At 59.9% G+C, this 56,614-nt stretch carries 58 protein-coding genes (2 of these 58 only partly in view); 20 read left to right on the forward strand and 38 right to left on the reverse strand.

What is annotated here, in order from left to right; genetic code table 11:
• Positions 1-279 carry the start of a DUF8612 domain-containing protein gene (locus N0B31_RS21725; protein ID WP_260644152.1) on the reverse strand. Its footprint begins 1,410 nt before the window's first position, so only the first 279 of its 1,689 coding nucleotides appear in the window; its start codon is at positions 277-279; the stop codon falls past the left edge of the window.
• 281 nt (positions 280-560) lie between these two features.
• Here N0B31_RS21725 and N0B31_RS21730 point away from each other — a divergent pair, with 281 nt between their 5' ends.
• The 9 genes from N0B31_RS21730 (at position 561) to N0B31_RS21770 (ending at position 17,546) form a co-directional block, all read left to right on the forward strand.
• The gene (locus tag N0B31_RS21730; protein WP_260644153.1) at positions 561-3,104 is read left to right on the forward strand and encodes a Piwi domain-containing protein; all 2,544 of its coding nucleotides are present in this window, start codon (positions 561-563) and stop codon (positions 3,102-3,104) included.
• Between the two features lie 47 nt (positions 3,105-3,151).
• On the forward strand, positions 3,152-3,733 hold the full coding sequence (locus N0B31_RS21735) for a metal-dependent hydrolase (protein ID WP_260644154.1): 582 nt from the start codon (positions 3,152-3,154) through the stop codon (positions 3,731-3,733).
• A 51-nt stretch (positions 3,734-3,784) separates the two neighbouring features.
• Complete coding sequence (locus N0B31_RS21740) at positions 3,785-5,932, forward strand: Aq_aa27 family P-loop NTPase (RefSeq protein WP_260644155.1); 2,148 nt, start codon at positions 3,785-3,787, stop codon at positions 5,930-5,932.
• 234 nt (positions 5,933-6,166) lie between these two features.
• The gene (locus N0B31_RS21745; RefSeq protein WP_260644156.1) at positions 6,167-6,439 is read left to right on the forward strand and encodes a hypothetical protein; all 273 of its coding nucleotides are present in this window, start codon (positions 6,167-6,169) and stop codon (positions 6,437-6,439) included.
• Complete coding sequence (locus tag N0B31_RS21750; RefSeq protein WP_260644157.1) at positions 6,436-6,927, forward strand: hypothetical protein; 492 nt, start codon at positions 6,436-6,438, stop codon at positions 6,925-6,927. The genes N0B31_RS21745 and N0B31_RS21750 overlap by 4 nt, the downstream gene beginning before the upstream one ends.
• A gap of 1 nt (position 6,928) precedes the next feature.
• On the forward strand, positions 6,929-8,692 hold the full coding sequence (locus tag N0B31_RS21755) for a HesA/MoeB/ThiF family protein (RefSeq protein ID WP_260644158.1): 1,764 nt from the start codon (positions 6,929-6,931) through the stop codon (positions 8,690-8,692).
• A gap of 163 nt (positions 8,693-8,855) precedes the next feature.
• Positions 8,856-10,313 carry a ribonuclease H-like domain-containing protein gene (locus N0B31_RS21760; protein ID WP_260644159.1) on the forward strand — a complete coding sequence of 486 codons (1,458 nt, stop codon included), beginning with the start codon at positions 8,856-8,858 and terminating at the stop codon, positions 10,311-10,313.
• A gap of 2 nt (positions 10,314-10,315) precedes the next feature.
• Positions 10,316-12,883: a DEAD/DEAH box helicase gene (locus tag N0B31_RS21765; protein ID WP_260644160.1), complete on the forward strand. Its 2,568-nt coding sequence runs from the start codon at positions 10,316-10,318 to the stop codon at positions 12,881-12,883.
• A gap of 31 nt (positions 12,884-12,914) precedes the next feature.
• A complete protein-coding gene (locus tag N0B31_RS21770) occupies positions 12,915-17,546 on the forward strand; it encodes a bifunctional RecB family nuclease/DEAD/DEAH box helicase (RefSeq protein ID WP_260644161.1) in 4,632 nt (1,543 codons plus the stop codon).
• A gap of 86 nt (positions 17,547-17,632) precedes the next feature.
• On the opposite strand, the gene N0B31_RS21775 is transcribed toward N0B31_RS21770, so the two are convergent.
• Complete coding sequence (locus N0B31_RS21775; protein ID WP_260644162.1) at positions 17,633-18,082, reverse strand: DUF2516 family protein; 450 nt, start codon at positions 18,080-18,082, stop codon at positions 17,633-17,635.
• A 228-nt stretch (positions 18,083-18,310) separates the two neighbouring features.
• Here N0B31_RS21775 and N0B31_RS21780 point away from each other — a divergent pair, with 228 nt between their 5' ends.
• Positions 18,311-19,603, forward strand: coding sequence for a tyrosine-type recombinase/integrase (locus N0B31_RS21780; protein ID WP_380628568.1), 1,293 nt, complete (start codon positions 18,311-18,313; stop codon positions 19,601-19,603).
• Positions 19,604-19,691: 88 nt separating this feature from the next.
• Here N0B31_RS21780 and N0B31_RS21785 read toward each other — a convergent pair whose 3' ends face one another.
• A complete protein-coding gene (locus N0B31_RS21785) occupies positions 19,692-20,177 on the reverse strand; it encodes a DUF8160 family protein (protein WP_260644164.1) in 486 nt (161 codons plus the stop codon).
• A complete protein-coding gene (locus N0B31_RS21790) occupies positions 20,174-20,980 on the reverse strand; it encodes a ParA family protein (RefSeq protein ID WP_260644165.1) in 807 nt (268 codons plus the stop codon). The genes N0B31_RS21785 and N0B31_RS21790 overlap by 4 nt, the downstream gene beginning before the upstream one ends.
• An 897-nt stretch (positions 20,981-21,877) precedes the next feature.
• Between N0B31_RS21790 and N0B31_RS21795 the strand changes: the two genes are divergently transcribed.
• Entirely contained in the window at positions 21,878-22,891 is a 1,014-nt protein-coding gene (locus tag N0B31_RS21795; protein WP_260644166.1) for a hypothetical protein, read from the forward strand.
• Here the strand turns inward: N0B31_RS21795 and N0B31_RS21800 are convergent.
• Both N0B31_RS21800 and N0B31_RS21805 read right to left on the reverse strand, forming a co-directional pair.
• Positions 22,888-23,328, reverse strand: coding sequence for a DUF8129 domain-containing protein (locus tag N0B31_RS21800; RefSeq protein WP_260644167.1), 441 nt, complete (start codon positions 23,326-23,328; stop codon positions 22,888-22,890). The two genes, N0B31_RS21795 and N0B31_RS21800, sit on opposite strands and share 4 nt — an antisense overlap.
• 4 nt (positions 23,329-23,332) lie before the next feature.
• Positions 23,333-23,743 (reverse strand): hypothetical protein, encoded by a 411-nt coding sequence (locus N0B31_RS21805; RefSeq protein ID WP_260644168.1) that lies wholly within the window; start codon positions 23,741-23,743, stop codon positions 23,333-23,335.
• Positions 23,744-23,845: 102 nt separating this feature from the next.
• On the opposite strand from N0B31_RS21805, the gene N0B31_RS21810 reads away from it, so the two are divergent.
• The gene (locus N0B31_RS21810; protein WP_260644169.1) at positions 23,846-24,331 is read left to right on the forward strand and encodes a DUF6788 family protein; all 486 of its coding nucleotides are present in this window, start codon (positions 23,846-23,848) and stop codon (positions 24,329-24,331) included.
• A 93-nt stretch (positions 24,332-24,424) separates the two neighbouring features.
• Here N0B31_RS21810 and N0B31_RS21815 read toward each other — a convergent pair whose 3' ends face one another.
• From N0B31_RS21815 to N0B31_RS21915, 21 genes are all read right to left on the reverse strand, one after another.
• Complete coding sequence (locus N0B31_RS21815; protein ID WP_260644170.1) at positions 24,425-25,009, reverse strand: DUF7995 family protein; 585 nt, start codon at positions 25,007-25,009, stop codon at positions 24,425-24,427.
• A gap of 42 nt (positions 25,010-25,051) precedes the next feature.
• Positions 25,052-25,285 (reverse strand): hypothetical protein, encoded by a 234-nt coding sequence (locus N0B31_RS21820; protein ID WP_260644171.1) that lies wholly within the window; start codon positions 25,283-25,285, stop codon positions 25,052-25,054.
• 93 nt (positions 25,286-25,378) lie between these two features.
• Positions 25,379-26,437 (reverse strand): DUF6610 family protein, encoded by a 1,059-nt coding sequence (locus tag N0B31_RS21825; RefSeq protein ID WP_260644172.1) that lies wholly within the window; start codon positions 26,435-26,437, stop codon positions 25,379-25,381.
• An 86-nt stretch (positions 26,438-26,523) separates the two neighbouring features.
• On the reverse strand, positions 26,524-27,891 hold the full coding sequence (locus N0B31_RS21830; RefSeq protein WP_260644173.1) for an XF1762 family protein: 1,368 nt from the start codon (positions 27,889-27,891) through the stop codon (positions 26,524-26,526).
• 73 nt (positions 27,892-27,964) lie between these two features.
• A complete protein-coding gene (locus tag N0B31_RS21835) occupies positions 27,965-28,261 on the reverse strand; it encodes a hypothetical protein (protein ID WP_260644174.1) in 297 nt (98 codons plus the stop codon).
• A complete protein-coding gene (locus tag N0B31_RS21840; protein WP_260644175.1) occupies positions 28,261-28,725 on the reverse strand; it encodes a hypothetical protein in 465 nt (154 codons plus the stop codon). The genes N0B31_RS21835 and N0B31_RS21840 overlap by 1 nt, the downstream gene beginning before the upstream one ends.
• A 172-nt stretch (positions 28,726-28,897) precedes the next feature.
• On the reverse strand, positions 28,898-29,188 hold the full coding sequence (locus N0B31_RS21845; RefSeq protein ID WP_260644176.1) for a hypothetical protein: 291 nt from the start codon (positions 29,186-29,188) through the stop codon (positions 28,898-28,900).
• 90 nt (positions 29,189-29,278) lie between these two features.
• On the reverse strand, positions 29,279-30,028 hold the full coding sequence (locus tag N0B31_RS21850) for a hypothetical protein (RefSeq protein WP_260644177.1): 750 nt from the start codon (positions 30,026-30,028) through the stop codon (positions 29,279-29,281).
• A gap of 56 nt (positions 30,029-30,084) precedes the next feature.
• Positions 30,085-30,555: a hypothetical protein gene (locus N0B31_RS21855; RefSeq protein ID WP_260644178.1), complete on the reverse strand. Its 471-nt coding sequence runs from the start codon at positions 30,553-30,555 to the stop codon at positions 30,085-30,087.
• Positions 30,556-30,701: 146 nt separating this feature from the next.
• Positions 30,702-31,634: a hypothetical protein gene (locus N0B31_RS21860; RefSeq protein WP_260644179.1), complete on the reverse strand. Its 933-nt coding sequence runs from the start codon at positions 31,632-31,634 to the stop codon at positions 30,702-30,704.
• A 66-nt stretch (positions 31,635-31,700) separates the two neighbouring features.
• Entirely contained in the window at positions 31,701-32,060 is a 360-nt protein-coding gene (locus N0B31_RS21865) for a hypothetical protein (RefSeq protein ID WP_260644180.1), read from the reverse strand.
• A gap of 125 nt (positions 32,061-32,185) precedes the next feature.
• A complete protein-coding gene (locus N0B31_RS21870) occupies positions 32,186-32,683 on the reverse strand; it encodes a hypothetical protein (RefSeq protein WP_260644181.1) in 498 nt (165 codons plus the stop codon).
• Between the two features lie 252 nt (positions 32,684-32,935).
• Positions 32,936-33,124, reverse strand: a complete 189-nt coding sequence (locus N0B31_RS21875) for a hypothetical protein (protein ID WP_260644182.1) — start codon at positions 33,122-33,124, stop codon at positions 32,936-32,938.
• Positions 33,124-33,450: a hypothetical protein gene (locus tag N0B31_RS21880; RefSeq protein ID WP_260644183.1), complete on the reverse strand. Its 327-nt coding sequence runs from the start codon at positions 33,448-33,450 to the stop codon at positions 33,124-33,126. Before N0B31_RS21880 ends, N0B31_RS21875 begins: the two co-directional genes overlap by 1 nt.
• Positions 33,451-33,701: 251 nt before the next feature.
• Positions 33,702-34,061: a hypothetical protein gene (locus tag N0B31_RS21885; RefSeq protein ID WP_260644184.1), complete on the reverse strand. Its 360-nt coding sequence runs from the start codon at positions 34,059-34,061 to the stop codon at positions 33,702-33,704.
• Between the two features lie 2 nt (positions 34,062-34,063).
• Positions 34,064-34,366 (reverse strand): hypothetical protein, encoded by a 303-nt coding sequence (locus N0B31_RS21890; RefSeq protein WP_260644185.1) that lies wholly within the window; start codon positions 34,364-34,366, stop codon positions 34,064-34,066.
• Positions 34,367-34,368: 2 nt separating this feature from the next.
• Positions 34,369-34,734 (reverse strand): hypothetical protein, encoded by a 366-nt coding sequence (locus tag N0B31_RS21895; RefSeq protein WP_260644186.1) that lies wholly within the window; start codon positions 34,732-34,734, stop codon positions 34,369-34,371.
• A gap of 121 nt (positions 34,735-34,855) precedes the next feature.
• The gene (locus tag N0B31_RS21900) at positions 34,856-35,221 is read right to left on the reverse strand and encodes a zinc finger domain-containing protein (RefSeq protein ID WP_260644188.1); all 366 of its coding nucleotides are present in this window, start codon (positions 35,219-35,221) and stop codon (positions 34,856-34,858) included.
• A gap of 7 nt (positions 35,222-35,228) precedes the next feature.
• Complete coding sequence (locus N0B31_RS21905) at positions 35,229-36,164, reverse strand: N-6 DNA methylase (RefSeq protein WP_260644189.1); 936 nt, start codon at positions 36,162-36,164, stop codon at positions 35,229-35,231.
• Positions 36,161-37,171, reverse strand: a complete 1,011-nt coding sequence (locus tag N0B31_RS21910; protein WP_260644190.1) for a hypothetical protein — start codon at positions 37,169-37,171, stop codon at positions 36,161-36,163. The genes N0B31_RS21905 and N0B31_RS21910 overlap by 4 nt, the downstream gene beginning before the upstream one ends.
• A gap of 77 nt (positions 37,172-37,248) precedes the next feature.
• Positions 37,249-40,029 (reverse strand): VWA domain-containing protein, encoded by a 2,781-nt coding sequence (locus tag N0B31_RS21915; RefSeq protein ID WP_260644191.1) that lies wholly within the window; start codon positions 40,027-40,029, stop codon positions 37,249-37,251.
• Between the two features lie 12 nt (positions 40,030-40,041).
• Between N0B31_RS21915 and N0B31_RS21920 the strand changes: the two genes are divergently transcribed.
• Positions 40,042-40,170, forward strand: a complete 129-nt coding sequence (locus N0B31_RS21920) for a hypothetical protein (protein WP_260644192.1) — start codon at positions 40,042-40,044, stop codon at positions 40,168-40,170.
• Positions 40,171-40,388: 218 nt separating this feature from the next.
• Here the strand turns inward: N0B31_RS21920 and N0B31_RS21925 are convergent, their stop codons facing one another.
• Positions 40,389-41,216: a sensor histidine kinase gene (locus N0B31_RS21925; RefSeq protein WP_260644193.1), complete on the reverse strand. Its 828-nt coding sequence runs from the start codon at positions 41,214-41,216 to the stop codon at positions 40,389-40,391.
• Positions 41,217-41,647: 431 nt separating this feature from the next.
• Here N0B31_RS21925 and N0B31_RS21930 point away from each other — a divergent pair, with 431 nt between their 5' ends.
• The 4 genes from N0B31_RS21930 to N0B31_RS21945 all read left to right on the forward strand — a co-directional run bounded on the left by N0B31_RS21930 (position 41,648) and on the right by N0B31_RS21945 (position 43,938).
• Entirely contained in the window at positions 41,648-41,995 is a 348-nt protein-coding gene (locus N0B31_RS21930) for a hypothetical protein (protein WP_260644194.1), read from the forward strand.
• A 267-nt stretch (positions 41,996-42,262) separates the two neighbouring features.
• The gene (locus N0B31_RS21935; RefSeq protein WP_260644195.1) at positions 42,263-42,469 is read left to right on the forward strand and encodes a type II toxin-antitoxin system HicB family antitoxin; all 207 of its coding nucleotides are present in this window, start codon (positions 42,263-42,265) and stop codon (positions 42,467-42,469) included.
• Positions 42,470-42,715: a type II toxin-antitoxin system HicA family toxin gene (locus N0B31_RS21940; RefSeq protein WP_260644196.1), complete on the forward strand. Its 246-nt coding sequence runs from the start codon at positions 42,470-42,472 to the stop codon at positions 42,713-42,715.
• A 74-nt stretch (positions 42,716-42,789) separates the two neighbouring features.
• Complete coding sequence (locus N0B31_RS21945) at positions 42,790-43,938, forward strand: M48 family metalloprotease (RefSeq protein ID WP_260644197.1); 1,149 nt, start codon at positions 42,790-42,792, stop codon at positions 43,936-43,938.
• A gap of 196 nt (positions 43,939-44,134) precedes the next feature.
• On the opposite strand, the gene N0B31_RS22740 is transcribed toward N0B31_RS21945, so the two are convergent.
• The 10 genes from N0B31_RS22740 to N0B31_RS21990 all read right to left on the reverse strand — a co-directional run bounded on the left by N0B31_RS22740 (position 44,135) and on the right by N0B31_RS21990 (position 53,743).
• Complete coding sequence (locus tag N0B31_RS22740) at positions 44,135-44,302, reverse strand: DUF7987 family protein (protein WP_465270157.1); 168 nt, start codon at positions 44,300-44,302, stop codon at positions 44,135-44,137.
• Positions 44,303-44,472: 170 nt separating this feature from the next.
• Entirely contained in the window at positions 44,473-46,011 is a 1,539-nt protein-coding gene (locus N0B31_RS21950; protein ID WP_260644198.1) for an AAA family ATPase, read from the reverse strand.
• 253 nt (positions 46,012-46,264) lie between these two features.
• Complete coding sequence (locus tag N0B31_RS21955; RefSeq protein WP_260644199.1) at positions 46,265-47,830, reverse strand: hypothetical protein; 1,566 nt, start codon at positions 47,828-47,830, stop codon at positions 46,265-46,267.
• A gap of 559 nt (positions 47,831-48,389) precedes the next feature.
• Complete coding sequence (locus N0B31_RS21960) at positions 48,390-49,265, reverse strand: DUF6166 domain-containing protein (RefSeq protein WP_260644200.1); 876 nt, start codon at positions 49,263-49,265, stop codon at positions 48,390-48,392.
• 267 nt (positions 49,266-49,532) lie between these two features.
• Positions 49,533-49,781, reverse strand: a complete 249-nt coding sequence (locus tag N0B31_RS21965; RefSeq protein ID WP_260644201.1) for a hypothetical protein — start codon at positions 49,779-49,781, stop codon at positions 49,533-49,535.
• Positions 49,782-49,844: 63 nt separating this feature from the next.
• Positions 49,845-50,864, reverse strand: coding sequence for a DNA polymerase sliding clamp (locus N0B31_RS21970; RefSeq protein WP_260644202.1), 1,020 nt, complete (start codon positions 50,862-50,864; stop codon positions 49,845-49,847).
• Entirely contained in the window at positions 50,861-51,010 is a 150-nt protein-coding gene (locus N0B31_RS21975; protein ID WP_260644203.1) for a hypothetical protein, read from the reverse strand. The genes N0B31_RS21970 and N0B31_RS21975 overlap by 4 nt, the downstream gene beginning before the upstream one ends.
• Positions 51,011-51,174: 164 nt before the next feature.
• On the reverse strand, positions 51,175-51,429 hold the full coding sequence (locus N0B31_RS21980; RefSeq protein ID WP_260644204.1) for a hypothetical protein: 255 nt from the start codon (positions 51,427-51,429) through the stop codon (positions 51,175-51,177).
• A 141-nt stretch (positions 51,430-51,570) separates the two neighbouring features.
• Positions 51,571-52,668 carry a transcription initiation factor IIB gene (locus N0B31_RS21985; protein ID WP_260644205.1) on the reverse strand — a complete coding sequence of 366 codons (1,098 nt, stop codon included), beginning with the start codon at positions 52,666-52,668 and terminating at the stop codon, positions 51,571-51,573.
• A 370-nt stretch (positions 52,669-53,038) separates the two neighbouring features.
• Positions 53,039-53,743: a tyrosine-type recombinase/integrase gene (locus N0B31_RS21990; RefSeq protein ID WP_260644206.1), complete on the reverse strand. Its 705-nt coding sequence runs from the start codon at positions 53,741-53,743 to the stop codon at positions 53,039-53,041.
• Between the two features lie 161 nt (positions 53,744-53,904).
• On the opposite strand from N0B31_RS21990, the gene N0B31_RS21995 reads away from it, so the two are divergent.
• The 3 genes from N0B31_RS21995 to N0B31_RS22005 all read left to right on the forward strand — a co-directional run.
• Positions 53,905-54,180, forward strand: coding sequence for an amphi-Trp domain-containing protein (locus tag N0B31_RS21995; protein ID WP_260644207.1), 276 nt, complete (start codon positions 53,905-53,907; stop codon positions 54,178-54,180).
• A 436-nt stretch (positions 54,181-54,616) separates the two neighbouring features.
• Positions 54,617-55,336 (forward strand): universal stress protein, encoded by a 720-nt coding sequence (locus N0B31_RS22000; protein ID WP_260644208.1) that lies wholly within the window; start codon positions 54,617-54,619, stop codon positions 55,334-55,336.
• A 135-nt stretch (positions 55,337-55,471) separates the two neighbouring features.
• On the forward strand, positions 55,472-56,614 hold the 5' portion of the coding sequence (locus N0B31_RS22005) for an amino acid permease (protein WP_260644209.1). 1,047 nt of this gene lie beyond the right edge of the window; 1,143 of the gene's 2,190 nt are visible here — the first part of the coding sequence; the start codon lies at positions 55,472-55,474; its stop codon lies beyond the right edge, outside the window.

A 56,614-nucleotide genomic window follows, 5' to 3' on the forward strand; every position in this document is an offset into this window, starting at 1 on the left:
AGGGTCTTTTGGAGGAAATTCGGTAGTCCCTATTAACGCCGCCACGAGTTGATACAGGAGCGTTGTCTTGCCAATCCCTGTCGACCCATAGATTGGATAAACTAAGTTGTCAGTCCCTTTTTCATCGTGCTTGTGTACCGCTTCCAGAATCTTATGGAAGTCTGAACGGGGTGTGAGATCTACAGCCTCCTCCAAATCTTGACCTACTCCCTCGCTCCACCATTCGTTATGACGCTCGGCGTCGGCGATGAAATCCTCTGCTCGGGATTCCTCAGTCATGTTGTCTATGATTATTCGGCCAATCATAAGTATTACTCCATCTTGATGTCGCTATCTGAGAGAGTACTCTCGTTCGCTCACGGCATATTAGGTGAGTAGAATAGAAGGGGACAAGGTGGCTGATATTGATTACAAGTCCAAATATCTCCCAATATGCCCGCGTGGGCCTGCTTGAGGGAATAATCCCCTCCAATATCTCGTTTCACTTATTTCAAAAATAGCGTATTCCGACTTACGCTAGTGGAAAGATATTTGTCGACGGTTGCCCATGTCGTTGGTAGATGCCGACGCAGGCCGACATCGAGGATGGGGAAAGAATCGACATCACGGTCCAGGTGGTGGCTGAACTGGACCGGCCAACGAGTAAAATGGCCAAGCGGCTCAAAGTCCGCGACACTGCGGGTAACGAGTTCCCGCTCGCAATCTGGAACAATAACGCGCTGAGCGACTTCGCTTGGGAGTCGGGGCGCTGGTACGAACTTGAGCACGCAAAAGGAAACGAGTTCCGGGGTGAGAAGAGTCTGAACGGGTCTTCACGACTACGCGCTGAAGTCGTCGGATCACCCGTGGATGACACCGACAACAGCAGCGCGTCAGAGAAGAGGTCCGGGGATCAGCTATTCGACACGCTTCAGGATAATCTTCCGTACCTCTCGCTGTTCCCCTTCGATCGCCACTTCGAGACGCTATCTGTCTACGAGTACCGCATCGAAGCCGACGACGCGTTCGAGGACAGTCCGATGGACGCGACGTACAATCTCGCAGCGTACCTCCGCTCGTCCAGTAACGCGGCCGTCACGCACGCGGGCGTGATGTCGCTCATATCTACCGAGCCGCTGGAGGCGTACCTGCCTGACCCGTTTACACTCACGGGTGAAACTCGGGTCACCCTCCGAGCTGACGACACGGCTGACAACGAGACGATGGTTCGTCTCCTCCAGCAGCTGATGAAGAAGAGCATCAGAACCGACGAGTACGAGACGGGGCGGGTGGACCGTATCCGCACGAAGGAACCCGTTATCAGTGGGCCAGAGGGACTCTTCGAGGCGTGTCTCGCATATCGGCTTAGCATTGAGGTGCTTCCCTCCGGTGACGCCTACGTCGGGGTTGAGGCTAGCCACCACGCCCGCAGCCAGGCGACCGTCGACGAGTACATGAACCGAGTGAGCGCGACGGTCGACGAACTCGTCGACACGCACGTCGAACACGACCCAGAAACCTACTCGACGCCCGGGAGCGGGCGACTCAAGGGCGTCTCAGACAAGCGGTTCACAGACCCGATTCCGGACTTCGGAAATCAGTCGCTCGCGGACTGGTACGAGCGAAAGGACCGCGTCTCGGACGAGATGCTGGAACAGCTTCGCTCGGAGAACCCGCGGCTCGTCGAAGTGCAATACAATCCCAACAGCGACGAGACGAGTGTCCACGTCCCGCAACTTCTCCGCGTCTCCCCGCGCAAAGAAGTCGTCAAGCAGTTGGCTCCGCGTTTCCATCGGGAGTGGGATCGCCGTGCGAAGATGCTCCCTGAGGAACGATTCCAGAAGGCGACGCAGTTCATTACAGGCCTGGATGAACTCCCGGCAGTCGAGACAAGCATCGACCCGACGCCCGTCGGGCCGAGTATTTCGTTCATGTCCACGGAGGTCGACCGCGCGGACAATCTCCGGTTCGGTAACGACCGCACCGCTGACCTCCCCGGCTCCGGCCTGAGTCGATACGGCGTCTACCGTCGTCCGTCCTCGTTCAAACTCCACTACCTCGTCCCGGAACGGTATGCAGACGACTTCGTTGAGTTCCGAGGTCGGATCGAGAAGCAACTCGAGGACATCAACTGCTCGCCGGACGAAACGTCCTACAGCGAGTACGTGTTGGGTCGTGAAATCGAGTACAGTAACGCAGCCGCTGCCATCAGCGATGTCGACGCTGTTCTCGCTGCTGTCCCATCGCCGACGAACGACTTCATTCAGGACGGTACCATCGACGACCCGTACGGGGAGTTCAAGAAGGCGCTCGGCAAGCAGACGATTCCGTCGCAGATGGTCCGAGTGGACAACCTCGACAACAAGTGGGTCGTCCGCAACACCGCGCTCGGTATCGTTGCTGGCGCTGGCGGTGTCCCTTGGCGTGTCGACCAGATGCCCGGTGATGCCGACTGCTTCGTCGGTCTCGACGCGACCCGTGACCCGGATACCGGACAGTTCCTCGGCGCGAGCGCGAACGTCGTGCTCGCAGACGGGACCGTGTTCGTCTCGAAGACGCAATCTCTCCAGTCCGGAGAGACGTTCGACGAGGACGCCGTTGTCGACGTACTCAAAGACGTTCACAGAGAGTTCGTCCGGGCCGAGGGCGAAGCACCCAACAGTATCGTCGTTCACCGCGACGGTCGACTGTTCGAAGATGTCGACGCCATCCTGGCCCCGTTCGACGGGACGGGAATCGACATCGACATCCTCGACATCCGGAAGAGCGGGGCGCCCCGTGCGGCGTTCCGACGTAACGAACAGTTCCGCGTCGACCACAAGGGGCGCATCTTCATCGCGCAGAACGACGACTACGGCTTCCTCACGACCACGGGCCGACCCGAATTCGACGATAGCGATGGACTCGGAACCCCGCGAACGCTCCGCATCGTCCGGCGAGCGGGTGAGACACCGATGCAGACGCTAATGGAACAAGTATACTGGCTCAGCGAGAGCCACGTCGGGAGCGCCCAGCGGAGCACACGGCTTCCGATAACGACCTACTACGCGGACCGGTGTGCCGAGGCTGCACGGAAGGGGTACCTCGTCAACGGCGAGATAATCAGAGGAGTACCGTACATCTGACCGCGTCCAGACGAGCAACCAACACGACAACAGGGGATTCAATTCAAATGGGGAACTTCGACGAACATCTCAACGCGGGGAAGGCCGCCGGACTACTTGCTGCCGTAGTCGTTGGCTTCCTCGTTCTTGACCGCGGTGGAGGCATCGGAGAAACAATCATCGTCGCCGCCGGCGTCGGCGGCGTCCTCGTGGTAGGATCGCTACTACCGGACATCGATCATCAGGCGTCAAAACCACGGCAAGCTGCTGGCAGTCTGGGGGCACTCACGGTCGTCGGGGGCGTTATCGGACTCGTCGTGTTCGCACCAGATAGCGTCGCGCTACTCGGTGGACTCGTGAACACACTGGGTGTCGGTGGGAGTCCGTCTACTCTGGGTATCGGTGTTCTCGTGATCGGTGCGGTCGTCCTCCTCGCCACCGGTGGTGACACGTTCGATTCACTGACCACGCATCGTGGGTTCACGCATTCCCTGGCGTTTGTCGCCCTCGTTGGCGTCACGGCTCTGGTCGCTACCCAACAGCTCGCCAGTCTTGGTGGCGTCCTTGGTGTCTTCGAGGGACAGAACGGTGTATTAGTAGCCGGTGCAGCTGCTGCCGGAGTTCTCGTTCATCTCGCGGTGGACAGCTAGTGGCACCACCGTGACTGATACCGCGTCACCAGAAATCAAGGACCAAACCAAATGAAATTCGATATACCACTCAACACGGACGAATCGGACGCCAGCCACGTGGAGATATTCAAGAGCTGGCGGTCGTTCTCCGACGTCTTCGAGGGTGCAAAGCGGATGCGCGTGGTCACCTACTGTGATTCGCCCGAGTTCATCCTCGACCTCTTCGAGGATCTGGAGAACTTAGAACGGCTGGAGGTCGTTGTCGGAGACGTCGACGACTATCGCGAGCGACTCATCGATAAGCCAGACCTCGCGGACCGACTGGAACAACTGCGCCGAGACGACAAACTGGTCATCTACCTCTGTGAGAACAAGGAGGTTCACTCGAAACTCTACTTGATCGAATACCCGGAGGAGGATCACGCAGGCGAGGAAGCCGATGAGGACGACCAGATGACACTCGGTGGAGAAGCGACCACAGAATCGGACTCGTCAGCGGAGGCCAGTGCAGCACCGGCGAAGGTCGTCATCGGGTCACCGAACCTATCCCGCAATGCCTGGTCGAACCAGACGAACGTCGGGGTCGTGTACGACACGACGGTAGAGAGCGACCTCTACGCACAGTTCGAAGACCTGTATCAGGATCACAGAGACTCCTATAACAAGGGGGGTCCTTTCCTCGAGGACCTCTCCGAACAGCTTGAGCAGTCGAATGACGACCGCGAAGAGGTAATCAAACTGTACACGGAGGGGCGCGTTGGGACACAAGACGAACTCGGAGAGGTCCATGGCCGCCTCGCTGACCACATCGATGCTGAAGTTGAGACGGTAGATCTCGCGCTCGATGGCGGAACAAGCTCCGAAGACGAACGCAGTCAATCAGCGGATGACGCCGCGGGAACCGATGAGTCAGCAGGGGACGGTGATCCCGACATGGCTGATGCGCCACAGGATCGTATCACGCTGTCACTCAGGGGGTACGACGAGTCGACGGTGAGTACACTGTCTCAGATGACCGATTTCGACGCGACGGTGTCGAACGATACGCTGACCACAACCCCAGACGCTTTCCAGCGGTACGCCCAGCAGGTCTTCGACGTGCCGACGATGCACCTGAACGAAGATAGGGATCAGCTCAAGTTCCACTACGACGGCACGGTCTACCGCGTCACGCAACCACCGAAGAGTCCGGAGAAGGTAGACGAGGCGCTTGAAGAGATTGAGAACTACTTCGCGACCGTCGACGACTACGGGAATTCCAATAATTCTACGGCGGTCAAGGCGCACATGTACGAAGCGCTCCTCTGGTTCTTCTGGGCCCCCTTCGCGAACCGACAAGCAGTCTTCTACCGACAGCACGGCATCAACCTCGACAAAGCGCTCCCCTACCTCTACATCTTCGGAGAATCGAACGGTGGGAAAGGCACCTTCTGCCGCTTCGCCCTGTCACTAATCAGTGGAAACCGCGTGGAGGCTCCGGTCGACGCTGACGAGATTGGCAAACGGAAAGTCCGGAATCTCAGATCGGCACACACGTCGTTCCCCGTCGTAGTCGACGACATCACCAAGCAGAAAGTGAACTCGTTAGATACGCTCCGGAACTACTGGAGCGGGTGGACCGGGGAAACGTCCTTCCCGATGTTCGCGTTCATATCCAACGACAAGCGGCCAGGAGAGTGGTTCCGGAACCGAGCCAAGATACTCCGATTCGACGTCAACTTCATGACCTCCCATCAGGGTGAGGCAGAAGTGAATCGCCTCATCGACACGGAGAATCCAATCTTCCAGTGGTTCGGACATAAATACCTGAACCGTGACCTCGTACTGGGAGAAGACTCAGATGCACTCCGTGAAGTCAGAGCCGCGATGCTGGATCTCTACGAATTTGCTGACCGCCCCGTACCGGACTACTTCCCGACCGAACCGGCCGAGCAAGCGTACGATACCGGTCGGGAGCGCTGGCGTAACCTCATCGACCGCGAGGATGTCGAGATTAGCAAAGACGGGGATACACTTCAGGTGACGTTTCCGGAGTCGATGAGCTTCGAGCTACATGAGTACAAACGCGACCCACCGATGACGGTTCGAATTGAGAAGCGAGGCCTCGATTTGATCATCAAGACGCCGGACGAGTTCTTCGACTGGCTTGGTGAGACGACTGCCGACGATCCCAGGGAAGGATTCCTATCTCGAGCCCGAAACCTATTGAAGAGATAACAAGAAATTCGCATAGATTAGCGCACTGTACATGAGGCGCTCCTGTAGCTCAGTGCTGTTGGGTACTTGGATTAATTGTCATTCGGCTATGTAGCCGGAGATTCTCGTCCAAGGGGGGAATACGATAGCCACGATCGAAATGTGATTTCAATAGAGGGGGCCAATTTCTATTTTAGCGTGTTCGGAATGGCTCTAGTCCAAATTCTTAAACCCTTCCAGAACAGACGTTATCGCATGGGAACTGAAGACCAAGAGGAGGAGAACCGGACGTACCCGATCCACATAGGGAATACGACGATTCGGTTCGACGACCCCGTTCAGACCGCAGAGACGATCATGATTGAAGCAGGAACGGACGAGGATAAAACCGACCAGAAGTGGCTCTACGCTCTGGAAGGAAAAAACATGCCCAAGGACACTCAGTTCGAGGGTTCCGACACCGTTGACCTCAGTAACGAGAATCGGAAGTTCTTCCGAATTGTCCCGAAGGGGAGCGGTCGGTCGTGAGTGAAGGTGAAACGCCCACCGGCGAGATGGATGGATCTTCTCCCCCAGCCAGGCTCGCAGAAGAGAATCTGAAACCTTCGTTTCAGGAGGCGCTTTCGGCTCTCCGGGAAAGACACACACCGGCAATCCCGGTCGGAAGACACGAGGGGGAAATCGCAGTCTGGCTTGGGGAGTTCGACTTCACTGTATATCAATACCCCTACACGCCAGAGCAAGCGGAGGTGTACATTTTTCTCCCTGAGAATTTCGTCAACAGCGATCCTCACTGGGTTATGACTGTTCCGCCAGTCGAACGTGCTGATCGGGAGGGATGGGAAGACAACAATCCTGATCGTCGTGACCAAGACAAGTATCTTCAGAACGACTTGGGAGTCGATCAGGGAATCACCTTCAGCCTACGGTGGTCACACTTGAATTTCAAGCCAGAAAAACCGGAGCACGCTGTGCGTGCGATCGAAGTGATTGACGCAGGCTTCGAAACGGGATAGCATGACAGGAGCGTACCGTGCCCGTGCAGTCGGTGAGAAGTCGCCACCTAGTCAGGCGGCAGAATTCCAGTTTGCGCTCAGTGAAGGGACATGGGAGACACTTGACCGATTCCTGAAGCCGCCCGAAGGCCACCATCTGCATGGTTTACCCGAGCGAGGAGCAATCGGAATCATCACCCCGAGCACGGGAGACAGAAGGACGACGTACCTGTTACAGAAGGTCGCCGAACCGGGTCCGGGAGACGTCTACTTTGACGGTCAGCTAAAGTTCCACCCAGACTATACGCTACGGGCAATCAACGAGGCTGCAGAAGTGCCAGGAGCAGGCCTGATATTCATCCACACCCACCCGGGAAGTGGTGCGACTCCGTCAGCCCCCGACAAAATAGCTGATAAAGAAGAGCTGTACGACATCGGTTTGAATCTCGGCTCAGAAGTCCCGCTCGCAGCGGGTATCGTGACAGATCGTCCTAACCCCGAGACTGGCCAACGCGAATGGTCAGTTAGAGCCTATGAGTTCGTCTATCCAAACTCATCAACAGCTAAAGGGGCAAGCCGTACTGGAGAGGAAACAGGTGAATTCACGCACGCAACAGCGGTCCGCGTTGTAGGCGAACGAATCAGAAAGCTCCCAACGATCAGAAACGCTACGGGGCCGGCTGGTACGGGCGGAGCGATTGACTCAGAGGCTCAGGGTTCGACGGTAGAGCTCTGGGGTGAACGCGGCCAACAGACGCTTGCAGGGTTCCGCGTTGGAGTCGTAGGCCTCGGCGGCGTCGGTTCGCTCCTCGCCGAACAATTAGCGCGTCTCGGCGTAGAAGAAACGGTCTTCGTCGACTTTGACTACCTCGAACGTGCGAACCTCAATCGATCTTACGGCGCTACATCTGATGATGTCGGTAAGCCGAAAGTCGAGGTGGCAAAGGAGATCGCAGAGCGGTCGGCAACGAACCCACAATTCACCGCACAGGCAGAATACGGAAGTGTAGTGGAGGAAGACGAGGAGCACGCCTGCCTTCCGCAACTGCTCGACTGCGATATCATCATCAACGCCGCCGACACGCATTGGGTTCGGTATCTTCTCGATGAGGTTTCGCATGCTCATCTTATCCCCGTTCTTGACGGAGGTACCGAGCTCATTCCGAATGATGATAAAGATGAACTCGACATCGGGTCTAGATCGCTCATCTCTGCTACTGGACCAGGGCATCCATGTCTTGAGTGCACTGGCCACTGGTTCCACGGAGATCAGGAAGAGGGCGTGATTCACGATAGAGAGCCAGATGCCGCCCGTGGAGCTGGATACGTTCAAGGCATGGATGACGGTGAAGAACTGGCAGATGATGGCGAAGGTGATGAGCGGGCGCCCTCCGTAGCCACGAACAACGGGCTCGTGGCATCACTCTTGGCCCTCCGTTTCCAAGCGCTTGCAGTCGGCATCACCTCACGAGCACTTGTTGGCAGTCAGGAGTATGATGCTCTCTTTGGTACGGTTGACTGGCAAGAAGATAGCAATAATGAAAAACGGATCTCATGCAAGGAGGACTGCAATCGGAAAGAAGCACTCGCACGGGGAGACCACTATGAGTTGCCGACTGAGCCCGATCCGACGTTCCACAAGATTCTTGAAGAACACAGGGAGGACAATCAGCAACAAAAGACCACCCCAGATGCTAAGGAGCAAGCCGAGAGAAGCGTATTTCAGCGCATTACCGCATATATCGCTCGTCTTGTGAACCGAGGTCTGAAGGGTCGGACTCAGTAAATCTTCCTTTGAGTTCGTCTAAGTCGGAGATAAGAACATCGCAGAGTAACTAGTCAGAAAGTATAAGCCAGAGGGTTCCAATACTGAGTGTATGACCAGCACGCGAGACGAGGGAAACCCTATCTATAGCCAACCCGGACAGGGAACAATCACCCACTGAGACATGGCGGGCGACCTTGGAGTACGTCTGCTTGCTCTCCGGTGTGATGCGTTAGTCGACGCTACGACGACCGCCATCGAAGACCTCGTCGATCATTTTGATGCGGATCTCATCTACATCGTCGAAGAAAAGCTGGACATGAGAACGGTGAGCACTGTCGAGCGGACGGCCTCATGTCCGGTAATTCACACTCGGCGTAGCGCTGTTCACACAGAGACGGTTGACGAGATCACCGTGTCCATCGTCAGTTCGCTCGACTTCATCGGTGGGGCCTCGACCGCTCGCGGGCAAGGAATCCCAGACGACGTCGACTACATCATCTGTGACGAGGTCCAGACGAGCGCCGACTCAGTCACAATGGATGTCTCGCTCGATGGCCTCGAACACCTCGCTCGCTTCCAGCATCGAATCGACAGAGAAGTGACGTTCCTCACCGGAGCCATGGAGGCCAGTTACGATTTCGTGTGGCAAGCTGACGTCGACGGTGAGGGCGTTCGCCTGCCCGTCCGCGGGATTTCACCAACCCGACGACAGGGGGCTCCAGAACTCGCCTGCATCTCGCTTGATTCGGGTGGCCGCATCGCCGTATCCACGACACCCGCCGATAAATTCGGCCTCCGGGCGCTTTCGGGTGTGGGCAAGGGAACCGCCCCGAAACTCGCTCGAAATGGATACGAGACGCGTGACGACGTCGCAGCTGCGACAGAACGGGAGCTTCGCGAGGTTCATGGGATCGGTGAGTCGAAAGCTCAGAGCATCCGGCAGAGCGCCCACGCACTGTCCGAAGGATGCGTCATCCGTCTCACGGACGAAGCTGTCCCCGCAGCAGAGTATAGTCCGTTGTTCATCGATATCGAGACCGACGGCCTCAACCCAAGCATCATCTGGCTCATCGGCGTCTACGACCCTGAAACAGACGAGTACGTAGACTTCATCGATACGGAGCCGTCACGAGACAACCCAGGAAAAGCCACTCGAGAGTTCGTTACGTGGCTGGCCAGCGAGTACGATCGCACATCACTCATCGCGTGGAACGGCCACAACTTCGACTTTAAACACCTCAGCCGGTTCATTCGAGGATACGCACCGGAGTACGCAGACTACTGGTCGGACTCCGTGTTCGAGTACGACTTGTTCGATTGGGCTGTGCGAAAAGACAACGCCATCCTCCCCGGTCGGACGAACCGGGTCGAAGACGTCGCTGAGGCTCTCGGACATGGGCGCGACTCAGCTGCTGCCGCCGTGGATGGGAGATCACTGGCGAAGACCATCCAGCGGCTTCTCGTGTCTCCAGAGCGCGCTCGTGACGTAGACTGGGACACTGCGCGGGCATACTGTGAGGCAGACGTCCGTGAGCTGGCTGCAGTCTACGAATCGATTGCTGAGGCGACACCCGGCCACAAGCGTGCCAACGTTCCTGCTGATGGAAACACCACACAGACCGGACTCATGGACTTCTAACAATGCAAGACGATCACGACACAGACCACAGCCAGACAGACCTCACGACCAACCCGAAGAACAAGAGCGAAGACGGTGATGTCGAGATTGAGACGGACATCCTCCAACTCACCGGCGAGGAGCTCAAGAGTACCTATCCAAATAACCGCTACTTCGGCCAAGTTCACGAGAACTTCGAGATTCCCGCTCGTGAGGAACAGACTGTTCCAGCAGGGGACGTGCTTCCGTCCAAGATAGCTCGAAGCCTTGAATTCGACCCGTGGAGCCACCAAGCAGATGCTCTCCAGGCGCTCGACCGCGGAGACAACGTGTGCGTGGCGACTAGTACATCCTCGGGGAAAACGCTGGTCTATGGGCTTCATATCGCTAGTCAGTACCTTGAGAATCCGGAGACACGGTCACTTATCGTATATCCGACGAAGGCTCTCAGTCGCGACCAAGAGAAAGAACTCAACGACTTCCTTCGAAACACGCTTTCACTGGATATCAGTGTCGGCGTCTACGATGGTGACACGAAGAGCGAGGAAAAGTCTCGCATCCGCGAGGAGTGTAACGTCGTAATCACGAACTTCGTTGGCCTGAACCAGTATCTGGAGAGTCACCACCTGTGGGCAGACTTCCATTCGAACTGCTCGCTAGTCGTTATTGACGAAGCTCATATGTGGACCGGCCTCGGCGGAATGCACGTCGCGTGGATACTCCGACGCGCCCAACGAATCATCGACTACTACGGCGGCGATCCGCAGTACGTCCTCACGACGGCGACTATCGGCAACCCCGCAGAACACGCTCTCGCACTCACGGGTGAGCCCGCAGCGGTTGTTGACGAGGATGGATCACCGAGAGGTGTCCGTCACCTCGTCTTTTGGGACCCGCCGATGAGTGGTGACGACGGTCTGACTGACGACATCGAGTCCCCGGCGCTGTCGAAGCGACCGGCGACAGTCGAGGCTCCGGAAGTATGGGCTCATATGTGCCAAAGCAACGTCCAGTCGCTCTTGTTCTGTGATTCGCGGAAGCTCACCGAACTGTCTGTCAACCGTGCGAAGCGGTTCATCAGTGACCGAGAGAATCGATATCAAGCTAGGCCGGACCTCGCGTCGTACCACGCCGGACACGGAAAACAGTCGCGTCGGGGGACGGAGTATCAACTCAAAGAAGGTCACCTCGACGGCGTCTCGACAACAAGCGCCTTGGAGGTCGGTATCAATATTGGCGGCGTCGATGGGACCGTCCTTATGGGATATCCGGGGTCGCGGCAGTCGTTCTGGCAACGAATCGGTAGATCGGGCAGAGGAACGCGAGATGCGCTTTCTGTGTTCGTCCCGAGCCACTCCACGCTCGACCAGTACATTCTCCAGCACCCAGAGTACGTCCTCGAAGAGGACCACGAGAGCGCCGTCGTCGACCTCGACAACAACCCCGTGTACCTCCAGCAACTCAACTGCGCCGCGCAGGAACTCCCCCTCACACGCGATGACGCGGAGGATTTCGGAGGTGAGGAACGACTGGAACGTGCCGTCGAGTACGGCCGACGTAAGGGCGACCTCGAAGGATCACTCGACAGCGGCGTGATGTACGCCCATCGCGACCGCCCGCAGGACGCGATCAGCCTGTACTCCTCCGGCGGAAACACCTTCGACGTCCGATTAGCTGGCGATGGATCGATTGATCACCAACCGATCGGCCGTGACCGGGCCTACAGAGACTACCACGAAGGTGCAACTGTTCTCCACCAGGGCGAGCAGTACCAGGTCGTCGAACTCCGAGAGGACATCCCACAGCCGTACATCTCGCTCGAAAAAGCCAATGTGAGCTATTACACTCAGTCTCAAGGCCAGGTCAACATCTACGACACGGTCGTCGAGGATTCGCGCGAGGTCGGGCCGTTCACGCTCAACTGGGGGTATGGAACGGTATCTGTCCACTATAGCACGTACCTCAAGCGAGAAATTGGAAGTGGAGATGTACTAGAAATTGGTAATGAAACCGGTGTCCCGCCTCTAGAGATGCGAACTCAGCTGTGTTGGGCTGAAACTCCCAACGATATTGAACGCGCGATGCTGAACAAACACTCTGAGTACCACAACCCGGAGTGTATTAATCTCCCACCTAGGCTTCATGGGTACCTCGGTGGCATCCACGCCGTCGAGCACGCTATGATCGCCGTCGCACCACTTGAGCTGAAAGTTGATGGCGGCGATATCGGGGGTTTAGCGACGAATCGGCTCCCGGGCAATCCAGAAAAGAGTGGCTGGTTCATCTACGACGGAATCGAAGGTGGTCTCGGGTTCTCGAGATCGATTTACGAACACTTTGAAAACGTCGCCCAGCGTGCGCACGATCTTATCGTCGACTGCTCATGTGGCCGCGACGAAGGATGCCCGGCCTGCACGATGGACGACCGCTGCGGGAACGATAACCGCCCGCTGTACTCTCCTGCAGCTACAGACATCCTCGAACATCTGCTCGGGGATCAGGAAGAGAACGATCTCAACGAACATCTACCGGAGACGGATAGCGACGTGACTCTCGTCGACGAACAGCGGCCACCTGCCTCAATCTCGTGATTACCGTTACTTCACCCTAAAGAACACCATCATGTCCAGCTACGACCCCGACAACTCCACGCCGCCACGAATCGACAGCCAAAGTACGGGTCAGCCGTCAAGAGCCGAACAACATCGTCGGATCATCACCCCTGCCCGAATTGGGGAGTATATCGGGTTTGAGCAGTGCCCACGATATTTCAAGCATACTGTTCAAGACATCAAATCCTCTCTCCATCATGATGGTGACGAGTTCAAAGAGGCCTTCCAACCGCTGAATATACTGCTAACAAAGGCTGGAGAGGAGTTTGAAGAGCGGGTTCGCGATGAGATATTGTCTTCAGAGGATGCTTTGACTGACTTATCTAGAGATGCTGAGCACTTTGCCCCAGATGATGATGCAATCATCGAAGCTCTCAAATCTGCTTGCGATAGCCCTGCGGCACCAACCGAACCAACGATATTGTACCAAGCCAGCTTCGTTAACCGTATCGGAGGATGGCAAGTAGCTGGTGATGCCGACCTCATTCTCATCTGGTCAACTGACCACGGGGCAAAAGCCCGAGTTATTGACGTTAAGAGCGCACAGGAAGAGAAATCGTATCATCAAATCCAGGCGGCCACCTATGTTGATCTACTAAGACGTTTAGTTGAGAGTTCTGGCATGCTTGAGAGCGATCGAATCGAATGTAGTGGAGGAATTATCACCCGCGAATCCGCGTATAAACCACCTTCCCCAGAAGTTGTCCCGAGTTTTGATGTAGATCCTCGAATCACTGACGTCAGACGGTTATTGGCCTCGGATGGAGACCTTGCCTCCATCGCAGAAGAACCATTTGAGGATGTACCTTACCAGCTGAATGATAAGTGTGCCAATTGTGCGTACAACGAGAGCTGTCTGACCGACGCTTATGAAGACGGTCACCTTAGACTGCTGGGGTTATCGCCTGCACAGCAGGCTACCCTCCGGGAAGATTACGGGATCGAGACGGTCGACGAACTCGCCAATCTTGCTAAACCCCCGGAGCCAGAGGATTGGTATCCGACGGAGTACAGCGGTGTTTCCTGGGAAAAGGAGACCTATCACCAATTGAAGAGTACGCCTGGAATCGGGGAGCAATTACCCACACTACTGTATCGGGCGAAGGCGATGGCGGATTATCTGGACCCTGACGGAGGCGAGATAATTGACCGCCCCGTTCCATGGGTTCCGGGTACGGGGCGCTGCCCAATACCTGAGGACGAACCTCCAGAGGGTACGAATATCTCCCACGACTGGCTTCACGGATCGATGGTTCGGGTCTACCTGAACGTTCAGGTGGATCACCTCCGGGACCGTTTGCTTCAATTGAGCGCACGAGTCTCTGCGACAGCTAGTGAGGCGGAGTCTCAGCGTATCTCTGTTGTCTCAGAGGGTGCCCCGGATGCGACACAGGAAGCCCACTCTGTTGAACGGAATCTGCTTGAGACTTTCATAACCCGTCTTTACAAGGCGATTAGGAAGGTCGGGGGAGAGATTGAGTTCTCAGGAGTTGAACAGACTGACCCTCCTCTTCACTTTTACCTCTATACTGGAATGGAACGGACCGCGTTAGATGACGCATTCGACCGCCATACAACCCCCGTCGTCAATTCGTTTCAGTCCGTAGTTGAAGGACCCCCCGGCCACGACCGGCCGATGGTGTCGCGCCTTCGTCCTACCGTAGCAACTCATACTGCAGTTCCGACTCCCTCTCCTGGGCTCCTCCCTGCGTACGACCATCTGTTCCCTGTTCGGGATGATGTTTACCGAAAGTCGAAAAGCAGCGAGGAATGGTCATACACACCGGCGGGCGCAGATGAAGACGGCCCCATACACCTGCGATCTGTATTCAGTTATCGGCTATTTGATTATCGAGTAACCGGTGACGCGCGATCGAGTTCAGGAATCGCACTCAATCCACGGGAGCGTGACTTCATCGACGGTATCCCCACCAGGGTTCGGTACGGGGCAGAGATTCCGCTCGGATACCTCTGGTCTGCTGTAGGCCGTATCGATGATGAATGGGTGGAGGAAGTAAAATCTCGATATGACGCTCCCGAGCAAGAACTGAATCGGTTCCGGTATCACGATGTTAATACCAAGACGAGGGAAATCGATACGGGGGATATCCTAGCTCTTGGGCGACACTTCTGCGATGTGCTTGAACACGTTGAGCGCTCTCTGAACAGCCGAGATGCCGTGCTCAATAAGGAACCGTATTCGATGGACCGATTACCCACAGATGCATATTCTGCTCCGTCCCTTGCGACAGCTTGCAGACGGTATTTGTGGATTGAGCATACGGCCCAGCGGAAAGAGGAATACGACCACTACCGGAAGCTCCCGACTCAGCGAATGCTCTCTGGGAAGTCGATTCCTGTTACGATCAACAATGTAGAGGAGAAAAACAGCCGCACTCTCCACGTTGAGGGAGTGATTCGGTTTGACCAGCCCTTCCGCCTGAACGAGGAAGAAATCCGCCGAGCTTGTCGTCAAAAGGGGAGCGATGGGTCATCCAGTGGGTCATGGATGGTTGCAAACCCCTATGACTTCGGTCGACTAGGGACCGAGACAATACAGCCATACGAGATTGAGTCTGGTGTCCAAGTCACTCTCGACACTCTGGATTTGGATAGCAGATCTATCTCTTTCGACGCACACAACTTCTATGGTGTTTCCGACGAGTTCGGACGAAGCCATGATAAATGGACTACTGAGGAACGTTATGACACTCCAGATAGCACCTCTACCCACCTTGAGAGTGGCGAGCAGGTCATCTTAGACCCTCAGACGGATGACATCACAGCTGGGCGGGCAAAGACGGCCTTAGACTATGCTGACACAAACGAACTCCACAGGGTGCTTGAACAAATTCGGTTCGGTGACAAGGTATCTCCGAAAGCCAGTAGCATTTCTCAATCTGGAATTGATGAGTTTGTGAATTGGCTTTCTGATTCCTTTGGCCCAGATTCACTTCCAAGCGATGAACAACGGGCGTTCATCACGGAAGCAGAATCACAAATTGTTGGCTTACAGGGCCCCCCCGGCACAGGAAAGACTGCCGGTGCGTTCGCACCAGGGCTGTGCGCTCGAATGTATGCTGCGGCAACCGATGACGCTTATTTCGCTGGGCTGGTCACGGCTCCTTCAAACACGGCGATTGATGAGTTGCTGGAGGATGTGGCAGAGACGCTCGCGGCAGCAAGCGGTGATTCTAGTGAAACGCCTTCTAAAATATCGACTAATCTGGAGAACGCTCACTTGATTCGCATCGCTGATGATGCACCTGAAGATGCCCCAGACAACGTCACCTACATAGACTACAATGACTCAGATGACGACCACCAGTTGGAGCAGCTTCGAACGTGGATCACGGCTGGGGGGAGCACCTCTAGCGAAACTGGTTCTGGAGGTCAGGCAACTTTGGGCAGCTTTGGAGCTTCCATTGAGGACAGTGGTGACACCGACAACCCCGTACAAACGCTTGTATTCGCTACACCGGCGCGTGCATGGCGTCTGGTGAGTAAGCTGTGTCCTGGTTCTGAGGATGAAGATACTGCCGATCAAGAGTATTGGGACGTGATCGCCGCTGATGAGGCATCCATGTTGACACTTCCTAACTTCCTCTTAGCGGGGAGTGCGCTTGCACCGGGAGGACAGGTGTTGGTCGGGGGTGATCATCGTCAACTCCCGCCTGTACAGAAACACGATTGGCCTGAAGAGGCCAGAAGAGATATTCGAGCAACTGTCCCATACCTCTCTGCTCTTGATTATGTCCGTCTCCTACGTGGCGAGGACGATGTATTAGAACAAGAGCGACAAGATGAGTGGGTACACGAACACAACGCCACACCAGATTCGACTGATATCCCGTTCTACCGATTATCCCGAACCTATCGGTTTGGGACAGTGACAGCCGATCTGGCCCACCAGACAGTATACCGTGCTGATGGTATAGACTACCAATCTGGACGTGAGTCAGCACCCAGTGCTGTCGTTGATGGTGATTTACCGGCTCCAGTGAGTGCTGTTTTATCGGATGCAGCGGTGACACTGGTCACGTACAATAGCGACGAGGATTACCAACAGTGGAATCCGATTGAGGCTTCACTGGCATCACGACTCGTCAAAGCTCGGAACATGAACTCTTCGGCCGGTGTTGTGACGCCCCACAACGCACAGCGAAGTAGGGTGACGGCACTTCTTGAAACTGAATTTTCTGAAGGTGAAGACCCATCGGGGGTTACAGTAGAGACAGTCAACCGTTTCCAAGGAGGGGAGCAGGATTTGATGGTGGTGAGTGCTACTGTTTCTGATTCTCAGTATATCTCTAAAGAGAGCGACTTTTTATTGAGTGAAAACCGGGTCAATGTCTCGTTGACTCGCCATCGGGAAAAGCTGGTCATCATCGCTCCTGAATCTCTCCTCGGGTACATCCCAGCTGATCCAAGCCTGTATGACGAGACGTTGATTTGGAAAGAAATCGCCCGAGGGAGTGGTGAAGCACCCACCGACTTTACGAAACCTCCTGTATGGGAGGGGGACCTCAGTGAGATACTCGATGGCGAACTCCCAGCCTCTATCGGTGATGATCCTGTTGTCAGAGTTTTCAACTATGAACCTGCAGAGCATCCGGTTCAGAGCGGAAACTCCAATTCATGAATGTGGATTTTCGCCATTTAGCGGGCGAAATAAGATGAGACTGCTTCTCTCAATGCATGAGTGCTGGCCCGACTCGTTTGGTCGACTCAGTTTTTGTAGACCTCGTCGATCGCGGTGACGAACTCCTCGACGTGTTGTGACCCGACGAGAACCGAGTGCCCGTTGGCCCGCTCAAGCCAGACGCCTTGATCCCCACGAACGTTGTAGGCAATCTTCCCCGGTGCCCAGCGAATCCCCCAGCCACCAAAATCGCGAAGGGGTCTGTACGTTCCTGACTCGTATCGTGCGATTTCCGACCACGAGATCCGACGGTACGACCGGTGTATTGGCCACATCTTGAGATAGATGCCGTCAGCTCTGACTTCCGTCTCGAGACGGAGACTGTAGAGGAACGCTGCGACGACTCCGATGATGACGAGTCCGAGCCACGAGATGGGCCCTAACACGAGCATGAGCAACGCAATACCCCCGAGAAGTATCCAGAGCCACCGCTGGCGAAATCGTTGCATCTCACGATACGCCGGCTCTTGATCCATCGTGATTGATCTAGTCGTAGCGCTGCTCACCGATGGGCCTATCGGCGACAGCCAGAAATTATATAGCGATATACGATTTATGTGATTTCGAATATCCATAAACCGGGTGATTTAGGGCTTCTACCTGTCGAATTGGGTTGTCTGGTGGCCTCGTGCGACCGCTTACGTTTAGCGCGATAAACGTAAACAGATTCAAGGAGGTGGCCGCCGTCTGCCACAGCGACCACGATGACACCGCCGAACACCCGGGATACAGCCCCACAAGACACCACTCCAGAGTCACGGGGGGACGCGGTGGCCGTCCTCGACGTCCTCGAGGACTACCTCACTGACAAAGGGAAAGGACGAGATGGCGAGAGCGGACAGTATCGACGACACGCCGACCGCGAAGTGAACCGTTTCGTCGAGTTCCTCGCCGGCGACCGATCGACGTCGTCGGTGACCTTCGAGGAGCTGACCGTCGAATCCCTCCGGGAGTACGCTCGCTACCTCTCTCGACAGGGCTGGACTGAGGGCACAGTCCGGAACTACTACGCCCACGTCTCCGGGTTCTGTGGGTGGGCGGCACGCGAAGGCTATCTGTCTGGGAATCCCGCCCAGCGCCGTCGTGCGAAAGAGCCACTGCCCGAAGATACCGGGCGAAAGAGCGGGGAACAGCAGGCGTGGACGGCCGAGCAGCGCGAGCAACTCCTCTCGTACGTCGACGAACAAGCGCACAAGGCAATCGACGACGTCGCGAGCGACCGTCAGGCCGCGATCAAAGCGTGTCGCGACCGGGCTCTCGTCTACGTCCTCTGCTTTACGGGAGTCCGAGGCGCGGAGATACTGGCCGACGACGGCGATGATCGACGCGGTCGGGATGGTCTGCGTTGGGCAGATGTCGCCCTCGAGGACAACAGTATCCAGGTCCTTGGAAAGAGCGGGAAGTGGGACGACAGACCACTTCCTGAGCCAGCAGTGCCCTCGATTGAGCGCGTTCGGAGTGTGCTCGCTCCCTCGAGTGAGGACTGGCCGGTGTTTCCGACGCTCGATTACCCGACGCTCATACAGACGTTCACTCAGGCGATGACTAGTCGGGGATACGATATCGGAGAGGTCGAAACCCTCCGCCGAGAGCAGGTGAATGACGGTGAGGCATCCGTTATCGAACTCCTCGCGGACTATGATATCGCACCACCGGCGTTGACGACCCACGGCGCTCGGACCGTTCTGAAGCGTCTCACGGACGAGGCGGGCATCGAATTGGACGACAAGCACGGTTATCTCGCGCCGCATGGAGCCCGACGCGGTGTCGGCGAGGTCCTCGTCAGGGCGTATGGCCACGCTGAGGCGGCTCGCTACCTCGACAATTCCGAGGAAATCGTTCGCGAACACTACTCACATATCGAGGCCGGAGAGCTGGCCCACCGCGCTGAAGCTGCCTTCGCCAAACACCGTGAGAAGCAACGACGCCCAGCTAAGGGGGGAGATGAGGAACACACAGAGGACAGTGGGGTGGATACAGAGTCGGAGACGGGGTAGGATATCTCAAAATCCCCGTTTTCAACCGTGTGCAACAGTCGGTAGCCGTTTCCCCGCGTGTTCAATCAGACTTCCGTGCCTGTCCGTCTCAGTAGCGCTCGAGCAGTTCTTCGATGTACGCGTCGAGGTCGTCGTGGTTGAGTCCGGCTCTCATGACCGCTTCGAGGAAGTGCTTGTGTTTCTCGATCTCCCCCTTGTCTTCCATGACTCGTTGGGCATTCGCTTTCGTGTATGCCTGGTTAAGTTCCTCTTGGAACTCTTCAGTGAGGTACACAGCGTACTTCGTCCGGGTTCTACGGGTGCTGTTCGGGTCGGGGTCAGGGCCGCGAGTCTTCTCTGTAGAACTTGTCTCACCCTTGGAACTTGTCGAATTCGCAGAACTCGTAGAACCCGTATCACCCGTGTTACTTGGCTCTCCTCGTTCTGCTTCATCACCGGCTTCATCATCGGTCTCCTGGGGGCGCTTACCGACTCGACCACTGAGAGCGTTGCCGAGAGCGTCATCAAAATCTCCGCCGGACTGCTGATCAGCGTCTTCGGATTCGGTTTCGTCTTCGGGTTCTCCGTCAGTCATGCGAAGTAGTCCTCCACGGCATGTGCGAGGCCATCGTAGGTCTCACGGACTTCCTTGGCCTTCTGTTCACGATGGCGATTCTCCGGTTCATAGGTGTAGATACTGTGGTTTTGAGCAAACGCGCCTTCGATGGCGACTGTCTCTGGGATGGTGAACGTGTGTTCTTCGCCGATGTTCTTGTGGAACCACTCGAGGCGGTCCTCGCTGATGTTGTTCCGAGTTACAGCATTGACCACCGCTCCTATGATCCCGATATCTGTTTGGAACTCGCGTTCGAGCTGGTTGATTTCCTGCGTAAGGAGATTCATCGAGAACGTCGCGATTGGATCTGCACGTGAGACGAACAAGACGTTGCGTGCGGCCAACAGCGCGCCGTCTGCGAGGGGTCCCATATTGGGCGGTGAATCAATGAGCACGTAGTCGTAGTCGTGCTCAATCCGGTCGAGTACCATTCCCAGGCGCTCCTGAGTCCGGCTGAGTGACCAGAGCTCACGTTCGAGCTGGAAATTGCTCCCGTGAGCTGGTAGGACGTCGAACTCGCTGTGTGAGACGATGAGGTCATTTACCTCGTCGAATCGGTCAATATCCGTCATGATGTCGTAGAGGGACCGATCCTCACTCACGTAGTATTCGCGCAGACCCAGCGTGATGGTGATGAACCCCTGGGGGTCTGCATCGACGACGAGCACGTCGCTATCCTCCTCAAGTCCCTCAGAGACGGCGAGCGCCCCTGCGAGATTGATCGTCGTCGTACTCTTTCCGACACCGCCTTTCTGCATCGAGATCGAGAGCCGATGTGTCATGGGTATCCCGTGTCCTCTGTAGAACCTGTGTGATACGGGTACTGCCAGTTCTACAGGTTATGTCGCGAAGTACTCGTAGAACGCGTATAAATCTACGTCAGACACGTTCTTTGGGTTATACACGATATACAAGTAACACGGGTTCTACAGGTTACACGCGAAGATTCGTGCTCCTCCTTGGCCTTACTACGTAGTACAAAGGTTCCACACAGAACCCGTGTTCTACGGGTTCTCCGAATAGATGCGTTTCTGGCGACTCATGGGCCGAGGGGCTAAACAAATGTAGCGCAGTCCGCCGATTTACCTCATCACCGAAAGGATATACGGTGTGAGTCCTTATTTTGAGTTGGCCAAGACTACGACACCCGGATAGGAGCGTCTGTGCGGACAGGTGACGAGGCAGAGATTGCCCCAACATACGGGGTGACCTCCCGCTGTCACGCTGACATCTTTAGGAGGGTGTTCCAGTGGGATCTCGCGGGTGGTGCCGTGGGAAGCCACTCCGTTGCAGACGCCCCGGTAAGTGCCGTAGTCTGGTCTTCCCCCAGTCACGACTCGCCGTGAATACGCGGTTTTGTGGGGGGAGAGAACTCGAGGGCGCGAATCCCTTTTTGTCGTCTCGTCGCGTAAAGTATCTGAGCAACACGAGCTCGCCCCCACCCTCCGAAAACCTCCACCATGCCATACCTCGCGATGCGTCCGAACGGCGACCGGGTTCTCCCCCTGGACGTCGGAGACGATGACACGATTCTGTGCCCACTCTGCCAAGAGTCACTCGGCGTTCGCCGATCACACTACAACCGGGGACGCTTTGTCTCGAAGCATTTCGTCCATCCGCGAGGCTCGGAGTGTCCGGGCGAGTCGAATCTCCACGCCAAACTCAAGACCATCGCGGCGATGAAACTCCGCGAGGTATTCGAGACAGCGTCTGTGGATCACGAGCGGCAAATCCCCGGGACGAATCGAATTGCGGATGTCGTCGCGACGTTCTCCACCGAGCTGTATCCCTTTGGGAAGGGGCTCATTGTCGAGATTCAGCACAAGCACGACGAGAAAGAGATCGGCCCGATCACCGGGGAGTATCTGAACGCGGGCTACTCGGTGTTCTGGGCGTACCAGTCCGATTTCGAGGGTCACGACATGACGTTCGCCGAACACCGCGTCAAGCGGCCGTGGCCCCACGCGGTCCCACTCGTCGAGGGAGTCGACGGCTATCCTGACCCCGTGCAACGATTGTTGGACCCCGAACCGGCCGAGGAAGTGCGCCTGGAGGTGCCGTTTCCGACGGAGTATCTGCGGGCCCACGCGCTCGAGGTCATCCCGCCGCTGCGCGGCTACTACGATGCAGGGCGGTCTCCGGAGGGCTGGGAGCGAATCGACACGGTCTCGCTCCACGGCAAGGGCCGCGAGCGAGCGTGGGTGAACGTCCTACGCTCGCCGTCGAACCACATCTTCCTCGAGTTCTGGAAGAAGAACACTGAGGACGGCGAATCGGAGTATCTCATCACTCACATCGGGAGTGAGTTCCCCGAGCGATTCGAGGCGTTCATGGAGGATACTCGGACGTGGTTTTCTTCAGAGGACGTCGACCAGCAGGTTGCACACTGGGTGGGTGGCGCGTCGTTGAGTTTCCGAGGGACGACGCTGTGCGAGTCGTGGTTGTCGCTGGTGAAGGTCCCGTTCGGCCCGGTGAAGTTCGTGGTCGCCCGCCGAGACATGAAGGGAAACACGCGGACGTGGGCGGTGAACTACCGGAGCGGCGATCTCGGCCGGTTGGCGGTGTTGCGACACCCGATTCGGCGCTTGTTCGGGGACGTCACGGACACGGCCGCTGCTGTGACGGAGACGGGGGCCTCGACGGCGGCTCGCGAACGGATGGCGGGCAATTCGGCGGACGTAGTTCGCGACTAGAGCTCGTCCCAGGCTGGTGGTTCGGGCGACCCGGCGACACCTGTTGGTCCGTGTTCGTGGAGGAGTGCGAGGACATCTGCCGATGGCGACGGTGAGATGCCCGACGCACGGGATTCCGACTCCGTTTCCGTTTTTGTCTGCGTCAGCGCGTCGGACTCGATGTGAATCTGAACCGGGGGTTCGTCCGGGTTCTCGGTCAGGATCTCGATATCGATTGGTAGCGTCTCCCCGCGCTCTTCGTAGATGGCGTCGCGGCGCTCGGTGAGCCGGCGGATGATGCCTCCTCGATTTCGGTGCGCTCGTTCGTACTCAAGGTACTGTTCGACGGTTTCGACTTCTCCCATCATCGTGATTGCGGGGGTGATGACGCGGTAGTTCGATGTATCGAGGAGTTTCTCCGGCGGGAGTTGTTCGAGGACGGCGGCGTCGTGGCTCATCGGGTCACACCCGTGCTCGCTCGTGTTCGCTGGGGCTGGTCGCGTTCTCTGGGCCGAAGCGTCCCCACGCATCGAGGTGCGAGCAGGCATCGTCGACGACATGTTCGATTGCGCGTTTGGTCGAGTCGGCTTCGGGTGGGCGTTCGACGATACGTGCGAGTTCGAGGGCGTCCTCGAGGCGGATGTGTGGGTGTGCTCGATAAAGGGCTTCGACGACGGCCTTCGCGAGGGTTTCCGGGTCGTCTGTGTGGCGGTCTGTCTCGTCGAGGCGTGCCCTGACGACGGCACTGAGGTGTTGCACACGGCGGGCGCGGGCGATGCTGGCGTCGACGGAGTCCACGTCCGGAGTCGGGGTTGGCGGCGTCGGCTGGTGGTCGGTCGTGGTTCGGCTGGCGGTGGTGATTTCGGTATCCATCGGGCAAGTCCCTCACCGATCCTGGGGGCGACAAACGGGGCGCGAGTTCGATTCCTACGCAACAACTATACTGACTCCCTACGTTGAGTGTTGCGTAGGAAAATGGCCTCGGACTCGCCCGACAGCACCGACGACGATTTGCCTGAGCCCCCGGATGAGTTGGCGAACTGGGTCGTGGACCCGCTTCAATCCCAGAGCATCCCGAAGCTCGAGCGTGTGATCGAGTACGCCGAGGAGTTGATCGCCCACAAGTCGCGACCCGTCTCTGTTGGGGGGGCGGACGAGAGCGAGGAGGCAGACGGGACTGGTGAGGTTCGGGGCGGTGAGACGGTTGATACACTGCCACAGAAGGACCAGCCTGCTCCGGAGCGCCGGCGTCGACAGAAGGAGTTCGAGGAGATGTCGAAGTCAGAGCGGATTGCGCTCTCGGATGAGCAGTTGCGGCGGTACGGGACGGTCGAGATACGGAAACTCGACTGTGGCCCTGGCTGCAAGCAGTGTCCACACGGCCCGTATCGCTATTGCGTCTTCAGAAATAGCAAGGGAACGGTGACCTCGAAGTACGCGGGGAAAGCGAGCGGCGAGTAGGCGCCATCCCCCCTCTCCCGAGTGTACTGATCGGTAAATCCTGAGCCATTCCCCCGAGGTCGCGGCCTTGCTTACCCGCCGGATTCGTAGAAGTCAGTAGTGGACGTCGACGGGCGTGACGTACCACTCTTGGTCGTCGTCGGTGTCGCCGGTCGCGATGGTTTCGAGGAGATCGCGGTATTCCGAGGGAGTACGAATGGCCGTTCCGTACTCGTCGTAGAGGTAGTACATCGGGCCGCTGTATTCCCCGACGCCGTACATCGCGTACCGGATGTCGCCGGTGTACGTGTCGATGTAGTCGTCTTCGTCGGTTGCGAGCCCGAGTGGATTCCAGGGTTCGACACTGGCTTCAACGCTCGCGCCTTCGAGGATTTCTTCATCGGAGAGTTGCTCGAAGCCGGCGCGGATGACGGCGAGTTTTCGTGAGAGTTCCTTCATCGTCGAGTGCCACGCCTCCTCGATGAGTCCGTTCCCGGTGTCGCTGTCTGCGGGGACGGAGCCGACGTCTCGGAGTACTTGGGGAAGCGAGTCGCTCCATCGACCACCGTCGGTCATGAGCGTGCCGTAGTCGAATGTGGGATACAGTGGGGCGTCGTAGCCATCGAAGAGGCCACGAGCGATTCCGGTTGCGTCCTCGGCGCAGTGGGCCTGCGAGACGACGCGGATGAGCATGTGCATAGGGAGCTGGAAGTGGAATTGGGATTGGATTTGAGAGTCGGGTCAGGGCGAGATGAAGAACGTTTCATCGCTAGCGCCGATACCGAACAGTGCGCCGGGGCCGTTTCCTTCAGGGTCCATCGACGGATAGAGGATGGCCCCGGATTCGAGTTCGATGACGGGCGGCGAGTCCCCGGGTCGGGCAGTCCAGCCTTCGCGTTCGAGTTCTGTATCGCTCATCTTCCGGATGGCGACGATTCGCTGTCCTTCGATCTGGTCGTCTGTGTTGGGTTCCATTTGGGGATGGCCTCCGCTGCGCGGGGCCGGACAAATGAGCCTAAATTAGGCGTCGCCGTCGGGGAGATACACAGTTTCGTGGGACAGGATTAGCTACACTCGCTCTTCGTCGACGCTGTCCCACAGTCCCTCGTAGTACTCGACGTGGTCACGCTCGGTTTGCGAGCGATATGCGAGAGTTCGACCGTCGTCGTAGGAGACGACGATGGCCTGCTCAAGTGGGGAGGTCTCGTCGTCCTCGTAGTCGACGCGTGTCTCCCACTCGTCCGGGCCGGGGAGCGCGTCGGGTTCGTAGATGTCACCGCCCGTCGCCGCCCACACGGGGTCGTCTGGTTCTCTGACGGCGGGTCCGTAGCGGTCGCGGAGCGTAGGCGTCGTGGGCCACACGCCCCGGTCTGTCCAGTAGGCTCGCATCTCTCGGAGGCTTCGACGGACGGTGCTGCGAATGGAGAGTTGGTCGGCGCGTTGCCACCCGTCTCGCGACCAGGACTCCCCGTTGTAGGCGACTTTGTGCGGGCCGTTCCAATCGAGCCCGACGATATCAGCGGGTGGATCGCTGGTGAGCGTTGGCTGGGTGAGTTGCTGGATGACGTTCCACTGCTTGGGTGGACTAGCGCCGAGGAGATGCACACGCTGGCCGCGCCAGTCAGCGTAATCGGAGAACTCGTTCGCGAGGATATCCGAGTAGCCCATCGAGTAGCCGAGGACAAGCGGGGTTCCTGGGACCTCGGCGTCCCCGATGATGGCGATTGCTTCGTAGCACTTCGGGACGACGATGAGCGTCGCTTCTGGGAAGTCGGCTTTGAGCTCGCGGGCGGCGTCGACGTAGCGATGAGCGGCGTCGGGCGTTGGTGCGTCGCCGATGACGCCGATTTCGGGTTCGTGGGTTCGGAAGTTTTCGAGATACCGCTCGAGGTCGGGGTTTTCGAAGTCGTTGTCGAGCATCCCGAGTGGGATGTCGACGTTGCGGAGGTGGTCGGTCTGGAGGCGACAGTCCTCGCGGATGCCGGTGACGAAGCCGAGTTCGTGGGCGTCGGTCGCGAAGGGGTGTCGCGAGAGGAAGGCGACGTACTCAGCACGTCGAGCAGTCTCGATATCCTGGACGTGTATCGACGAGCCGGGGCTCGTGTGCTGTGGTTGGGCGTGTGCCATATCTCGAATCTGCGGTGAGAAGGTGGTGATCGGCTAGCGGCGCACGGCGCCGCCGCCAACAAACGTGCTCCTGGTGGTCACGCCGACTAGGACGTTGTCGGTGACGCGATTTCGATTGGCTTGGCCGAGTCTGCCCCGGCCTCGACGAGCGTGGTGAGGCCGTTGAGGGCGTTGACTGCGATGGGATTCTCGAGGTGGGTTTCGACGGTGGCGTATCCGTGGAGGGATGCCCACTCGACGGCGTCGGCGATGAGCGCACGAAGTGTGTTCACAGGGTAGGCGAGCAGCGGCGTTTGTACGGCCACAGATGCCAGCGTGACGGCCGCCGAGTTGTTGCGAGGGTTCGGCTCTCCGGAGTGGTCACGGACGGCGAGCGCGGCTACCAGGGCGTCCTCGGGGGTTCGATACCCAAAGCAGGCGACGAGTGGGGCAGGGGTGGTGTCTCCAATGGTCTCGTCCACGCCTAGGCTATATTTCTCGAAGAGCGCCTGTGTGTCCGGTGAGAGACTGCCTCCTCGACGGCCGAGCGTGTCTTCTCGGGTTTGGATCAGGTCGCCCTGTGGGATGTCCTGCAGTGAGGTATCCGCCCCACCGTGTGCTGTGCCCCGGTCGGTAAGGTGGGACTGTTCGGCGTCGACACGACCGGCGGGCCGCCGGGCTTCGAGTGAGTGTTTGGAGAGGCAACGTCTGTAGCGACGTCTCCGGTAGGTTCCTCCACCGACGCGCCCGCTGCGAGACTGCCACTCGCGCAGGTCTGCGGTGGTGGTATCGAGGTGTGTGAATCCGGCGGCTCGGTACATCGTCCCATCGTTATCGTTTTGGACGCCTGCGTAGGTGAGGAGACGGTCGTAGCCTTCGAGCGTGGCACACCGGCAACACCGCGAGAGGAGCCACGACCCGGTGTTCGCGGGCCGGTCGGGATGGGCGGCAAAGCGGTACAGTTCGAGGGTCTGTCCATCGGCGTTGTGTCGTCCATTGGGACGGCCGAGGACGGCCATTGCAACGTCTCGCCCCTCGTAGACTGCGGTGAGCGCGATTCGGAACGGCTTGGTGACGGGGTCGTGCTGGTATTGGACGGTCGGATGTTTGAGGAAGCCGTTGACCCGTTCGCGAGCCCCGCGTCCACGTTCGGCGCGGAGTTCGAGGTGGTTGGTAGTGGGTGCTCCGCCGGGCGCGACGAGTCGGGGGTCGCAATCGCGATAGGTCCGATGGGCGTGATAGGAAGCCAAGGAGTCGAAGCCGGTCGCGACGATGACGACTTCACCGGAGTCGACCATCGTTTCGATCTCGTCGACGTCGGCAGTGGTGAGAGCAGAAGGATGTCCAAGACAGAGTGGGCCTCCTGGTGGGACGTACCACTCGATAATCGGAGTGGCGTCGTCGCCGACGTAGCGACCGACGGCATCGAGGTAGGGAAAGGCGACGATATCGCCGGGGCGAAGCGGTCGTATCACTCTGGACTCGGGGTGAGGGAGATACACAGTTCCAGGTCGGGTGGTGAGGTGTGTTGTTCGCGGACCGGGGGCGTCAGGCGCTCGCCCAGCCGAAGAAGAGGTACATGTTGTCGCTGAGGTGAATACAGCCGGCGGGTCCCCATTTGCTGTCGATACGTGGGTCCTGGTCACGGATGAGCTGGCTGGCGTATTCGTGGGGGTCGGTATCGCCGACTTCGTCGGCCGGTATCTCGGTGAACGACGTTTTCTCTGCTATTGTGCCGGTGTAGCCGGCGTGTCCGTGGCGGTATTGCGCGTCCTCGACAGCGTTCTGGAAGGCACTTTTTGCGTCTTCTCCGCTCGAACGGGTGTAGAACGTGTGTGCTCCCATTAATGGGCCTCCTCGGTATCTTCGGGATTGGAGCCGACGAAGAGTCCGGCGGCGTCGTCGGGCGGCCAGTTGTCGCGGCGTGCTTCGCAGGTGGCCCAGAGTGCGAATTCGATGTCGGAGACGCGTTCGCTCCCGGCCATGTGATGTTCGTGGCTACGGCCTATCGTTTCGAGATCACGGCTGAGGTGGAACCAGGCGTATTCGGTGACGACTTGTTCGGGGTTGTTGAGGACCGCTGGCGGGACGGCGAACGCTTCGTGGTCCCAGAAGGCCCACATCTCGTCGCCGGAGCGAATCTCGTGGTCACCCGTTGACTGGTCGGTGAGTCTGATTTCATCGGCGGGTTCATCGACGCGGATGACGCGGAAGATGTGGCCCCCGTCTCTGGTGACGAAGACCATTCCCGGGTGGAGTTGCGCGTAAATGGGTTCCTCGTCGTCGAAGACGTGGCTGGGGCGGGTCATCAGTGGAACTCCACGTTGTGGCTTCCACACTCGTCACACCAGCAAGCTCGCGTCTCGAGTTGTTGGTGCTCTACGCTGTCCAAGTAGCCTTCCCCGTCGTAGATTCGGGTTTCGGTTCCTTCGACTTCGTGGTTGAATGCGACTGACTGCCCGCAGTCGAGACACTCAGGCATCATCGCTCCCCCGTGGTGGCGACGCGGTCCGCAAGCACAAGGTCGTCGTAGGTGCGGTCTTCGCCACACTCGACGCAGAAGACGCCGTTCTCGCCGATGTCTGACCCCGTGATGGGGCCGTCTTTGCTGGCCTCGACGTCCACGTGGCCGTTCTCGAAGCGATGCACACCGCCGAATTGGACCTGGTGGATTACCCAAGAGAAGCGCTCGCCGCCGCACTCGGGGCAGGCGAGGAAGCCACTTTCGTGTTGGTTCGTATTCGTATGTCCGATGCTGTCGCTGTGTGTCATCTCGTGGTTGTCCTCCACCGGCTACGGGGAGCCACAAACTGGCGGTGACTTCGCGGCCGGGAACGGGCAACGTGGAATCGTAGACGTGCTTCAGGACGTCACGACCGGCGTGATCGTGTAGGCGAAGCCGGGTACAATCCAGAGTTCTGGTTCTGCGCTCCCGTATTGGGGTGGCGTGTACTCCTCTGGACTGTCGGGGACGTGATACCCGTCGAGGAGGTCGACAAAGTCGCCAGCCGATGTGACTGGGACGCCAGCTTCGTCGTAGAGATAGAACCACGGTTCGGCTGGGCGGTCCCCGAGTGGGTCGTCGAGCCAGTCCGTCCGTCTCCGCGCTTTTTTCAACAGGCGAAGGCCGTCTTCGCTGGCCACAGGCACGGCATCGGGGAGCGCGCCCCATCCGACGGTGAACGGTCGGATGTCGGACTCTGGAGCTTCGTGGATGAGGATGAACGTCCGGCCGTCGAAGCCGGTCGGGAGATCGGGGATGGTCTGGCGGTCGTGGAACGCGTGAGTGGCCTTGATGATGGCCTCATAGTGCGAGCAGGCGGGGACGACGGCGAACGCAATGTTGTCGACGGTGGGTTCGTAGCCGACGGCGATCTCGTCGAAAACGGGCGCGTAGGCGTCGGGGTGGGCGTTGGCTTCCTCGAGTTCGTGTTCGCAGTCTGCACAGAGGTCGTCGCCTGCGGTTATGGGCCGGTCGCACTCGCTACATTCAATCTCGGTGTTATTCGGGTCCGAGTCGGCATCGGGAGTTCCGGGCCCGTAGTGTTCGTTCTCGTAGTAGGTGTCGCCGAAATCCTCGGGGCTGTAGTAGTCGCGGTCGTCGGTGGTCATAGGAGGGTGTATCTCACCCTTTATACACCGCTGTCGTACTTAAGCCAGATTGGCGGTCAGGCTTCGTCGTCCGGGGAGTCCTCGTGTCCGTGTTGTCGGCGCTGCCGGACCTCGAACAGAAAGCGGGCGTTGGCTTGCTCACCGTTGAGAGTTCGCTGGTCGAGTGCGGTATCGGCGAACAGCGTGCCCTGCTGACCGGGGGCGGCCTCGAGGGGGTCGGTGGTGGCTCGTCTCGAGCGGATGGCCGAGAGCGGCCGGTCGTCGATGAACTCGTCGCTCCCGCCGGTCTCGATTCGCGAGGTTCGCTGGCGGGTATCGACGTCGACGCCGTGATGGAAGAGCGTGGTCTCGAACGGTTCATCGTTGAACGCGAGCAGTCCGTGTTCGTCGACAGTCTTGGTCTTCGTATCGGCCGTGTGGTCGGTATCACCGTCGCTGTCAGCGTCGGCGCCGATGACGAAGACGGATTGGTGATGGACGGTGAACGAGCGGTTCTGCGGGCTGGAACTGGCTGTATCGGAGCTCATGGTATCGGTCGAGTTCGTGGGTGGTGGTCGTATCACCGGGGCGAGACAGAACGGGAGGGAATTGCCGTCGGTGACTGATCCCGCGCTTTCGACGGGGGGCACAAACAGGGTGCGAGGGGCAACCGCGCCCCTCGATGCGTGGTCGGCTATATGTGGAAGTGCCAGTTTGCGACGGAACGCCACGGACCGCCCCAGTCGCCACCTGATTCTTCGAGTTTGTAGTCGTGGACGCCGCTGAGGAAGGTAACGATGAGGTGGTCGGCGTCCATGCTCGGATCGAGTTTCCCGGTGATGGTGATGGGCCCGTATCGTGCGCCGAGACGTCCGGGGTGTTCAGGGGTACAGGTGGTCTCGTCGATGGTGTACGCGAGGGCGATGATGGCTTCGCCGTCGACCACATCGAGATAGTTGATACCGTAGTAGCCGCAGGCGTGGGTGTAGTGTAGCGCACCCGTGATAGTGAACGTCCCGTCGGATTCGATGACGGGCTCGTCGAGGTAGTCAAGATTGAGGCGCGCGAGTAGCGGACTGTTTTTCCGGTTGGCGTGGGGTGTATTCGTGATGGTGACGTCTTGGAGGCCGTGATTCGCGGCGGTTAGGGGCCCCACCCAGGCGCGGTAGTCGGGCTTTTGCCACTGCTCGGAGCCACTGCGTCCCTCTTCTGGTTCGACATCGGCGGGAAGGACGCCGGGGCCGACAAGCGACGTCGGTGCCTCGGGCGTCGACGTCTGGTCGGCGTCGGGTGTCGATGGTCCATCGGGGTCGTGGTAATCGTCGCCGTCACTGCCTCCCGCTCCCGGGCCAGTGCTTGGCGTGGGAGTTGCGGTTCCGGGGGTGGTCCTCGGTTGGTCTGCGGCGACGGGTTCTGCGCCGAGGAGTCCGAGACAGCCGGAGAGACTGCTTGCTGCGAGGAGGCCAACCCCGGCGAGGGCGCTTCGGCGGGTCAAGTTCCTTCTCAGCGTTCGAGGTCGCTGGTGATCTCCAGCCGGAGCTGAATCTACATCGCCTGTCGATGCGGTCGCTGGCGTCCTGGTGTGGTCGGTCGGTGGTTCGTTGCTGGTGGTGGTCGGGTCAGTCATGGGAGGGAATTCCTTTGATTTATTGATGCTGAGGCACGGCGGCGGGTCCTGGCAGGCAATTACTGGTTAGATCGCTCCGGTGCTGTCCTCGGTGTTCTCTTGGCCGGGTTGGTCTGGCCGCTCGCTTCGGTTGGTGCGGAGCTCTCGTTCTTCACATTCTGAGAGGGCCTCCTCAGGAACGCTGAGGTATTTGAGCGCCCACTCCTCGATTTCTGGGAGCGTCATCGGATGGGGAAGTTCGTGATGCCCGACGGGGCGTGCTAGAAAGGTCCCGTCAGCGTCACGGAGGTCTTCGTTGAAGTACCCGAGAAAATACCTCTCGAGCCCCTTCACACCCGGGCCATCCATGATCGTAATCATATCAAATGAGTCGACAGACACCTCAAATTCCAAGCTGAGTGTCGGGTACGTGGAGGGGATATTCACACCTATGTTAGGCTTAGTTCAAACATAACTTCGCGCAGTCCACATTTCCACATTAAATGTGGTGGTTGTGGCGTCCTCACTAGGTCAATCGGTGGCGTAGTGGGTTGTCTGGTGTCTCGGTCTCGTCAGGCGGGGACCTGTGCGAGGAGTTCTTCGACGGCGCTGACGGTGTCGTCTTCGCCGGCGTCTTGGAGGGCGTCGATGGCCTCTCCGAGGTGCCAGCGGGCATCGGTTCGGGCGCTGTGCATCTCTCGGCCACGCGCCTCGCCGGAGAGCTCAGCGGCGACGGCGGCCTCGAGGTGATGCCAAAGGACGCCGGCGCGGAAGGTTTCGACGAGCGTGGTGGCACAGTCGGGGAACTGGGCAGGTTCTTGGATATCCCGAAGGCCGTATTCTGCGCTGAGTACCTGAAGCGTGTGGGCAATTGCGACGAGGTCCTCACCGAAGGGATCGCGGTCGGTGTGGAGGAGGTCGTCGATAGCGTCGGCTCGGGCCTCGAACAGTTGATCGCTGTCGGCGGCTCCGAGTGAGGTTCCCTGCTCATCGAGCCGGTCGAGGGTGTCGTCGACGAGGCTGTGAACGATGCTACGTGGGTTCAGTTCGTGAGAGGGCGGTCGCGTCATTGGCTGAGTCATAGCGAATCACTCCGGAGTTCCTCGAGGGCGGCCGGGACGCCGTTGCGTTCGGCAAACTCGAAACAGGAAGAGTGTGCTTCTCCACTACCGGCGGTTGCAACAAGTGCGTGCGCGGTCTCGAGCATCGTAGAGGATGCTCCGGGTGCGGGCTCATCGAATGCGTCCCAAGAGAGTGTCTCCCGCTCATCGGCAAGCTCACCACAGAGAGGACACGTGACGGAGTGGACGTCGATCCAGCGGTCAGTCATGCGTCTGGCTCTGTGGAGTGGGGCCGGTCGTGTCAGCGTCGTCTTCGACATCGACCACGATGACGTCGCAGGCGACGTAGGGGTCTGTCCCGAGGCGCTCGAGGAGGACTCGTTCGGCGGCTGCTTCCGTCGGCGCGTCGACCCGAAACAAGTCGTCGATGGCGAGGATATACGTCGGCATTAGTAGCCACCCGCCTTTGAGTGAGCGACCGGCTCATTCCCGTACGTGACGGGGATGGATTCGATGGATTCGAGCGCTTCCCAGTCTTCGAGACGTTCATCGGGGTTGCTGTCGAGCTCGAGGTCAGTCGCGGTCTCGAAGGTGAGGCCGATACCGAGCGTGGTCGGATTGGACTCGGTGCTCTCAGCACTCTCGACGTCGCCGTACACGTCGACGCGCCAGATGTGGGCGCCAGGGATGACGGTGAGGAGTTCTGTCGTTGCGTCTGCGATTGCGAGGTCGCGGCCGACCATGCGTGTCGTGAGGATTGCTTCGTAGTCGTTCATAGGTTCGTAGCGGCTTGGGCCGCTCTACCGCTCGCGGAGGAGACAAACCGAGGCGTCGATTCACTCCTACGCAACAACTGGAGTGTAAGCGAATCCACTCTGTTGCGTAGGAAGCCGACTGGGGAGGGATACAGCCTACCGCACACACCCCTATTTCGAGTTGTAACTAGCTCCTGACCCCCCTTTTTCGTGTTGTAACACACCCCTGTTTCGAGTTGTAAATGTGCTGTATATGTACGCCCGAGGGTTTGTTACGCGGTTTCAGTGTTTTCGACGTCGTGTTTTCGGCGTCGATGCTCGCGATAGACTTGGCAGAAGCGTTGGCGTTGACTCCGAAGATTCGATTGGGCGGTGCGAGCCCGGCGTGCGCGGTCGAACGCGAACGGATCGCGATACTGTACGTGCGTCGGGATTGAGACGTGGGCGAGGTCGCCGCCGGTTGAGACGCCGAGTTCGCGAAGATAGCGCCTTAGAATCGCCTCGGTGGAGTCGATTTGCGAACGGAGCGAGCGCAGTGTTCGTTCGTGGCCGGTCGGGTTCTCATCGAGGGCGTCGTAGTCGATCTCGTTGATGTCGATGTCTTCCCAGCGGAGGGTGTCGTGGGGCGGCACAGTTACCTTGGTGGGTGCTCGTTTCCGGTCTCGACCTCGATCTCATCGACGAGTTCGTCGACAGTCACGTAGAAGGGGCCTGACCAGTTCCGTGCGATATCGGGGGCGTCGTCGACGCGAGCGAGTTGGTCTGAGCCGCCCGTATCGTCGGCGACGAGCTCACCGTCGGGAGTGAGCGCGTGCTCGATGGGAACAAGATATGTTTCGGTGTCGTCGCTGGTGACGGCCCGGCCGTGGTGCCAAATTTGCGGGTGGAACGTGACGCGGACGTGCGTGGCGTCCGGGTGGTCCTCGAGGACACCCATCGTCAGGCTCCGGCCTCGGCGGTATCAGTGGTCGCGTCGGCCGACGGACGGGGAACGGTTGCGCCGACGCTCGGTGGGTCCGGGTCACAGTCCTGGTCGTGGAAGGTGTCGTCCCGAGCGTTCATCGAGGCCTGTTCTATCTCGTCGTTGGCATCGGTGTCGTCTCTGTCGTCTCTGTCGTCGTGTTCGTAGTCGTGGTAGTCGCCGGCGACGTAGAGTGCGATACGGCCGGAGATCGTGCCGTCGGCGTGGGCGGTGAACAGGACGTGTTCCGTGTCGTATCCGAAGTGGTTGACGGCGAGTTCGTGGAGCTGTTCGGCTTCGTAGCGGACACGCTCGGGCGCGTCCGTCTCGATATCGAAGGTCATGTTTCGAGTCCCTCACCGACTCGGGGGAGACAAACAGACGCGGGAATGCGTGTCCTACGCAACAAAGTGAACTCATCCGACGGCCCAATCGTTGCGTAGGACGAGCCGAACTGTCTGCTGGTCACAGTTCCCCGAACGTGAGCTGGCTGGTCGAGTCTGCAGTCTTGCCTTCACGCTCGTTCTCACTTTGGCTCTCACACCCGGCTTCGAGCGTGGTGTTGCTGCTCTTCGAGCCCCTGGTTGCCCCTTTGCTGGGCATTTGCGCGAGCGATTCGGCGCAGATTCCCAGCGGGCAGTCGCCGTAGTGTCCGTCAGCGACGGCGAGCCGGTCGCGAGCGGCGTGTGGGTGGACGAAGTTCCCGCCGTGTCCGGAGGGGCGCTTGCACTTCGTCCCTATGTCGGCTCCACACGTGGGACACCGGATTTCGAGGACGGGATCGCGAGGCCAGGTTCGGTCGCACTTCTTCCGATTACAGGAGACGGTCATCGGGGTGTCACGCGAACTCGTCGAAGCCGACCTGCGCGGTGTTCTCATCGTCGAGGGCGACATCGAGGGCAGACTCAACTCCTGTCGTGTGTGCCGTGGGCGGTTCGGTGACGCGCTCGCCGTCTTCACCTCCGTGTTCAGCGTCGGCCTCGTTATCGACGTCGTCCATGGCGTCGTCTACCGACGGTTTGGTCGCGCCGTCGTCGAGTGGCACACCGAAGAAGCGAGCCAACACACGATCACGCCCGTCGGCATCGAGGGCTTTCACTGGGTGGTCGCCACGGGCGAGTTGGGCGACGCTGACGAACCAGACGCGGTGAGCCTCGAGTTTCAAGGCATCACCGAGCAAGACGTACCCGGTGAGGTCGTTGAGGACGAAGTTCAGAACCGCCATTTTCGCGCAGATCGAGTCTTTGTCGTAGCCCAGGAAGACGGCGAGGGCCTCCGGAGCGATTTCGCGGAGGTGGTTCGCGGTATCGACGATGAGTCGGCCACTTCCACAGCCGGAGACGTCTCCGATGACGAGCGGGTCTTCGGGGGTGGCGTCGCGGAGGTCCTCACCATCGGGGAGGTTCATCGCTGCCATCGCGCGGCTCACCGCCCCCGGCGTGAAGTACTGGGCGAAGTGACTGCTCGTCAGGCCGTAGTGTTCGTACACGCCGCCGAGAACGTCTTCGTTGGTCTGTTCCATCGCGAGGACGAGTCCCCCGAGGGCGTTTGCGTGCTGAGTTGCGAGCTCTCGGACGGTGTCTTCATCGCGACCGTCGTTCGCATACCGGGCGAGCGGTTTTTGATACGTGTCTTCGTCGCCGCTGAAACTGGCGAGGGCGAGGTCGATCCAATCCGAGAACACCTGATACGGCGAATCGCCGGTCTGCTGGCTGATGGCGTCGAGTGGGTCGGTGACGAGTTTCCGATGTTCGCGTTCGAGCAGCGTCGTCATCGGTGATAGCCCTCCGCTCGGGATTGGTGTGAGACCGCGATTTCGGGGCTGACGAAGCGCCGCGCTCGGTGCGGGACGTCGATGCCCCGGGAAACGGGGAGGAAGATCGAGTCGCGGCCACCGCAGACGACGCTCGCGAGCAGTTCGTGTTTGCACATCACGCGCCACGGTGCGGACTGCTTGTACGGACACGCACAGGTCAGGGCATCTCCCCACGGGATGAGCGGGTACTGACTGCCGCTCTGGTATTCGCCGACCAGGAGAGGGGCGGGGAGGTCGATGCCGTAGTCAGCGAGTCGGACGGGGTCATCGGTCTGGGTATGCGAGAGCGCGGATTCTCGAAGGACGTACGTGGAATCGAGGGTGCGGTCTCGAGCGAAGGTGTCGGGGTCGGTGTCGTCGTCGACGAGGACTATCCCGACGAAGGCGTTAGGTTCGAGGAGGCGGTCGGCGTCGGGTGTGGACCCGATACACGTCTCGATGAGTGAGCCGTACGACGAGTCCTTGAGGACCTGACTGAGGTTGGGCCCGGGGATGAGTTCGCGATACCATTTTTCCCGGCGCTGGCGTTCCTCCTCGAGAGCCTGTTCTGGGTTGGGTTGTTCGCGAGCGATTCGGAGTCGTGCTGCGAGGAACGCCGGTGCATCCGCGAGGGTGGCGTCATCGTCGACGTGGTCGTAGAATCGTTTCTCCTCGTGGATGCGAGCGGCACAGGAGGTTTCGGCATAGGCGAGGCCGAGTGGTTTCTGCTTGACGCCCTGCCAGGGGAGGGTGGCGGGATCTGTCGGGTCGTACTTCCACGGGTTGTAGCTGCCGAGAAGTTGGTCGCGGCGGACGGGGCCACCGCGGATGAAGTCGAGGCGGATTTGGTGTTCGATTGGTTCGACGTTGGCCGGGTCGCGTTCGACGTCGTACTCGTATTCTCGGTCGGTGTGGGCGAGCGCCCCCGGCGGGAGGACGAGACTGGGCACGTTGCCGTCGGCTGTATAGAGTGTTCGACAGGACATAATTCGGTGACTGGTGCGGGCGTCGGAGGGACGCCCCGCTACCGTTTCGGGGGCGACAAATTGGCTAGGAGTGACTCTCAGAGACCGGCGAGGAGACTGGCGAACTGGTCGAGTCTGTCGTCGAGACGCTCAGGCGAATAGACTGTTTCCTGGCGCTCGTAGTAGGCCGCGAGTTCTGAGGCCGAACCTGAGAGCGTGCCGGGGTCGGTGTCAGTCGCGATGGTGAGCGAACAAACGGGAGCGTACGCCCGGCGGATGACGTCTTTCACGGCGTCAGCTGAGGTCTGATCGTCACCGACGCTGATAATGAGCGGTTCATCCTGCTGGGATTCGACGAGGTCGTTCGCGAGGGCAATCGCATCGGCGAGTGGCGTTCCTCCACCACAAGAGGTATCGAGAAGGGATGACTGGACGTGTCGCGTCTCGATGCTGAACGGCTTGACGAGGCGGGCGTTGCCGTGGATGAAGTCGATAATCGCGACACGAATACCGAGAGTCTCAGCGGCGAGGGCAAACCGAGTGAGAGCCTGGGTTGCCACCTCTATCTTCGCGGGTGACCCGCCTCGCATCGACCCCGAGCGGTCGAGGATGAGGACGAGGGCATACTGTTTCTCGTTGCCTATCGTCCGGCTCTTGCAGACCCGGGAGTCACCGATGGCGAGGCGGTGGCCGGCGCGAGTGTCGTAGGCTCCGGCAGAGAGTCCGCGTCGCGTGCTCTTGCGGCGATCGAGTCGGAGATACATTTCGAGCGTGTCCGCAACGCGGCCAGCGCCGTCTTCGATGGCAGCCCACGCATGGGGTGGGACAAGATCGTCAGCCACAGGCAGGATTTCGAGGTCGGTGAGGCTCTCCGGAGAGTATCCTACCCCTCCACGCTGTCCGCTGTTCTCCTCACGTTCGGTATCCGGTGTCTGCTGGCGGCGTTGACGGTCGAGGTGGTCAGCGAGCGCGTCGAGTTCGTCTTCGAGTGCCCGTTCGTCGACTTGTTCGCGGTCGGCTTCGGTGCGGGCTGCACGCTCGTCGCCGGCGAGGGCGTCTTCGTACGCTGCCTGCTCGTCGCGCTGTGACCGTGAAGAACTCTGTGCGTGGGCTGGCCCGGCGGGGAGGTCCTGCGTCTGGTCGGCCACGCTACCCGTAGAACTCGTAGAACCTGTGTTCTCTGTACCACCCGTGTCTCCAGTCTCCTCACCGCCCTCGACATCGACGCCGGGGGAGCCACTCTCGCTTTCACCCTCACCACCACTCGCACTCTCACGCTCGCTGGACGACGGCGACTCTTCGATGTCGTCCTCGGTACGAGGTTGATGTTCGTCCTCGAAGTTGCCGAGCGTGAGCTGGTTACGCTGTTCTCGAGAACGGTCGCTCCACGCCGAGTCATCTGCTCCAGATGAGTCAGCGGGATTCGGTTGCACTCTTGGCTCGTCTCCAGCACGGGGGTCTGTTTCTGTTTTCGTTTCGTTAGCGGCTCCCGCTTTCTCGCGTTCTCGAGCCCGCCTGGTGGCTTGAGCAATCACCTGTGCCCGAGTCGGAGATTCAGGTGTAGAATCGATGCTTGAGGGATCGCTGGTGTCACTGTCAAGTCTCTGGTCGCCATCACCGCTGGCGTCGCTCCCACTGTCACTGGTTCCGGGAGAGGGTGCTCCAGCCGCACCGCCAGCGTCGGTGGCGCTATTGGTGCCATCCACGTTGTCGGGGGTCGTCTTAGAGGGCTCGGCGTCGACGTCGTCGGGATGGGGGTCAGCCGTGACTTGCGGTTGCTCGAAGATGTTCTGATGGGGGTCGTCAGTCGCCTCTCGTGAGAGCGTGACCTCGTTTGGATCGAAGTTTTCGGGCAGAGATGGCTCGGCGTTCTCACCGGGCGTGGCTGAGGCGTCCGGTGTGGCGTTCTGAGGCTGTCCGTTTCCACTGGAGATCTCCCCGCCACCGTCAGGATTGGACGCCGACTCGGAGCGGCCTGTGGCGTCTCCGCCAGGTTCCTGCTGTTGTCTCTGTTCGTCGCCGTCGTGCTCCTGAGATTGCCCTTGGCCGTCTCCCCCCGCTTGCTCGTTGTCTCGGGCCTGCTGGCGGTTTCGAGTGTCGGCCTCGAGGACGGGCTGGATATGGTCGGTCCAGGTCTGAATGACGCGACGGGCGCGACGGACGGAGGCGGTCTTGTCGTGGGTGTGGGTCGTGTCGTCGCTGTCGGCACTCCGAATCGCGAGTGCGTCACGCGAGAGGGCGCTCAGTTCGGTGTGGATGGCCTCGAACGCGTCGCGGTCGGCCTCGCCTTTGAAGCGGACTCTGTCGTCGGCCTCGTTGAGGAGGACAGCCGTGATACCGGTTGGATAGATGGCTTCGTCGTAGAGACACGAGGTGACGGCGTCCCAGAACGAGTAGCGAACCTCCTGTCCGTCGGGGATGTCGTCGGGCGTCTGTGAGTGGAGTCGGCGGGTGAGTTCGAGGCGGATGCCAGCGTTGTCGCTGAAGTTCTCGCCGTGGATGGCCTCGCTCTCGATTGCGCCGTCTTCGATGATGTTGATGAGGTCGTGGACCTGCTCGTGATACTGCGCGTCGATTTCGGTGTCGAGCAGCTCACCGATGGCAGTGATCGCCGTCTTGAGGATGTGTAGCAGTTCGTGGAAAGCGAGGCCGAACTGGTGAGCGTGGTCAGCAGTGAGCTGATCGTTGAGCGGGATTCGCGTGAGGTCGGCTTCGTTTCCCGTGACGAGCACGAGATAGTCAGCATCGACGCCGGCGAGGAACTGCTCGGCCTGGGCACGTTCGATGGCGGTGGCGTCTGAGGAGACGATGGCGTCGACGTCGGCGGGCAGGACGGCGGCGGTCTGGACGCCAGCGGTGATGACGACGTCGACGGTCACATCATCGGGGAGATGACCGAGGATGAACTCGCGGAGGCGGTCAGCCCGCTGGGTAGAGATTCGGGCTCGTGTCGCGGCCTGTGGCGTGAGGTCGTCGACGACCTGTTGGTGATTTCGGTCTCGGTGACGATGGCTGAGTGACATGGGATGGTAGGGGACGAACGCCCTCGCTGACGCGGGGCACACAAACCGACGTGGCTCTGTTGAAATCCTCAGTAACTGATAGGACACGCTTGCGAGATACAGAGGGTGTATTCAGCAAGGGGTTTTGAGTGTGGTTTCCTCGCCCGAGGTCGATAACGCTCGTCTCAACGCCAGTAAGCCGTGAACCGCTACATCTCAACCCACTCTCTGCCGGCTCAGGCCATCTCGACGTTCGCGAACTCGAAGCGTGCTCCACCGTCTGTGGCCTCCAGCAACTCGACACGCCAGCCGTGTGCCTCCGCGATACGCTCAACGATGGCTAACCCCTGCCCCGTCCCGACACCGCCCGAGTACCCCGTCTCGAATACCGCCTCACGCTCGGATTCCGAGATACCAACGCCGTCGTCTTCGACGTAGAACCCACCGTCCGTGGAGCCGACCCTGACCGTAATACCGGAGCCAGCGTGCTCGACCACGTTACAAAACAGGTTCTCGAACAGTTCTTGGAGCCGGGTCTTATCCGCCATGAGTGTCCGTGTTGATGTGACCTCCAGCGTCACGTCGCCGGTTGGGACGGCACGCCACGCCGCTCTCGCCAGTACTGCTATGTCGGCGGGTTCTGGGTCGGCGACCATTCGCCCCTCTCTTGACAGTTCCTGAATATGGGCGAGCAATTGGTTGGCTCGGTTGAGGGCTTCGGTAGCGCTGTGGAGATGCGATAGGTCCCCCGTCTCGCGAGCCAGTTCGATGTAGCCACCAGCCACCGAGAGTGGCCCCCGAAGGTCGTGTGCGATATCCGCATCGAACGTCTGGCTTTGCTCGCTCTGTTGGGATGGTTCGTCAGCGTCACCTCCGAGAGAGATACCGGAGCCGTTGGCCGACAGAACGAGTCCACCCGTTCCGTCATCTTCCGGCTCCGAAAACGGGTCGTCAACGACAGATATCGTCTCGATAGTGACCGCCTCGGGGGTATCCCGTATGAACTCGCGGATGCGTGCTTCGAGTGTCTCGTCCGTGACGCGGATGATAGTAACGTCGGGCATGGGATGCGTGGGCTGACTGGGGTGTGTTCCCGCATGGCGCCACGCGAAGAGAAACGAGGACCAACATCGCCTGCTGGTGCCCCGGTAAGCGGTCCCTGTGCGACCGGGACCGAACTCACTTGTCGTCAAATTGATAAGGTTGCCACCATGTATAAAACCGTCGCCTGTAGGACTGGCTGAGACACTCCTGCGTAGGATACACTCGCGCCCTCTATTCAGCACGTGCTGACCCAGCGACTCATCTTCTGACAGTAGCGGTGTGACCGATACATCCTCTGTATCGGTCAACCACACTCCTATGAGACGGCAGTCCAGAGAATGACGAAATGGAGCGTACAGAGGTAGTCGGGGTACTCGCGGTCTGTGTAGTAGTGAGTCTCACAGGCTGTGCCGGTCTAACCGATTCCCCACCCGCTGAGCCGACCCTCAGTGTGGAAAATGGAACGCTCGCACCGGGCGAGAGTATTATCCTCACGATACAAGCCACGAACGTCGGGGAACTCACCTACAGTCTGGAGAACGATACCGCACTCACCGTCACCGAGTTCGACGCTGACCCTCCGCCGACTTCCGGCGCGGACTCGTATCCGCCACACTGGTTCTGGGAATCCCCTTCTGAATCGATGACTGCAACCATCACACTCACCGCGTCTGAAACAGCCCGTCCCGGCTCGTATGCTGGGACGTTGACTGTCTGGAATGTGCCCAACAGCGCCGATTCATCAACAGCAAGAACGCAGGCACTGGAGCGGTTCGTTATCGAGATTGGCGATGGCTGAGCAAGAGATAGCCCCGTACAAGCTCTGGCCGACTCGCGCTGTGTATTCAGCACGGTCGCAGAAAGCTACCCGGCTGCTGTCAGAAGTCGCGTGCAACACTCAGAGGCTGAGTTCAGCACGTGGATCAGTGAGTCGAGCAAGGCTCTGTGGACGCGGAGTTCGGGTCGAAGGTGTGAGGGCCGTGGAAAAGAACGGGCACGAGCCGTCGAGCGCAGATGCGGGCACCCCGACCGAACCCTTATCAGAGATACCGCGCTATCTCGTCGTATGAGTACTGGGCGCGAAATACGTCTCGTCGAAGAGGACGACGGCTGGTGGTCGGCCATCGACCGGGAGACCGGTGTGGCGAGTCAGGGCGAGACCCGCGAAGAAGCCCTTCAGAACCTCGACGAGGCGATCGAGGTGACCGAGGAGGCCCGGGCCGACGACAACGATGCCCCCGAACCGGACGCGCCGTGGTTCGAGGATTCGTAGGTGGTGACACGCGACTTCTCCGGACGGGAGATCGTCAAGGTCCTCCAGAAGTTCGGCTATCGCCACGACAGAACCCGCGGCGACCACGTCGTGCTGAAGTACACCCATCCCGTCACAGGGGAGAAGCGGACGGTCACCGTCCCACTCCACGACCGCGTTCGCATCGGCACTCTCCAGAGCATCGCTGAGCAGTGTGGTGCGAACAACTTCCGGGAGTGGTGCCGGTGGATAGACGAACACCGGTAGGTGGGTAGCACGCGACCGCTCTCCCCCTGTATGGGGTTCCATAGATTCTTACGGTAGTTCTGACATCTCGGCGTATGGCGCTGCCAGCGACGGCTGCGGCGGTCGGGCTCGTGGCGGGCGTTTCGTTCGTCGGTAATTGGCTCATCGGGCGTCGCATCGCTCGCCGAGACCGCCCGGACACCGCGTTTCACCGAGCGAGACGAATCAGTAACCGAGTCTCGCTAGGCGGGCTAATCGTCGCCCTCTGGCTCGTCGATGCACGACTCACTGAGCGACTTCTCGCCGTCCTCGCGCCGGGGCTCGACGGCACTGACATCGGCAGTATGGTCTGGATCGCTGTCTACGGCACGGTTGCCATCGTCGTGCTCTCGGCGGGATACTTGGGGTTGTTCCCCCACGTTCGGCGGGCGCGGGGTACCGAGGCAACCGCCACTACCCATCTCCTCCGCATCCTCCGAAATTGGGGTAGCGTGTTGGTCATCACCGTGGTTGCAGTCGGGGTCCTTCACGTCGGGCTTGCGGTCATCCAGTTCGAACTCGGAACCGGTGGCGGTGTCGGATACGTGCTCCTGATGTTCAGCATCGTGCTTCCGGTGCTCTACGCTACAGCCCCACTGATTCTGCGACTCGGGAGTCCTGTCCGTGAGCCAACGAGCGACGAGCGCGAGCGAATCGAGCGCCTCTGTAACCGCGTCAACCTCACGGTGTCGAAAGTGTGGCTGCTGAAAACGACCGAGCAAGAACGTATCTCTTCGACAGTCTACGGCGTCCCGTCGAGACGGGTCCTGTTCCTGAGCGACTACGCGCTCGACTCACTCGATGACTCCGAGTTGTCGGCGATTATGGCAGCTGAGGTGCAATCCCGCCGGACATACACGCTCGTCTACGAGATGGTCGCCACGTCGTTCGTTGCAGTTGGTATCGTCGCGTGTCTCGAACTGATTGCACTCGGGACACCGCCTGTGGTCTGGGTCATCGCCATCAGCAGTCTGCCCCTCCTATGGGTCGGACTTGCGTGGGGTGGGCGGCGACTCGTCTACCGGGCTGACGCAGCAGCAGCCGAGCAAGTCGGGACACGCCAGCTCGTCGAGGCGTACACGCGACGAGCAGACCTCCACGATGCCGACCTCGACGACGGGGGCCTCCGAACGCTCTGGTCGATGGCCCCCCCGATGGGTCGGCGAGTAAATCGACTTACATCTGGTGGCACTGAATCCAAGTGATATCGACTTCAGTGGTGGGTCGATTCTGACGCATCGGATGATTCGACAACGGATTCGTACTGACCGACTCGCGCTCTGTATTCAGACGAGCGAGTTACCGCTCCGAGGCGTATTCTACCGAACATCTGTCAGATGCGGCCTGCAACATGCAGAGGGCGTGTGCAGTAGATGTACTCGCGAGAAAGAGCGTGTTACCTTACGTAGTAACCGCATCCCGAACGAGACGAGGGAGTATACCTCCACCGACGATAATTACGAGAACTCTCAACCACACCGGTGAATCGGTAAACAGATGAATTGCGATGAGTACCCCAAGTGTGAGCACTCCAAACAGAATGAATATTTGAAGTTCGCGGGAGACCATTCGTTCGAAAATTACCGATGAGTCACTAATACGTGATGGTCGTCGAGGTGATTTTTCCGATGCGGACACGATCTTTTGATACTGATACGTATGCGCTGTGTATTCAGCACGGCTCCGACAAACTATCAACAACCGAGGATTTCAACAAGGCCACCGACGTGCAGATTCCTTCAGAGGAAATCGTTGAGCGTTTCGTAGGCGTCTTCGGGATACTGATTTGGTTCGGCAACCGCCCAGAGTTCGTTCTTCGTCGCGGCCTTCGGCGACGCGCCATCCTCAATGTGCTCACAGAGGATGGTGAGATTCCGGGTCGACAGCGTCGGCCAGGATTCGTTCTGCCGCGTCTGGTGAGCGAACTGGACGATCTTCCGGAGCGTCGGGCGGTCCACCACGACGTCCGTACTGTTGACCTGGCGGTCGAGCGTCTCGACTTCCTCCTCAACGTCCTGGATGTAGGGTTGCTCGAAGGCTCGGAACCGACCACGGGTGGCGGAGTTCATCGGCTCGGAGTCACGGTACTCTCTGGTGGGCGGGTTCATCGTGATGACGAGGCGGGCCGAAGGGTGCGGCTCGACGAGTTCGCCGTGGGATTTGACGAGGAGCGTCCCCTCGTTCAGGAGCCGGTGGAGTGCGATGGCCGCGCCAGCCTGCATGACGGGGAACTCGTTGATGACGATGGTATCACCGTTCAGCAGTCCTTGTTTCACGGCGCCGTTGCGGGGCACGATGACGTCGCCGTCGGGGACGAGCGGCCCGAAGAGGTCCTCGGGTTCGGTCGCCCGATCGACGTCGATGGACTGGTAGCCACGGTTCGTCTTGTGGCAGAGGTACTTGAGCAGGTAGTTCTTCCCCGATCCTCGGGGGCCAACGACCCTAACGGGGACGAGTCCGCGGGCGAGTTTCTTCGCGATAAGTTCATCCAGGGGGAGCTGGAGTCGTGGGTCGATTGGGACCGCGGGTGGGATGACCTCACCGTGTTCGTCGACGGGGAGAGCATCATAGCTCGCATCGGGATGGGTCGCAGCCTTAGGCACGCTCTGATGGTCGGGATTGTCGAGGATGTGGAGACCCGTGGGGACGGGAGTCCCGGCGTTGCGGCCGATGTTGGAGACGTACATCCCGCGTTCGTCGTCGGGGTCCCAGCCTTCGGCTAAGAAGCGCGGTTCGCCGACGGATTCGGTGACGAGCGAGAGGTCGGTGACGCGGGCTTCACCGAGGCCGGTGTCTGGATTGCTCCGTTGGCTGTAGTAGGCGGCGGCTCGCTGTGCGAGGCGGTGCCCGACGGGGACGTGTCGCTGGGCTTCTTTGAGGAGGTTCTCGGCGCGGCTCTCGGTGAGGGTTCCGGTGAGGCCGGCGATGTCGTCGGTGCTGGCGTTCGCGAGTGCGGTGAAATCATCGTAGCCGGCGTCGTGGAGAGCGTCGTTGATCGAGTCGGTGACGACGCTGATGACGCGGAAGTCTGCGCCGGTGTCGTGTTGGAGTTCGCCGAAGGCGTCGGTGATGACCTGAGGTTCGGGCCCCTGTGGTGAGACGCCGGCGATGGTGGCGCTTCCGCTCTGTGACCGATTCAGCGTGTAGATGCCTGCGTCTGCGCCGTCGTCGATGAGGTCGGCAGCCTCCTGGTCGGAGAGGTCGGCGTAGTCGGAGACGCGGAGGGTGACGCGTTCGACGGGGATGTTTCCGCCTTCGCGCTGTAGGAGTCGATTCACGAGGTGCGAGAGAATGACCTGCTCATCGGGGCTGTCTGGACTGTCGGGACTACCGGATGTCGTGGTTGAGGACATGGGGTTAAGTTGGCGAGGCCGAGTCTGTTCGGCTCCTCCACGCTTCCGGGAGTGACAAACGATACTCAAATTCGCCTCCGGCCACGTGCAACGGTCGGTGGCTGGAGGCGGCCTCCGGTGACTCAAGAGAGACCATCTGCGGTGCGTTCGAGACGCTTTCGAGCCGTCGCTGAGTGGGCTAGGCGTCGCCAAGCCGTTGCTGGAGTCGGTCTTGGACGCGCTGGGCCTGCTGATTGGTGAGGTCGGCTTCGGTATCGACGCTGATGCCGGGAATATCGACGATATCCTCGAGAGCGTCTGAGAGCGTCTGTTGACTCTCAGGGAGGACTCGTTCGGCATCCGTATCGGCTCGCCGATCGTGTTCCTGCATCGCGAGCTGAATCATCATCGCGGGCTTCCTGAACAGTTCTCCGGCGACTTCGAGATACTCCTGGTAGGAGTTCGAGGCCATCGAGCCGTCGTATTCCTCGAGAAGTGCGATGAGCAACGAGAGCTGGATATTGAAGACGGTGGGGCGGTGTGCGGGCTTGGCGATTGAGGTTGCACGCTCGGCGGCGCGCTCGGCGTATTTGAACGCGACTCCCCAGTACGTGTAGCAGTCTTCGAGCGAGAAGGGAAGGTCGTCGAAGTCGTAGGCGATGGCGCGGGTCCGTCGGATGGCGGTATCGATTTCGATCATCCGCGTGTCGATGTCGTCGTAGATGTTCCGCCACCACTCACTGATGGGAACGCGGCCCTGTTTGCGCTCGTGGGCGGCGTTCGTCGCCTGCCCGTAGTGGCGTCGCGTGTAGCGCTCACCCATATCGGGGAGGACTGTCCCCGAGTCGGGGAAGAACAGGATGGGCCGCGCCCAGAGTGTTTGCGTGCCTCGGAAGTCGTACCCTGTTTGAAACCCGCCGTAAACAACTGTCTCGGGGGCGTCGGAGTCGGATTGGGAGTCGGTCTCTGTATCACTCGTGTTACTGTCGGTCTGAGCGGCGCTGACGACGCTCGTGATACCGTCTTCGTCGACGGCGTCCTCGAGGTCTGCTTCCCCACCGGAGACGACGTGGCGGAGGCTGGGACAGATGACGACCATTTTGAGCAGGCCGCCCCAGTCGCGGTAGGACACCCATCCGAAGGTGTCGGTTTCGCCCCGTTGCTGGAGCGCACTGATGATGGGGAGATACGCGTCCTGTGGGTTGATGATGCTATAGGAGTCGCTGGCGATCTGCCAGCGGAATTTGACGTCGTAGCCCAGGGCGTTCAATGCTTTCCGGCGGTCGTCGACGATATCCTTGTGGTCACGGACGCGAACGACGGCGTCGGCGCTACTTCCAGCGGCGAGGTCCTCGAGTGAGCGACCAGTGGCGGCTTCGAGGGCGTCGATATCGAGTCCATACACATCGCGGATGGCGGTGGTATCGACGCGGCCGCTCGTCTCGACGAAGTCGTTGGTCGCCCAGAGTTCACCTGGACTGGCCTTCGGCAGGACGCGAATCGCCTCTTTGAACGAGCGAGGTGAATCGGCGAGACACCGGGTTTCCGGTGGGATTTCGTCGGGATACGACCCGATGTCGGTCTCAGTGAGGCCGGCGAAGTTGATGTCGGTCTCTCGGGTGAGGAGATCGGCTAGGGCGACGGCTGGGCGGTCGGTCACCCCGGACGCGTCCCCGCTGTTCGCGTGCTGGGTTTCGTTTTTGTTCTCGGCCTCGGTCGAGGCGGGCGATTCGGTATCGGACGTGGTGGTGGGTTCTGTGGACATTGGAGTGGAGTGTTTCCTCGTACGAAAAGTGGCAACCGCCAATGGGTGGGACAGCGGTTGTTGAGAGAGACCGGAGAACGGAGGTGGAAGCGCGGTCGGGGGCGGTGCAATAGTTCGAGAAGAGACGGACGAAGAGAGGTCAGGACAGGAGCCTCAGCGGAGAGGGGAGAGGAGATCGCCTTGAACAGGAAAGTGGTGACTCTGACGAATGGCGTGCCGGTGCGTCCTCTGTAGGGGAGAAAGAACGGAGGGTGTTCCGTTCTGAGGACGGAGGGCGAGTTGTGGTACACCCACGCGGAACCGCACTGGGCCGTTTGTGTCGGCACAACGCGCTAGGAGCGCTCCGTGTGGACGTCCGCCCTCCACCGCATCCGGGGGAGACAAAACGAGTCCTACGCAACGGCTAGACCGACCGGCGAGTGTAGTCTGTTGTGTAGGAACGAGCAGACTGTAGGTCGCGACTCCCAGCTCGACGGACGGGGAGGAGAGGAAGAACTCAAGAGAACGTGTAGAACCCATGTTCTACGGGTACTGTGGAGGGCGGGAGCGAGCTGTGGCGTCAGGCATCATCACCGTCTGCGAGGGCGCTCCGGAACGTCTGTTGGGCGCTTTCCCCGCCCGTGGCTTCCGAAAGCGTCATCTCCCGGCCTTCGTGTTCGGGGATGTACTCTTCGCCGCCGAAGTACTGGACGAGGCCGGGGCGAGCGGCGGTGAGTTTCTTCGCGGTCGCTTTGCTGATGCCGTTTAATCGGTCGTGGTGACGACCGAAGCAGATCCAGCCGGCGAGGTCGCCCATCGTGTCGAACTCGCGGACGAGCGTACTGCGGGCGTTCGAGGGAATGGAGAGGCCCGGAACCCGATACAGGGTACTCGAGGAGACGGAGGCGGTACTCGGGTCTTCCTCACCGTTCCAGATGGCGAGGAGACGACGGAGGTTGTCGCGCCGGTTGCCGCTGGGCCAGAGGACGTCGTCGAATTTCTCTGCGAGTGCGATCTCCTCAGCGTACGTGATGGTGTCGAGGTCGACGTCCTCGAGAGCGGGCATAGCCTCTGGACTGGGGGCGGTATTCGCTGGATAGTCGCGACCGTCGATGGCACGGACGTAGTCTGGACTGCGGAAGTCGCTCCGCTTGATTTCCCAGGTGTCTTCGGTGAGTTCGCGCCGGACGAAGTTCTCGGCGAACAGGTGGTGGTGTTCGACGGCGTAGTCCACGCCTTTGTACGGGGCGAGGAGCGCGATGGCGAGTTGGCAGGCTTTCTCGTCGGAGGCGTTGGGGCCCCAATCGAAGCCGCCGGGGGAAACGCGATGGACGAACAGATGCTTATCCAAGAGGTTCTCCCCGGAGTAGACGACGTTGCCTCCGATGGAGCGTTCGCCTCGGTACGGTTCGGTCTTCCACTTGATCTTTCTGGAGTAGTCGGTTTTGGCTGGCATGGTGTGGGGTGAGGTGGTTAGCCGGTGGCGTGCTCAGATGTAGGCGGGCCGGTCGGTGCGGCGCCGTGGTCGCGGTGGTGATAGATGAGGTACTCGTCGCTGCGGAGGAACTCGAGGACACAGTAAGCACATCCGGCGTGGTTGGCGGGCCAGCTGTCGAGTCGGTACAGCGTGTGCGAGTTCCACCGACAATACGGACATTTACGTTGGTCGTCGGATTCGGATTCAACGAGCGAGAGTGGCGCTGCGTAACGGTCGAGAGCCATCTCAGCCGAGTGCCCCGGTGGGATTGGTGTTGTTCTGGGTGGATTCGCTCGGCGTCCCAAGGCACGAATCGTCGTCGAGGGTGAGGTTGAGGTGGTGTTCGCCGACAGGGGTCTCGGGCGTGTCCGGATGAAAGACGCGGATGGTGATGGCGTCCTTGCGGGCGGTGCGGTCGATGGTGACGATGAAGTTGTCGCCGAAGCGAACGTCGGCGTAGGTTTCGCCGTCGCTGAGGGTGGTGAGGGAGTTCATGAGAATCGGGGGGTGCACGGAGTGCGGTGGTGGGTATGCGATACGACGTGGTGGGCGCGTCGACTAGTCGCTCTGGATACGCGGAGCGAGCATGGCGAGGACGTCGCATTCGCCGTCGCTGAACTCGTACTCGAACATCATCGGGAAGTCGCTCCCGAAGGTGAGCGTTATCTCCGTGCCCTTGGGGAACTGTTTGGAGATGTCGTTGACGTAGTCGAGGCTGTAGAGTGCGTTGCCGTCAGCGGCCGAGAGCGCGACGAGGTCGTCATCTGCGAGTTCGAGACTGACGTTGTCGGTGTCACCTTCAGCTTCGATGTAAACGCTGGCCTCGGCCTCGTCACAGCGGAAGCGGATGTGGTCAGAGACCATATCGGCGGCCTTGACGCCACGCGAGATTTGTGCTTCCTCGAGCGTGAGGGAGATGGGCAGGTCCATCTCGGGGATTTCGGGCTCTTTGCGGATGCTGTCGGGGTCGATGAGCGCCATCGTGAAATCGACGCCGTCGATGTGAATGACGAGCTTGAACGACGTGGTGTTGAACGAGAGTTGGACGAGGTCGTTTTTCTTGGCGAGTTTGAGGACTTCCTCGAAGCGTTCGAGGTTGACACCGAGGACGCCCTCGGTAGCGTCGTAGGACTCGAAAGCGCCGGCTGCGAGAGAGACGTCGTACATCGCGACGTTGGCGGGGTCGACGGCTCGGGTGTGGATACCGTCTAGGCCGACGCGAATTTTTGCTTCGTCGACGATGGCGCGAAGCGTGCTGACGAACTCCTTGATCGCCCCACCCTTGATGGCGGCGGTGAACTGCTGGGGCGGGCTCGTGACGACCTCTGCTGCGTCGTCGGCCTCACCTTCGCTTTCTGATTCGGTCTCCGTCTCCCCCTCGGTGTCGTTCTCGGCGGCTCCGTCTCCGCCGGTGTCAGTGTCGGTGTCGACGCTGGGGTCGGATACCAGTTTGGCTTCTGTTTTGACCTCGGGTTCCGGTTGGGTGTCGATCTCGGAATCGGATTCGGTTTCAGATTCGACGTCGGGAGTGGTGGCGGGCTGTGCGTCGGCGGTGTCGGATTCGGTGTTGGTACTCATCGGTTTCGAGCGTGTTCGGGGGGTCGGTCTGCGTCGGTGCGGTTCTGGGTGTTCGACCGTGCGTCGGTGGTCGAACTCGGCTGCTCGTCGAGTCGGGCGAGGAGTTTGCGAGCGAGCAACCCAGTCACGGTGTGGATGATGCTCATCTCTGTCCCCTCACCGTCCTCGGGGGCCAAAACTGAGCATCGGTATCGTACGGGGACGAACCGGCGTTGGTGAGAGTGGTCGAGCAGGACGATACTGAGGCGATGGTCTGGGGTGCTGGCTGTGAGCTGTCGGCTCTCGGTGTCGGGAGATGTCGACGTAGTCGTCATGGTTGAGACTCGGAGGTGGAGTTCGAGTGTGACTGTGCGTTCGTCTCAGGGAAGTCGATGGCGTGGGGGTCGGTAGCGAGGGCGCGGGCGGTCCGGTCGAGTTCGATTTCGTCGATGGCGATGCTGATGAGCGCCTCGAGTGCGTCGTCGTAGGCTTGCTGGGCCGCGTTTGGGTCGGACGCGGCCTCGAGACGCTGTTGGAGTGCGGTCTGGAAGCGATTCGCTGCACGGTGGTGGCTGCGTGTGCCCAATCTGGGTGTCCTCCACCGATTTCGAGGGAGACAAACGAGGCAGTGGGTTACTCCTACGCAACAGAGTGGAGTGGGTGGTCGGTCCAGTTGTTGCGTAGGATGAGGAACTTGCGCGGAGCGATGCCGCGCCGACCGACCGGGCTACCCGAGGTAGTCGTCGAGATTGCCGTCTGGATCGGGGAGATCACCGGCATCGTCGAGCGAGAGAAGTTCCCGGCGGATGTTCCGGATGGTCGTTGGAGTGGAGAAGCCTGCGTCGGCGAGTCGCTGCTGTGTAAGTTTGAGGTTGGTGAGCTCGCTTTCATCGTGAGCGTGATAGAGGCACGCGGCGGCGACCCCGGCGGGCTGTCGGCCGTTGGCGAGGACACCGACAGCGGGGGCGGTGACGAGTTGGTGGGCTCGTCGTTCGACCCGGGGGTGGGCGTCGACGGCGTTGGCGAGTCGAGGGAGGAAGTCCTGCGGGAGCGGCGGTGGCGTTGCGAGTTCGAACTCGCGATTCAGCAGTCGATAGGCGCTTTTGATATCGGATTCGCCGACGCGGGCAACGGCGGTGAGTTCCTCGAGGAACCGTGGCAGGCGCTCGAGGCGACAGGCGGCGAAGATGCTGGCGGTCGCGATGGCTTCGATGGAGCGCCCACGGAGGAGATTGTTCTCCCAGGCGTCGCGAAAGAGTCTCGCAGCGCGGTCGTGGATCGGTGTGGGGAGCTCGGCCGCACTCACGAGACGGGCGATTTCTCCAAGGCCGGTACGGAGCGACTGGTCGTGAGTGGTACTCGCTTTCGCTCGGTCGTCCCATTTACGAAGGCGTTTGAACTGGCGCTGTGTCTTCGATGAGAGTTCGTTCCCGTAGCCGTCGCGGTAGGAGCCAATCTCGGTCGGGAGTCCCTTGTCGTGGCGTCGGATGGTCGTGGGAGCGCCGCCCCGAGCGGGTTGCCGTTCGCCATCGGCGGTTGTCTCCCACTGGAGTTCCCGATCAAGGATGTCTCGGGTGACCACGAGGCCGCACGCCTGACAGAAGGTTTCAGTCTCGTCGACGACGAGGTGTTCGTCGGTCGCACACTCGGGGCAAATTGGGTCACCGACCGGTTGGGTGCGTTCGGGCGCCAATTTCTGGGCAGACGACGGCTCGGAGTCGATAGCTGGGGCGAGTCCCCGCTGGTGGGTACCGAGGGGGCTGCCGGACGGATGGGGCCCGGGACGGGCGTTGCTGTTCGCGGCCTCGAGATAGCGTTGGGACATGGAGAGTGGTGAGGAAGGGGACGGAAGAGACCAGGAAAGGGCAGTTCGACCCCTCTAGCGAAGCGGGGACAATAAACTGAGCGCGATCAATAGTCAGCGCAAACCCAATATCACGCCGTTTTGATGCCTCGATCAGTGATCGGTGTCAGCAGTCCTGCTGAAATGAGGGTGCGTGTGCCATGTCTTGATATATAGGGTTGCGAATTACATTATATTTATTACATTTCATCATCTTCATAGAGATGCTGGTCAGAGGTGCTCCCCTTCCCACCCCCCGTTGACGCCTCTATTGCCGCCGAAATAGAGACCAACAACGTGTTAAATACACCCTCTGTCTCTCGCAGACTGGTGCTGAGGGACGATTGAGGGGCTATCGGTGGTGTACTCGACGCAGGGCATCCGCTGTCGCTGTCCCCGAGATGCGGATATACTTCTGGGCAGTCGCCAGATCGCTCCATCCCATGAGCGCTTGGAGTGGCACCGGCGCGACACCCTTGTACGCATGGTAACTGGCGGCGGTTGCCCGCAGGCAGTGTGGATAGACACGACCTGGTAGGTCGGCCTCGGTTGCGGCAGCCTGTATTCGCCTGTTGATTGTTGAGCGTGAGCGCGGAAACGCATCGTACCGATTGGCGAAGCGTTCGAGACACAGCTCCAGCCGCAGTGTGAGGTCGAACGGGATGAGCCGAGCCGAAGCCACCGTTTTCGGATGCCACCGTGACTCGATAGCCCCCTCGACAGACAGCCCACTGTTGTGGGTCGCTTCCTGTCGAGCTTGTCGTTGGCAGTACCCACATTGACACGGTTCGTGCTGTGGAATGCGAATCGTTCGACGGTTCCAGTTCACCCACGTAGTCTGAAAGTGCGCAATCTCGCCAGCGCGAAGCCCGAGTCGACCCGCGAGGAGACAGATGAATCGTGCTTCGAAATCGTGCGGTGCTGGAAGGACTGAGCAGGCCTCAAGCAGGAGTTCGAACTGGCGGTCAGTTAGGACATCCTCGTGGGTGTGCCGGGTCGTGAGCGCCCGCCGATGACGATCCGCCCATTCAGTTGTGGGTTGGTTGTGGTGGGACACTCGTGGCTATCCTCATGCTGGCGGATTGGGAGTTCCGTCAAGTCGTGCTGAATAGAGCGCGCGTATGTCTCACCGTACGTTCCCTCTACGCTGATAGATTTTGTGAGCAGGAATCCAAAAATAGACAACACTTTTTCATTGTCCCGACTACTTATACGTGTATGCCTGAAGAAGTGCTATTCAAATCGGAAAACGTACAGAATCGTAGCGAAATCGCCACGTACCTCCGACAGGTAGCCGACAGTCTGGATGCGGGCGGCGACATCACACTCCGCGCTGGCGATCAGTCCGTGACGATGGATCCGCCCCCGAGCCTCACCTTCGAGGTCAAGGCCGAACGAGAAGGCCCGACCGGCAAGCCCGGCGAACTGAGTATCGAGTTCGAACTCGAATGGGATGAAGACGGCGGAGGGGGCGGCCAGCTCGAAATCGAATAATCGCTACACACCCTCACCGTGCGCTACTCCACTATCACACTGGACGTTGACAAAGAGACTGCCCGTGCACGTATCGCTGAGCGTGTGCGGAACGTGCGAACCAAGACCGAAAGAGGACGAGTCGAATACACGACGAACGCCGGTCTGGTACTAGCCGTGCTAACAGACGTGAAACTCCCCTCCGGCGACCAAGGCTCGAAACTCCGCTACCGGACAGCGACTATCAGTGCCCACCACAGCCACGCGAAAACGACGGCTCGAAAGATCCGCGACGCCGTGGAACCCTACCGAGTGTGAGTGTCTTCGAACCGTCCCACATCCATACTGAGAGGCGCCGGCACTCACCCGTTACGAGGAACGGACGTCTCGGTGAGTGTCCGTGCCCACACCATCCGACGCCAACAATCAAGCCACTCCTCACAGAACGACCAATCATATGCCACTCACCGGTGATTCGACGGTTCTCGTTCCCGTCGATGTTTCCGTGTCGGGCCCTCCCGACCCGGGACTCCTCGACCTGTTGGAGCCCGTCAACGTCGTCGTCCTCGGTTATTACCCCGTTCCCAAACAAACCGCACCTGCCCACCTACGGGACGACCACGAGTCCGAAGCAGCGGCGCGCCTGGAGGAGGCCGTGAGCGAATTCGCCCGTGCTGATCACGAGGTCGAGGGCGTTCTCGTGTTCACCAAAGACAGAGAGGATTCGATCGACCGCGTCGCGATTCAACACGACTGCGATGCCGTGCTGCTCCCCGACGACATCGGTACCGTCGAGCGTATTCTCGTCCCCTTGCGCGGTGACGTGAATCTCGAACGAATCGTCTCACTCGTCGCTGATCTGGCCGGCGCGAGTGACGCCGTGGTCACACTGTTCCACTCGGTGGCTGAGGGGACTGATCCGAGTCAGGGGGAGTTCATGCTTCGGGGGGCCGCCGATCGTCTCGCCGAGGAAGGGGTTGATGCCGACCGTATCGACTGGAAGCTCTCCGAACGCGGTTCACCGAGGCGAGAGATCGTCGAACTGGCCGCGGAGTACGACCTCCTCGTCCTCGGTGAGACCGAGCCGTCACTCAGAGACCGGATCCTCGGTACGGTGCTAACACCGATACTCGACGAAGTAGAGACGACGACTATCGTCGTGAGAGACATTGAGTGACCAGCAACGAGTGACGTATACAGAACATTCCGAATCAACACATCCGACTCGGATGGCGAAGCGTCACCCGACGACTGAACAGACGGGACTGTGGTGTCCCACCCGTGGAGTCCCGACCTCCGCATCGGTGCGACCGTGAGTGAACATACCGGACAGCTAGAGCGGAACATCGGGTTCCTCGAAGCGATGACACTGGGTGGCGGGACGATGATCGGGGCAGGCATCTTCATCCTCCCCGGCATCGCCGCCGAGGGCGCTGGCCCGGCCAGCTCGATCTCGTTCGTAATCGCGGGATTCGTCGCCCTGCTGGCAGCACTCTCACTCTCCGAGCTGGCGACTGGGATGCCCGTCGCCGGGGGGAGCTACCACTACGTGAATCGTGCGCTCGGCGGGTTCTTCGGGAGCATCGTCGGCTGGGGGATGTGGACGGGGTTGATGTTCGCCAGCGCGTTCTACATGATCGGGTTCGGGCAGTACCTCGTCCAGCCGATCCCGTTCCTCGATGGCCGGGCGCTCGTCGTCCTCCTCGGACTCGTCGGACTGGCACTCATCGTGGGCGTCAACTACTACGGTACCGAGGAGTCGAGCAAGCTCCAGAACGTCATGATCGGTACCGAGACCGCGATTGTGCTGGTCTACGTCGCCCTCGGCCTGTTCTTCATCGACCCGGCGAACCTCGAACCGTTCGCGCCGACGGGGCCCAGTGGGATCATCGCGACGACCGGTATCGTGTTCGTCTCGTTTCTCGGCTTCGAGATCATCGCCACCGTCGCGGGCGAGGTCAAAGACCCCAGCCGGAACATCCCGCTGACGATGGTTCTCTCAGTCGTGCTGGTCACGATTCTCTACGCGCTGGTAATGCTCGTCACGACCGGGGTGGTTCGGTATCAGGAGATCGGCGACTCCCTCGTCCCAGTCTCCGACGTTGCGGTCGTCTTCATGGGCTCGATCGGTGTGGTGGCGATCGTCGCCGCCGCTGCAATCGCGGCGATTTCGAGTTCGAACTCCTCGGTGCTCGCGGCGGCCCGGGTCAATTTCGCGATGGGTCGAGACGAACTGATGAGCGACTGGCTGAACGTCACGCACGACCGATTCGGGACACCCCACCGGGCGATCATCGCAACTGGTGCGGTCACGGCCCTGTTGATCGCAGTGGGACTCGAAGTCGAGACGATCGTCTCTCTACTGGCCGAGGTCGCGAGTTTCAGCTTCCTCGTCTCGTACTCGCTCGTCCACGTCGCACTCGTCGTGTTCCGCCGAGCCGATCCCGAGGACTAC

Source organism: Salinirubellus salinus (assembly GCF_025231485.1).
In the GTDB taxonomy this organism is placed as follows: Archaea; Halobacteriota; Halobacteria; order Halobacteriales; family Haloarculaceae; genus Salinirubellus; species Salinirubellus salinus.

What these genes read in the sequence shown, in the direction of transcription:
- N0B31_RS21730 (WP_260644153.1), top strand. Translation starts at nt 561, where the DNA reads ATGCCGACGCAGGCCGACATCGAGGATGGGGAAAGAATCGACATCACG.
- N0B31_RS21735 (WP_260644154.1), top strand. Translation starts at nt 3,152, where the DNA reads ATGGGGAACTTCGACGAACATCTCAACGCGGGGAAGGCCGCCGGACTA.
- N0B31_RS21740 (WP_260644155.1), top strand. Translation starts at nt 3,785, where the DNA reads ATGAAATTCGATATACCACTCAACACGGACGAATCGGACGCCAGCCAC.
- N0B31_RS21745 (WP_260644156.1), top strand. Translation starts at nt 6,167, where the DNA reads ATGGGAACTGAAGACCAAGAGGAGGAGAACCGGACGTACCCGATCCAC.
- N0B31_RS21755 (WP_260644158.1), top strand. Translation starts at nt 6,929, where the DNA reads ATGACAGGAGCGTACCGTGCCCGTGCAGTCGGTGAGAAGTCGCCACCT.
- N0B31_RS21760 (WP_260644159.1), top strand. Translation starts at nt 8,856, where the DNA reads ATGGCGGGCGACCTTGGAGTACGTCTGCTTGCTCTCCGGTGTGATGCG.
- N0B31_RS21765 (WP_260644160.1), top strand. Translation starts at nt 10,316, where the DNA reads ATGCAAGACGATCACGACACAGACCACAGCCAGACAGACCTCACGACC.
- N0B31_RS21770 (WP_260644161.1), top strand. Translation starts at nt 12,915, where the DNA reads ATGTCCAGCTACGACCCCGACAACTCCACGCCGCCACGAATCGACAGC.
- N0B31_RS21775 (WP_260644162.1), bottom strand. Translation starts at nt 18,082, where the DNA reads ATGGATCAAGAGCCGGCGTATCGTGAGATGCAACGATTTCGCCAGCGG.
- N0B31_RS21780 (WP_380628568.1), top strand. Translation starts at nt 18,311, where the DNA reads ATGACACCGCCGAACACCCGGGATACAGCCCCACAAGACACCACTCCA.
- N0B31_RS21785 (WP_260644164.1), bottom strand. Translation starts at nt 20,177, where the DNA reads ATGACTGACGGAGAACCCGAAGACGAAACCGAATCCGAAGACGCTGAT.
- N0B31_RS21790 (WP_260644165.1), bottom strand. Translation starts at nt 20,980, where the DNA reads ATGACACATCGGCTCTCGATCTCGATGCAGAAAGGCGGTGTCGGAAAG.
- N0B31_RS21795 (WP_260644166.1), top strand. Translation starts at nt 21,878, where the DNA reads ATGAAACTCCGCGAGGTATTCGAGACAGCGTCTGTGGATCACGAGCGG.
- N0B31_RS21800 (WP_260644167.1), bottom strand. Translation starts at nt 23,328, where the DNA reads ATGAGCCACGACGCCGCCGTCCTCGAACAACTCCCGCCGGAGAAACTC.
- N0B31_RS21805 (WP_260644168.1), bottom strand. Translation starts at nt 23,743, where the DNA reads ATGGATACCGAAATCACCACCGCCAGCCGAACCACGACCGACCACCAG.
- N0B31_RS21810 (WP_260644169.1), top strand. Translation starts at nt 23,846, where the DNA reads ATGGCCTCGGACTCGCCCGACAGCACCGACGACGATTTGCCTGAGCCC.
- N0B31_RS21815 (WP_260644170.1), bottom strand. Translation starts at nt 25,009, where the DNA reads ATGCACATGCTCATCCGCGTCGTCTCGCAGGCCCACTGCGCCGAGGAC.
- N0B31_RS21820 (WP_260644171.1), bottom strand. Translation starts at nt 25,285, where the DNA reads ATGGAACCCAACACAGACGACCAGATCGAAGGACAGCGAATCGTCGCC.
- N0B31_RS21825 (WP_260644172.1), bottom strand. Translation starts at nt 26,437, where the DNA reads ATGGCACACGCCCAACCACAGCACACGAGCCCCGGCTCGTCGATACAC.
- N0B31_RS21835 (WP_260644174.1), bottom strand. Translation starts at nt 28,261, where the DNA reads ATGGGAGCACACACGTTCTACACCCGTTCGAGCGGAGAAGACGCAAAA.
- N0B31_RS21840 (WP_260644175.1), bottom strand. Translation starts at nt 28,725, where the DNA reads ATGACCCGCCCCAGCCACGTCTTCGACGACGAGGAACCCATTTACGCG.
- N0B31_RS21845 (WP_260644176.1), bottom strand. Translation starts at nt 29,188, where the DNA reads ATGACACACAGCGACAGCATCGGACATACGAATACGAACCAACACGAA.
- N0B31_RS21850 (WP_260644177.1), bottom strand. Translation starts at nt 30,028, where the DNA reads ATGACCACCGACGACCGCGACTACTACAGCCCCGAGGATTTCGGCGAC.
- N0B31_RS21855 (WP_260644178.1), bottom strand. Translation starts at nt 30,555, where the DNA reads ATGAGCTCCGATACAGCCAGTTCCAGCCCGCAGAACCGCTCGTTCACC.
- N0B31_RS21860 (WP_260644179.1), bottom strand. Translation starts at nt 31,634, where the DNA reads ATGACTGACCCGACCACCACCAGCAACGAACCACCGACCGACCACACC.
- N0B31_RS21870 (WP_260644181.1), bottom strand. Translation starts at nt 32,683, where the DNA reads ATGACGCGACCGCCCTCTCACGAACTGAACCCACGTAGCATCGTTCAC.
- N0B31_RS21875 (WP_260644182.1), bottom strand. Translation starts at nt 33,124, where the DNA reads ATGCCGACGTATATCCTCGCCATCGACGACTTGTTTCGGGTCGACGCG.
- N0B31_RS21880 (WP_260644183.1), bottom strand. Translation starts at nt 33,450, where the DNA reads ATGAACGACTACGAAGCAATCCTCACGACACGCATGGTCGGCCGCGAC.
- N0B31_RS21890 (WP_260644185.1), bottom strand. Translation starts at nt 34,366, where the DNA reads ATGGGTGTCCTCGAGGACCACCCGGACGCCACGCACGTCCGCGTCACG.
- N0B31_RS21895 (WP_260644186.1), bottom strand. Translation starts at nt 34,734, where the DNA reads ATGACCTTCGATATCGAGACGGACGCGCCCGAGCGTGTCCGCTACGAA.
- N0B31_RS21900 (WP_260644188.1), bottom strand. Translation starts at nt 35,221, where the DNA reads ATGACCGTCTCCTGTAATCGGAAGAAGTGCGACCGAACCTGGCCTCGC.
- N0B31_RS21905 (WP_260644189.1), bottom strand. Translation starts at nt 36,164, where the DNA reads ATGACGACGCTGCTCGAACGCGAACATCGGAAACTCGTCACCGACCCA.
- N0B31_RS21910 (WP_260644190.1), bottom strand. Translation starts at nt 37,171, where the DNA reads ATGTCCTGTCGAACACTCTATACAGCCGACGGCAACGTGCCCAGTCTC.
- N0B31_RS21920 (WP_260644192.1), top strand. Translation starts at nt 40,042, where the DNA reads ATGACCGAGGATGAACTCGCGGAGGCGGTCAGCCCGCTGGGTAGAGAT.
- N0B31_RS21925 (WP_260644193.1), bottom strand. Translation starts at nt 41,216, where the DNA reads ATGCCCGACGTTACTATCATCCGCGTCACGGACGAGACACTCGAAGCA.
- N0B31_RS21935 (WP_260644195.1), top strand. Translation starts at nt 42,263, where the DNA reads ATGAGTACTGGGCGCGAAATACGTCTCGTCGAAGAGGACGACGGCTGG.
- N0B31_RS21945 (WP_260644197.1), top strand. Translation starts at nt 42,790, where the DNA reads ATGGCGCTGCCAGCGACGGCTGCGGCGGTCGGGCTCGTGGCGGGCGTT.
- N0B31_RS22740 (WP_465270157.1), bottom strand. Translation starts at nt 44,302, where the DNA reads ATGGTCTCCCGCGAACTTCAAATATTCATTCTGTTTGGAGTGCTCACA.
- N0B31_RS21955 (WP_260644199.1), bottom strand. Translation starts at nt 47,830, where the DNA reads ATGTCCACAGAACCCACCACCACGTCCGATACCGAATCGCCCGCCTCG.
- N0B31_RS21960 (WP_260644200.1), bottom strand. Translation starts at nt 49,265, where the DNA reads ATGCCAGCCAAAACCGACTACTCCAGAAAGATCAAGTGGAAGACCGAA.
- N0B31_RS21965 (WP_260644201.1), bottom strand. Translation starts at nt 49,781, where the DNA reads ATGAACTCCCTCACCACCCTCAGCGACGGCGAAACCTACGCCGACGTT.
- N0B31_RS21970 (WP_260644202.1), bottom strand. Translation starts at nt 50,864, where the DNA reads ATGAGTACCAACACCGAATCCGACACCGCCGACGCACAGCCCGCCACC.
- N0B31_RS21975 (WP_260644203.1), bottom strand. Translation starts at nt 51,010, where the DNA reads ATGAGCATCATCCACACCGTGACTGGGTTGCTCGCTCGCAAACTCCTC.
- N0B31_RS21985 (WP_260644205.1), bottom strand. Translation starts at nt 52,668, where the DNA reads ATGTCCCAACGCTATCTCGAGGCCGCGAACAGCAACGCCCGTCCCGGG.
- N0B31_RS21995 (WP_260644207.1), top strand. Translation starts at nt 53,905, where the DNA reads ATGCCTGAAGAAGTGCTATTCAAATCGGAAAACGTACAGAATCGTAGC.
- N0B31_RS22000 (WP_260644208.1), top strand. Translation starts at nt 54,617, where the DNA reads ATGCCACTCACCGGTGATTCGACGGTTCTCGTTCCCGTCGATGTTTCC.